47 protein-coding genes and 1 pseudogene (2 of these 48 cut by a window edge) are annotated in these 57524 nt (G+C 73.7%); 18 read left to right on the top strand and 30 right to left on the bottom strand.

What is annotated here, in order from left to right; genetic code table 11:
- Positions 1 to 204 carry the 5' portion of a zinc-binding alcohol dehydrogenase family protein gene (locus AB0472_RS06890; protein ID WP_366354024.1) on the bottom strand. It extends 762 nt beyond the left edge of the window, so only the first 204 of its 966 coding nucleotides appear in the window; its start codon is at positions 202 to 204; the stop codon falls past the left edge of the window.
- Between the two features lie 113 nt (positions 205 to 317).
- Between AB0472_RS06890 and AB0472_RS06885 the strand changes: the two genes are divergently transcribed.
- The 3 genes from AB0472_RS06885 (at position 318) to AB0472_RS06875 (ending at position 2815) form a co-directional block, all read left to right on the top strand.
- On the top strand, positions 318 to 797 hold the full coding sequence (locus AB0472_RS06885) for a MarR family transcriptional regulator (RefSeq protein ID WP_366354022.1): 480 nt from the start codon (positions 318 to 320) through the stop codon (positions 795 to 797).
- An 88-nt stretch (positions 798 to 885) separates the two neighbouring features.
- Positions 886 to 1791: a M23 family metallopeptidase gene (locus tag AB0472_RS06880; RefSeq protein WP_366354020.1), complete on the top strand. Its 906-nt coding sequence runs from the start codon at positions 886 to 888 to the stop codon at positions 1789 to 1791.
- Between the two features lie 76 nt (positions 1792 to 1867).
- Positions 1868 to 2815, top strand: a complete 948-nt coding sequence (locus tag AB0472_RS06875) for a glycosyl hydrolase (RefSeq protein WP_366354018.1) — start codon at positions 1868 to 1870, stop codon at positions 2813 to 2815.
- A 27-nt stretch (positions 2816 to 2842) separates the two neighbouring features.
- On the opposite strand, the gene AB0472_RS06870 is transcribed toward AB0472_RS06875, so the two are convergent.
- The 8 genes from AB0472_RS06870 to AB0472_RS06835 form a co-directional block, all read right to left on the bottom strand.
- Complete coding sequence (locus AB0472_RS06870) at positions 2843 to 4252, bottom strand: zinc ribbon domain-containing protein (RefSeq protein WP_366354016.1); 1410 nt, start codon at positions 4250 to 4252, stop codon at positions 2843 to 2845.
- Positions 4249 to 4770, bottom strand: a complete 522-nt coding sequence (locus AB0472_RS06865; RefSeq protein WP_366354079.1) for a phage tail protein — start codon at positions 4768 to 4770, stop codon at positions 4249 to 4251. The genes AB0472_RS06870 and AB0472_RS06865 overlap by 4 nt, the downstream gene beginning before the upstream one ends.
- A gap of 76 nt (positions 4771 to 4846) precedes the next feature.
- The gene (locus AB0472_RS06860) at positions 4847 to 6808 is read right to left on the bottom strand and encodes a putative baseplate assembly protein (RefSeq protein WP_366354015.1); all 1962 of its coding nucleotides are present in this window, start codon (positions 6806 to 6808) and stop codon (positions 4847 to 4849) included.
- A 5-nt stretch (positions 6809 to 6813) separates the two neighbouring features.
- Entirely contained in the window at positions 6814 to 7257 is a 444-nt protein-coding gene (locus AB0472_RS06855; protein ID WP_366354013.1) for a GPW/gp25 family protein, read from the bottom strand.
- A 64-nt stretch (positions 7258 to 7321) separates the two neighbouring features.
- Positions 7322 to 9232, bottom strand: a complete 1911-nt coding sequence (locus AB0472_RS06850) for a VgrG-related protein (protein ID WP_366354011.1) — start codon at positions 9230 to 9232, stop codon at positions 7322 to 7324.
- Positions 9232 to 9954, bottom strand: a complete 723-nt coding sequence (locus AB0472_RS06845; RefSeq protein ID WP_089100301.1) for a LysM peptidoglycan-binding domain-containing protein — start codon at positions 9952 to 9954, stop codon at positions 9232 to 9234. The genes AB0472_RS06850 and AB0472_RS06845 overlap by 1 nt, the downstream gene beginning before the upstream one ends.
- A gap of 15 nt (positions 9955 to 9969) precedes the next feature.
- A complete protein-coding gene (locus AB0472_RS06840; protein ID WP_089100302.1) occupies positions 9970 to 10392 on the bottom strand; it encodes a phage tail protein in 423 nt (140 codons plus the stop codon).
- Positions 10393 to 10441: 49 nt separating this feature from the next.
- Positions 10442 to 11023, bottom strand: a complete 582-nt coding sequence (locus AB0472_RS06835; RefSeq protein WP_366354009.1) for a hypothetical protein — start codon at positions 11021 to 11023, stop codon at positions 10442 to 10444.
- An 814-nt stretch (positions 11024 to 11837) separates the two neighbouring features.
- Here AB0472_RS06835 and AB0472_RS06830 point away from each other — a divergent pair.
- Positions 11838 to 13874 (top strand): hypothetical protein, encoded by a 2037-nt coding sequence (locus AB0472_RS06830; RefSeq protein WP_366354007.1) that lies wholly within the window; start codon positions 11838 to 11840, stop codon positions 13872 to 13874.
- On the opposite strand, the gene AB0472_RS06825 is transcribed toward AB0472_RS06830, so the two are convergent.
- From AB0472_RS06825 to AB0472_RS06810, 4 genes are all read right to left on the bottom strand, one after another.
- The gene (locus tag AB0472_RS06825; RefSeq protein WP_089100305.1) at positions 13811 to 13981 is read right to left on the bottom strand and encodes a DUF6760 family protein; all 171 of its coding nucleotides are present in this window, start codon (positions 13979 to 13981) and stop codon (positions 13811 to 13813) included. The genes AB0472_RS06830 and AB0472_RS06825 overlap by 64 nt on opposite strands.
- Positions 13978 to 14448: a hypothetical protein gene (locus tag AB0472_RS06820; protein ID WP_366354005.1), complete on the bottom strand. Its 471-nt coding sequence runs from the start codon at positions 14446 to 14448 to the stop codon at positions 13978 to 13980. Before AB0472_RS06820 ends, AB0472_RS06825 begins: the two co-directional genes overlap by 4 nt.
- Positions 14448 to 14891, bottom strand: coding sequence for a phage tail protein (locus AB0472_RS06815; protein ID WP_189262970.1), 444 nt, complete (start codon positions 14889 to 14891; stop codon positions 14448 to 14450). The genes AB0472_RS06820 and AB0472_RS06815 overlap by 1 nt, the downstream gene beginning before the upstream one ends.
- Before the next feature lie 62 nt (positions 14892 to 14953).
- On the bottom strand, positions 14954 to 16537 hold the full coding sequence (locus AB0472_RS06810; RefSeq protein WP_366354003.1) for a phage tail sheath subtilisin-like domain-containing protein: 1584 nt from the start codon (positions 16535 to 16537) through the stop codon (positions 14954 to 14956).
- 341 nt (positions 16538 to 16878) lie between these two features.
- Between AB0472_RS06810 and AB0472_RS06805 the strand changes: the two genes are divergently transcribed.
- The 4 genes from AB0472_RS06805 (at position 16879) to AB0472_RS06790 (ending at position 26659) form a co-directional block, all read left to right on the top strand.
- Positions 16879 to 22098 carry a hypothetical protein gene (locus AB0472_RS06805; RefSeq protein WP_366354001.1) on the top strand — a complete coding sequence of 1740 codons (5220 nt, stop codon included), beginning with the start codon at positions 16879 to 16881 and terminating at the stop codon, positions 22096 to 22098.
- Positions 22099 to 22191: 93 nt separating this feature from the next.
- A complete protein-coding gene (locus tag AB0472_RS06800; protein WP_366353999.1) occupies positions 22192 to 23673 on the top strand; it encodes a DUF4157 domain-containing protein in 1482 nt (493 codons plus the stop codon).
- 104 nt (positions 23674 to 23777) lie between these two features.
- The gene (locus AB0472_RS06795) at positions 23778 to 25223 is read left to right on the top strand and encodes a hydrolase (protein WP_366353997.1); all 1446 of its coding nucleotides are present in this window, start codon (positions 23778 to 23780) and stop codon (positions 25221 to 25223) included.
- Positions 25220 to 26659, top strand: a complete 1440-nt coding sequence (locus AB0472_RS06790) for an RICIN domain-containing protein (RefSeq protein ID WP_366353995.1) — start codon at positions 25220 to 25222, stop codon at positions 26657 to 26659. Before AB0472_RS06795 ends, AB0472_RS06790 begins: the two co-directional genes overlap by 4 nt.
- A gap of 129 nt (positions 26660 to 26788) precedes the next feature.
- Here AB0472_RS06790 and AB0472_RS06785 read toward each other — a convergent pair whose 3' ends face one another.
- From AB0472_RS06785 to AB0472_RS06775, 3 genes are all read right to left on the bottom strand, one after another.
- Positions 26789 to 28756: an ATP-binding protein gene (locus AB0472_RS06785; RefSeq protein ID WP_366353993.1), complete on the bottom strand. Its 1968-nt coding sequence runs from the start codon at positions 28754 to 28756 to the stop codon at positions 26789 to 26791.
- On the bottom strand, positions 28753 to 29412 hold the full coding sequence (locus tag AB0472_RS06780; RefSeq protein ID WP_366353991.1) for a DUF4255 domain-containing protein: 660 nt from the start codon (positions 29410 to 29412) through the stop codon (positions 28753 to 28755). The genes AB0472_RS06785 and AB0472_RS06780 overlap by 4 nt, the downstream gene beginning before the upstream one ends.
- Before the next feature lie 135 nt (positions 29413 to 29547).
- Positions 29548 to 30156, bottom strand: coding sequence for a response regulator transcription factor (locus tag AB0472_RS06775; protein ID WP_366354078.1), 609 nt, complete (start codon positions 30154 to 30156; stop codon positions 29548 to 29550).
- Positions 30157 to 30621: 465 nt separating this feature from the next.
- Here AB0472_RS06775 and AB0472_RS06770 point away from each other — a divergent pair, with 465 nt between their 5' ends.
- On the top strand, positions 30622 to 33354 hold the full coding sequence (locus AB0472_RS06770; protein ID WP_366353989.1) for a LuxR C-terminal-related transcriptional regulator: 2733 nt from the start codon (positions 30622 to 30624) through the stop codon (positions 33352 to 33354).
- A 16-nt stretch (positions 33355 to 33370) separates the two neighbouring features.
- Here AB0472_RS06770 and AB0472_RS06765 read toward each other — a convergent pair whose 3' ends face one another.
- From AB0472_RS06765 to AB0472_RS06755, 3 genes are all read right to left on the bottom strand, one after another.
- Entirely contained in the window at positions 33371 to 34606 is a 1236-nt protein-coding gene (locus tag AB0472_RS06765) for an amidohydrolase (protein ID WP_366353987.1), read from the bottom strand.
- Positions 34607 to 34902: 296 nt separating this feature from the next.
- Entirely contained in the window at positions 34903 to 35838 is a 936-nt protein-coding gene (locus AB0472_RS06760) for an MIP/aquaporin family protein (protein WP_366353985.1), read from the bottom strand.
- Between the two features lie 135 nt (positions 35839 to 35973).
- The gene (locus tag AB0472_RS06755) at positions 35974 to 36639 is read right to left on the bottom strand and encodes an SDR family NAD(P)-dependent oxidoreductase (RefSeq protein WP_366353983.1); all 666 of its coding nucleotides are present in this window, start codon (positions 36637 to 36639) and stop codon (positions 35974 to 35976) included.
- Between the two features lie 122 nt (positions 36640 to 36761).
- Here AB0472_RS06755 and AB0472_RS06750 point away from each other — a divergent pair, with 122 nt between their 5' ends.
- On the top strand, positions 36762 to 37115 hold the full coding sequence (locus tag AB0472_RS06750; protein ID WP_366353981.1) for a VOC family protein: 354 nt from the start codon (positions 36762 to 36764) through the stop codon (positions 37113 to 37115).
- Positions 37116 to 37128: 13 nt separating this feature from the next.
- On the opposite strand, the gene AB0472_RS06745 is transcribed toward AB0472_RS06750, so the two are convergent.
- Positions 37129 to 37797, bottom strand: coding sequence for a hypothetical protein (locus AB0472_RS06745; protein WP_366353979.1), 669 nt, complete (start codon positions 37795 to 37797; stop codon positions 37129 to 37131).
- Positions 37798 to 37917: 120 nt separating this feature from the next.
- Between AB0472_RS06745 and AB0472_RS06740 the strand changes: the two are divergent.
- A pseudogene (locus tag AB0472_RS06740) lies at positions 37918 to 38073 on the top strand (SUMF1/EgtB/PvdO family nonheme iron enzyme); the annotation flags it as partial.
- A gap of 16 nt (positions 38074 to 38089) precedes the next feature.
- On the opposite strand, the gene AB0472_RS06735 reads toward AB0472_RS06740, so the two are convergent.
- Together AB0472_RS06735 and AB0472_RS06730 are read right to left on the bottom strand one after the other, a co-directional pair.
- Positions 38090 to 38827, bottom strand: coding sequence for a DUF4232 domain-containing protein (locus tag AB0472_RS06735; protein WP_366353978.1), 738 nt, complete (start codon positions 38825 to 38827; stop codon positions 38090 to 38092).
- 138 nt (positions 38828 to 38965) lie between these two features.
- A complete protein-coding gene (locus AB0472_RS06730; protein ID WP_366354076.1) occupies positions 38966 to 39610 on the bottom strand; it encodes a DUF6445 family protein in 645 nt (214 codons plus the stop codon).
- 297 nt (positions 39611 to 39907) lie between these two features.
- On the opposite strand from AB0472_RS06730, the gene AB0472_RS06725 reads away from it, so the two are divergent.
- The gene (locus AB0472_RS06725; RefSeq protein WP_366353976.1) at positions 39908 to 40729 is read left to right on the top strand and encodes a DUF4142 domain-containing protein; all 822 of its coding nucleotides are present in this window, start codon (positions 39908 to 39910) and stop codon (positions 40727 to 40729) included.
- A 6-nt stretch (positions 40730 to 40735) separates the two neighbouring features.
- Here the strand turns inward: AB0472_RS06725 and AB0472_RS06720 are convergent, their stop codons facing one another.
- Entirely contained in the window at positions 40736 to 42382 is a 1647-nt protein-coding gene (locus AB0472_RS06720; protein WP_366353975.1) for a glycoside hydrolase family 13 protein, read from the bottom strand.
- 323 nt (positions 42383 to 42705) lie between these two features.
- Here AB0472_RS06720 and AB0472_RS06715 point away from each other — a divergent pair, with 323 nt between their 5' ends.
- Positions 42706 to 43653 carry an LAETG motif-containing sortase-dependent surface protein gene (locus AB0472_RS06715; protein WP_366353973.1) on the top strand — a complete coding sequence of 316 codons (948 nt, stop codon included), beginning with the start codon at positions 42706 to 42708 and terminating at the stop codon, positions 43651 to 43653.
- Between the two features lie 64 nt (positions 43654 to 43717).
- On the opposite strand, the gene AB0472_RS06710 is transcribed toward AB0472_RS06715, so the two are convergent.
- From AB0472_RS06710 to AB0472_RS06695, 4 genes are all read right to left on the bottom strand, one after another.
- Positions 43718 to 44197 (bottom strand): hypothetical protein, encoded by a 480-nt coding sequence (locus tag AB0472_RS06710; protein WP_366353972.1) that lies wholly within the window; start codon positions 44195 to 44197, stop codon positions 43718 to 43720.
- A gap of 142 nt (positions 44198 to 44339) precedes the next feature.
- Positions 44340 to 45389 (bottom strand): transcriptional regulator, encoded by a 1050-nt coding sequence (locus tag AB0472_RS06705; RefSeq protein WP_366353970.1) that lies wholly within the window; start codon positions 45387 to 45389, stop codon positions 44340 to 44342.
- Positions 45390 to 45491: 102 nt separating this feature from the next.
- Positions 45492 to 46475 (bottom strand): nucleoside hydrolase, encoded by a 984-nt coding sequence (locus tag AB0472_RS06700; RefSeq protein WP_366353968.1) that lies wholly within the window; start codon positions 46473 to 46475, stop codon positions 45492 to 45494.
- A 264-nt stretch (positions 46476 to 46739) separates the two neighbouring features.
- The gene (locus tag AB0472_RS06695) at positions 46740 to 47630 is read right to left on the bottom strand and encodes an SDR family oxidoreductase (protein WP_366353966.1); all 891 of its coding nucleotides are present in this window, start codon (positions 47628 to 47630) and stop codon (positions 46740 to 46742) included.
- 98 nt (positions 47631 to 47728) lie between these two features.
- Between AB0472_RS06695 and AB0472_RS06690 the strand changes: the two genes are divergently transcribed.
- Together AB0472_RS06690 and AB0472_RS06685 are read left to right on the top strand one after the other, a co-directional pair.
- Positions 47729 to 48301 carry a helix-turn-helix domain-containing protein gene (locus AB0472_RS06690; protein ID WP_366353964.1) on the top strand — a complete coding sequence of 191 codons (573 nt, stop codon included), beginning with the start codon at positions 47729 to 47731 and terminating at the stop codon, positions 48299 to 48301.
- Positions 48302 to 48533: 232 nt separating this feature from the next.
- Positions 48534 to 49325: a hypothetical protein gene (locus AB0472_RS06685; protein ID WP_366353962.1), complete on the top strand. Its 792-nt coding sequence runs from the start codon at positions 48534 to 48536 to the stop codon at positions 49323 to 49325.
- A 125-nt stretch (positions 49326 to 49450) separates the two neighbouring features.
- Here AB0472_RS06685 and AB0472_RS06680 read toward each other — a convergent pair whose 3' ends face one another.
- Positions 49451 to 50794, bottom strand: coding sequence for a tetratricopeptide repeat protein (locus AB0472_RS06680; RefSeq protein WP_366353960.1), 1344 nt, complete (start codon positions 50792 to 50794; stop codon positions 49451 to 49453).
- A 576-nt stretch (positions 50795 to 51370) separates the two neighbouring features.
- On the opposite strand from AB0472_RS06680, the gene AB0472_RS06675 reads away from it, so the two are divergent.
- Together AB0472_RS06675 and AB0472_RS06670 are read left to right on the top strand one after the other, a co-directional pair.
- On the top strand, positions 51371 to 52135 hold the full coding sequence (locus AB0472_RS06675; protein ID WP_366353959.1) for an NPP1 family protein: 765 nt from the start codon (positions 51371 to 51373) through the stop codon (positions 52133 to 52135).
- Positions 52136 to 52295: 160 nt separating this feature from the next.
- Complete coding sequence (locus tag AB0472_RS06670) at positions 52296 to 54266, top strand: Ig-like domain repeat protein (protein WP_366353957.1); 1971 nt, start codon at positions 52296 to 52298, stop codon at positions 54264 to 54266.
- Positions 54267 to 54272: 6 nt separating this feature from the next.
- Here the strand turns inward: AB0472_RS06670 and AB0472_RS06665 are convergent, their stop codons facing one another.
- Both AB0472_RS06665 and AB0472_RS06660 read right to left on the bottom strand, forming a co-directional pair.
- A complete protein-coding gene (locus AB0472_RS06665; RefSeq protein WP_366353955.1) occupies positions 54273 to 55328 on the bottom strand; it encodes a hypothetical protein in 1056 nt (351 codons plus the stop codon).
- A gap of 555 nt (positions 55329 to 55883) precedes the next feature.
- Entirely contained in the window at positions 55884 to 57005 is a 1122-nt protein-coding gene (locus AB0472_RS06660) for a PP2C family protein-serine/threonine phosphatase (RefSeq protein WP_366353953.1), read from the bottom strand.
- A 159-nt stretch (positions 57006 to 57164) separates the two neighbouring features.
- On the opposite strand from AB0472_RS06660, the gene AB0472_RS06655 reads away from it, so the two are divergent.
- A protein-coding gene (locus AB0472_RS06655) for a hypothetical protein (protein WP_366353951.1) crosses the window boundary here: on the top strand, positions 57165 to 57524 show its 5' portion. The gene runs 81 nt beyond the window's last position; only the first 360 of its 441 coding nucleotides appear in the window; its start codon is at positions 57165 to 57167; its stop codon lies beyond the right edge, outside the window.

Raw genomic sequence — 57524 nt, 5'->3', positions numbered from 1 at the left:
CAGCCGGCCCACGCCGTCGACGCCGGGGATCAGGGGGAGGCGGCCGTCGCTGGTGTAGTGGGTGCCGTTGGCACCGGAACGGACCCGGGGGTGCAGAGCGGCGGCGACCATCTCCACCGGCAGCCTGCCCTCCGCGGGCTCGGGGGCGGGGAACTCCTCGAAGCGAGGCGGGAGTTCGAACGAACGGACCACGGCGGCATGCATGTCTGCTCCTCGGTTCGCGACACCAGTTAGTTCGTGACACCAATCAAATTAGTTGGCATCACGTACCAAGTCAAGTAGTTGGTGGCGCGTACTAACCTGATTAGGATGGGGCCATGCAGAACAAGCACATCGCCGAAGCACCGGACGATGACGACGTCGAGGACATCGACGGCGTCGAGGACCTCGGACTCGTGGACGGACTCGCCCAGCTGTCGTTCCTGGTGCAGGGCGCGCTCGGGAAGGTCGCGGCGGAACACGGACTCTCGGTCATCCAGCTGCGGCTGCTCGGCGTGCTCCGCGACCGCACGCCCGGCATGCAGGAACTCGCCCACCACCTGGGCCTGGACAAGTCCAGCATGACCGGCCTCGTCGACCGCGCGGAGCGCCGGGACCTGGTCCGCCGCACCCCCGCACCGCACGACCGGCGCAGCTTCCTGGTGTCGATCACCCCGCAGGGGCAGGAGCTGGCCCGGCAGTGCGCGGCGCTCGCCGACCGGCAGATCCGGGAGCTCGCGGCCCACCTCACCGACGCCCAGCGCGCCCGGCTCTCGCGGCTCGCGAGCGCGGTGGTGAACCACCACACCGAAATCTGAGCCGGGCCGATCATCCGAACAGGCGAAAGTCGGGGCGCCGGGCGCGTGGGGCCACCGCCCGGCGAGCCCGCCGTCAGAGGATCCGAAGATGCGAACGGATGATCTACGGCTGCTCACCGCCGCGGTGGTGCTCCTCCTGACCGGCGCGTTCCTCACCACGCCCGCCAAGGCCGACCAGCGCCCGTCCCCGTGCGCCTTCGGCCGGCGCAGCACCCCACCGCCCGCTGCGCACAAGGACGGCGTGGGGCGCGCCGACGGCGGCGGCCACCGTACCGTTCACGCCGGTCGCACCGCCCGCTGGACGGCGCCCACCGTCCATTACCGGCTCTCCGCCCGCTACGCGGCCAGGGGCCGCCTCTGGCAGCACCGGCACACCGGGCAGGACTTCGCGGTCGACGAGGGTACCCCCGTGTACGCCGTCGGACCCGGCAGCGTCGTGGCCGCGACCTGCGGCGACGCCTTCGGCAACCAGGTCGTGTTACACCATCCCGACGGCTACTACACCCAGTACGCCCACCTGTCCGTCATCAACGTCCGCCGCGGCCAGCACGTCTCGACGGGCCAGCGGATCGGCGCGGCCGGCTCCACCGGCAACGCGGACGGCCCCCACCTCCACTTCGAGGTCCGCACCACCCGGCACCTGGGCTCCGAGGTCCCGCCGCTCGCGTGGCTGCGGCACCACGGCGTGAGCGTGCCCGCGAAGCCGGCCCCGGCCGACCCCCGCCCGGCCCCGGGCGCCACGGCCACGGCGTCCGCCTCCGCCAGGGCGTCCGCCGCCGCCACCGCGGTCGCGGGTCCGGCACCGTCGGCGTCACGGAAGCCGTCGCACAAGTCCCCCAAGCCGCACCGGAACCCGGCGCCCCGGGCAACCCCGACACGTCAGGTACCCCCGCTGAGGCAGTGGCTTCCGGCGTCGGTGTGGGATCCGGCGACGTTGTGGAACCTGACGGCACGGCGGTACCCGCCGCCGCGGACGCCGGTGGCACGGCCGTAGCACGCCGGCAGCGCACAGGGTCACGGTATGACCACATACCGTGACCTCCGTGCGGGAAGCGGCAAGACTGCCTCCCATGGCACGTCTGAGGTTCCTGTGGGTCGCCGTCCTGGTCGCCCTCCTGCTGCTGCCCGGGTCCCGGCCGGAGATCCCGCGGCCCGCCGCACCCGGCCGCTTCGGGGCGTACGTCGGGTACGGCGCGGACGGGGTACGCCGGGTGGCGGCGCTCGGGGGCTGGCTGCGGGACCGGCCCCGGGTCGGGCACACCTACCTGCCCGGTGACGTGTGGCGGAACATCGAGGGCGCCCCGGACTTCGTGCGGCTGTGGGCCCGTTGGCGGCAGGCCGCACCCGACCGGCTCCTCGTCCTCAACGTGCCGATGCTGGATCACAACGAGGCGCACGTCCCCGACGCCGAGGTGCGCCGCCGGCTGCGGCTCGGGGCGAGCGGCTCGTACGACGTCCACTTCCGTGTCCTGGCCCGGCGGCTGGTCGCGGTCGGCGCGCCGGACACCGTCGTCGTGCTCGGCTGGGAGATGAACGGGGACACCTACACCCATCGCTGCGGCCCCGACCCCGCCGCCTGGCGGGCGTACTGGCGGCGGATCGTGACGGCCATGCGGTCGGTGCCCGGCGCCCGGTTCCGGTTCGACTTCGCGCCCAACCGGGGGCGGGACGCCGTCCCCTGGACCACGTGCTACCCGGGGGACGCGTACGTGGACGTGCTGGGGATGGACGCGTACGACGCCCCGCGGGGGATGTCCTTCCGGGAACAGGTCGCCGAGCCGTACGGGCTGCGGGCCCAGGCCGACTTCGCCCGGGCCCACGGCAAACCGGTCTCGTACCCCGAGTGGGGGCTGTACGAGAACGGCGACGATCCGGCGTACCTGCGCGGCATGCTGGACTGGTTCGCGAGCAACCGCCCGCTGTACCAGACGATCACCGACTACTGCCCGCACGGCGTGTGGCAGTGCCGCGGCAACCCCAGGTCCACGGCCGTGTACCGGTCCCTGATGCGGAGCTGACCGATCGCCGCCGGCGTACCGGGACGGCTAGGAGTTCGCGCTCGACGGGCCGAAGAACTCGATCTCGGCGATGGCCACCTGGGTGCGGGCCGACGTCTGGTACGACGAGTCGATCGTGAACCGGACGGAGACGACGTCCGCGGCCCGCAGGTCGCGGGTCTGGCCGCCGGCCGCCTGGTCGAGGGTCAGTTCGCGGGTCACGGTCTTGCCGTCGGCGGTCTTGATGGTCGCCGTCAGCCGGTGCGGCAGGGCCGACTTGTTCAGCTGCTCGTTGTGGGTCGACTCGCCGGAGGTGATGACGACGTTCAGGAGCCGGGTCGGTTCGTCGAAGTGCGCCTCGACCCACTCGCCCTCGCCGGCTCCGGCGATGCCCGGGCCCCACCACGTGTTGTTGAGCTTGTCGAAGAGCAGTTCCGGCTTGTGGCCGGCGTACGCGCGGGAGGCGCGGTAGCTGTCCGGGGAGACGGGGGCGCGCTTGGCGAAGTGGTCGCGGGTGGCGCTGACCGCCTTCGGCGTGTTGACCGCCAGGACCGTGACGCCGGTGAGGACGACGGCGGCGACGATCCAGGTGACGACGCGGTCGAAGGTGCGGCGGAGGCGGGGGCGGTCGCCCGCCCACGGGGTCTCTCTGCGGCGGAAGTCGAAGATGCGGCGCCACCAGGGGCGGCGGGCCGCGGGGCCGGTGTCGGGGTGGCCGGCCATGGGCATGGCGCAGCGGGTGCAGAAGTGGCGGTCGTGGCGGTTGGGGGTGGCGCACCAGGGGCAGGGGGTGCCGCCGTGGGCGCCGAGGTCCTCGCCGGGGGCCCGGACGGCGGCGGGGCGTTGGGGGGTGGGGCGGCCGGGGAGGACCGGGGCGATGGGTTGGGGGGCCGGGGTGGGGGTGGGCTCGCTCACCGGGATGAGGAGGCGGCGGGCTCGGTCGTGGTCGTCGTCCGCGGGCGTGCGGGGGGTGGGAAGAGGGGTGGTTTCGGCCGTGGGCGACGTGACGGTGGGTGGGGGCTGGTCGCGCAGTTCCCCGCGCCCCTCACGGGGCGCTGTCGTCGGCGGGGTGGACACGTCGCCGTGGGGCTGACGAGGCGCTGTCGTCGGCGAGGACGACTGGTCGGCGCGCGGCTCACGGGGCGCTGTCGTCGGCGGGGTGGACAGGTCGGCGTGGGGCTGACGGGGCGCTGTCGTGGGTGGGGTGTCGTGGCTGGGGGGCTTGGCCGTCGCTGTTGCTGTCGTTGCCTGCGTGTCTCGCTGGGGGAGGCCGGTGCCGCCGTCTCCGCTGGTGACGGCGGCCCAGCCGGGCACGGCGGCACCGGGTTCGGCCGGCTGCTGCTGTGACGGTTCGTCGTTGGTGCCCGCCCAGGTCAGGACGGCACCGCACGCGTCGCAGAAGGACTGGCCCGGTTGCGCGACCGTGCCGCACTCCGTGCAGTTCCGGTTGGTCGTCATCGCTGCGGGGTCCTTTCGGCGGACGAAGAAGATGCGGTCACCTGGACCGTGTAGGGCATGTGCGCGGGGCGGGCGGCGGCCACGAGGTGCTCCAGGCGGACCTCGTCGGCCGGGGTGGGGGACGGAAGCGTGAGGTGGACGTGGAGACCGGGGCGGGGAGCGCCGGGGAAGGCGCCCAGCGGGCGGGCGCTCCAGTCGGCGCCGCCGCTCTCCGTGATCTCCGGTGCCACCCCGAAGGCCAGCCGGACCGTCTCGGACAGGCCCCAGCGGGTGCCGCGGATGCGGTGCAGGTAGGCGGCCGCGGCCACGGCCGCGCGGAGCAGGGGCTCCGATTCCGTGCCGTCGGTCTCGGCACCGACCCAGGTGCCGAGCCACTCCGCGAAGTCCAGCGGGGCCAGCGCCGGGTCGAAGTAGCTGGGCAGGCAGTCCAGGACGTTCGGGATCGGGGCGATCACGTCGTCCAGGCCGGCGACGAAGCGCAGCGCCAGGTCGTCGTCGGCGAAGACCGCGGGAAGCATCGCGACGATCGGGACGGAGGAGCCGAGGCCGTCGATGGATCCTCTCAACGGACGCCTCCGGCCGGGTTGTTGCCGGTCATTCGCCGATCACCCTCACCCGGTGGTCGTAGGAGAAGACCAGGGACGGGGCGTCCAGGTCGATGCGGTCGGTCGGGTCGCCGCGCTTGCCGGTGAGCGGGTCGGCGGGGTGCAGGACGACCTCGTCGACGAGTTCGATGCCGGGGACGCGCTGCAGCACCGCGAAAATCTCACCGGACTGCACCGGGCGCCCGAACGGCCAGCCCTTGCCGTCCGCGCCACCGGTCAGCGGGTCCAGGTGGCGGTAGAGGGCGTCGTGGGCCTGGCGGCGGACCCGGTCGACGTCCACGCCGCGGAAGGCGTGCACGGTGGCGACGACCGTGACGCCCTGGTAGAAGGGCGGACCGACCGCGAGCCGGGTGCCGATCAGCCGGCGTTCGTCCAGGTAGCGGGTGATGCGGTCCAGCAGGGCGTCGCCGGGGACGAGCTGCTCGAAGCGGAGCCGGCCGCCCGGGTCGGAGACCGCCTGGGGTACCACCAGGACCCGTACCGCGTACGAGCCGTGCTCGCTCTCCTCGCCCTCGAGGCAGGTGATCCGGGCCGTCTCGGGCGCGGCGCGGCGGGCCAGCTCCTCGTAGTCGCGCAGGGTCACCGCCCGTTCCTGGGCGCGCAGCGTGATCGGCGCGCGGACCTTCGCCTCGGCGACCGTCTCGCCGTCCACGCCGCCGCGCGCGGCCTCCCGGTTGACGACCTCCGCGACGTACGGGATGGAGGAGCGCAGGATCTGCACGGCGCCGCGCGCCACGTTGCCGTCCCGGCCGCCGCCGGTGCGGTAGCGGTGGGCCCGGACGACCGCGCCCTTCGGGGCCACCGCGCCGTACTGGCGCAGCGAGCCGTCCGCTTCGCGGACCGCGGGGCCGAAGGCGATCTCGCCGGTCGTCGCGTCGAGGGTGAGGTGCCGGTCGTACGGACCGGAGGCCGCGAAGTGCGGGACGACGTGCCAGTCCACCCAGCCGCCCTCGCCGTCGTGCTCGGCGGTCTGCAGGAGGAGCGGCGGGCTGTCCCCGACGACGGGGGCGTGGGCGAGCCGGAGGCGCTGGCCGGGCAGGCCCGTCGACTCGCCGAGCGCCTCGTCCTCGACGGTCTCCGCGTGCACGGCGGCCGTGGTGCCGCCCACCGTGCAGGCCTCGACGAACCGGACCGTCGGGGAGGTGGTGTAGAACGGCTGGTCGGCGTGGGGTTCGGTGACCCGGCAGCGCAGCCAGCTCGCCTCCAGGCCGCCGTTGCGGGACAGGACGTGGCCGCCGGGGACGTGCAGGACGACCTCGCCGGGCCGGTTCAGGCCGCCGGTGCCGTCCCGGTCCACCTCGCACTCCCGCCAGCCGTCCTCCGTCCACGCCTCCCACACCAGCGGGGGCTGCCGCGGGTCCACGCCGACGCCGTCGACCCTGCTGTCCAGGTCCAGGGCGACCGCGCAGTGCGGGACGGCGGCGGACAGGCCGAGGAGCATGCAGTCACCGGGGTTCGGGGACTCGTTGAAGCACAACAGGTCCTTGCCCTCGGCGAGTTCGTGGGTGAGGTCGACGACCGCCGAGCCCTCCTGCTGGCGCAGCAGGTGCCGCAACTCACTCGGCACGATGGTCAGTTCGCGTTCGGTCGCGAAGACCACCGCCTCCTGCGTCTCGGTGCGCCGGGTCGCCACCTCGGTGCCGACCGGCACCGGAACCGCCTCCTCCTGCGCCGCCGACAGCCAGAATGTCACCTCCGTGCGGGCGGCCGAGGGCGGGAACAGCGTGATGCCGACCAGGTCCAGGAAGGCGAGGTGGTTCTTCTCCGGGACCCGGTTGAGGCGGTACACGATCTGGTCGGCCATGTGCGCGACCGTCTCCACCAGCGTGATGCCGGGGTCGGAGACGTTGTGGTCGGTCCACTCCGGGGCGCGCTGCTGGATATAGCGCTTGGCGTCGTCGACGAACTGCTGGAAGCGGCGGTCGTCGAGGTTCGGGGAGGGCAGGGCCATCGGGATCAGCGGTCGCTTTCGGAGGAGCCCGGGGCGGCCGGAGGCAGGTCCGGCTCGTCGTGGGAGGGGATGACGTAGAAGGGGAAGACCAGGCTGCGCGGGTTGTTGGTGCCGCGGATCGAGTAGCGGACGTCGATCATCAGCACGCTCGGGTCGGCGCCGGTGGTGACCTCGACGTCCTCGACCTCGATGCGCGGCTCCCAGCGGTCGAGGCTGGCGTGCACCTCGTGCTGGATACGCCCCGCGGTCTGCTCGTTGACGGGGGCGAAGACGAGGTCGTGGATGGCACAGCCGAACTCCGGCCGCATCGGGCGCTCGCCCGGAGCCGTGGAGAGGATGAGCCGGATGGCCTCCTCCACCTCCTTCTCGCCGCTGACCAGGGCGATGCCGCCGGTGGGCCCGATCCGCAACGGGAACGACCAGCCGGAGCCGACGAACTGCTCTGCCATCAGCTCCGCACCCGCCCTTCCGGGAAGTCCTGCCGGCCGCTCGTGCCGGGATCGCCGTGCCCGCTCATGCCGGGATCACCATCACCGTCAGTCCGCCCATCATCAGGTTGCCCAGCACCGGCACCTCGGGGGCCTGGATCGCCACCGTGGCCAGGGAGCTGATCGCGACGGCGGCGTTGCCGCGCAGCGACAGGGCCGCGTTCGCCATCAGGTTCACCGCGGCGGCGTTCACGGAGACCGCGCCCGCGGGCGCCTTGATGTCGACGAGTTCCGCACTCTGCAGGGACAGCGGGCCCCCGCTCCTGATGCTGAGCGCGCCACCCGCCTTCAGGGACAGGTTCGCGCCCGCCTCGACCGACACCGACCTGCTGCCCTTGATGGAGACGCTGCCCTTGCTGTCCACGGTGATCTCGGTCTTCTGCCGGTCCAGGAAGACGGTGAGCTTGTCGTCGCCGCTGGCCAGCCGGACGCCCTGCTTGCGGCCCCGTTGATCGAGCAGGTCCATGCGGTTGCCGACCCGGTCGGAGACGGTGTGCCGGGTGGCCCGGCCGCGCATGCCGTCGTGCAGCGGCACGTCCTTGACCCGGGTCGGCTTGTCCTTGCCGTTGTAGAGGCCGCCGATGACGTACGCGTGGTCCAGGGCACCCCGGTCGAAGGCGACCAGCACCTCGTCGCCGACGTCCATCGGGAAGACCCCGCCGCCGCGCACCCCGCCCCACTGCATGGTCCGGGTCCAGTCGCTGACGTAGGTGTCGTCCAGCCACGGGAACTTGAGCTTCACCCGCCCCTGCTGCAGCGGGTCCTGCACGTCGGTGACGAGGGCCTGGGCCACGCTGAGCTGCCGGTCGCCGCCGGCGTCCCCGCCGCCGCCGGAGGCGACGCCGTAGAGCGAGCGCCACTGACGGCCGCTGACGGTGATCCAGGTCTCGTAGTGCTTGGCGTCGCCGAAGACGTGCCGTACGGAGGTGACGGTGTACTTCCCCTCGAAGGGGTCCCCGACGTCCGCGAGCGCCACCGGTACCCCCGGCCGCAGCTTCGGGTTGCCCCGCACGACCACCTCGACCTCGGCGAACGTCGACGTGACGTCGTCGGAGAGGGCGTCGGCCGCGTACTTCACCTCGGTCTGCTTGTCGTACGGCGTGCGCGTCTCGACCAGCTTCGACGTCTTGAACTCACCCGCCGCCGCGGCCGGGGTGGTGCCGATGCTGTAGCCGGTGTTGGAGGCGGGGGTCGCGGTCGCCGTGAGCGTCTTCTTCGTCCGTACGTCCCAGCCGCGCGACTCGACCTTGTTGACCTGGTCGGAGGCGGTGACCGCGGTGCGCAGCCGCAGGATGTCGTGCCGGGCCTCCAGCACGAACGGGCTCTTGTCGCCGTCGGTCTGCGGCGAGGGCGCCCCGGAGGCGCTCTTCTGCTTCACGAACTGGAACTTGCCGTCGGCGTCCACCGACATGACCATCTCGTTCTCGTCGGCGAGCCGGGCCAGGAAGTCCCAGTCGGTGACGTTCGACTGGCTGATGAACTCGTAGACGGTCTTGGTGGCCTGGATCCGCCCGATCGGCACGCCGTCCTGAGCGGCCAGCTTGCGGGCGATGTCGGAGGCGGTCTGGTTGCGGTAGGCGACGACGCGGCGCTGCCGCATCAGCCGGAACCCGTAGTCGTAGCCCCGGACCACCGCGTAGCTTCCGGTGCCGTCGTACTCGGCCTCCATCGCGGTGACCTCGCCGGTGAGCAGCGGGTCGCCGGTGCCCTGCCCGTCGGAGACCGGCGTGATCACCACCGGGGTGCCGAACTGCACGCCCAGCTTGCCCAGCAGTTTGCGGCCCGGGTCGCGGAAGGTCAGCTGGAAGGCGGCAGGCACCCCGACGCCCTGGTCCACGTGGGCGTCGACGAGATACCGCCCGTACTCCGAGGTCGCGGTCAGCTCCTTGCCGCCGATGACGACCTTGATGACGTTCGAGAAGGCATGCTTCACCATCAGGACCGCACCTCCTCGGCGGCCGGCAGCACCAGTTCCGTCCCCGTGGGCAGCCACCCCGGGTCGTCGATGTCGTTGGCGTCCGCGATCGCCCGCCAGGCGGCCGCGTTGCCGTACTCCCGCCAGGCCAGCGACTGCAGCGAGTCCCCGGCGACGACCCGGTGCACGCGCTGCGCGGTGAGCGCGCCGGACGTCGGGTTCTGCCCCGCGGTCTTGCTCGGGATCTCGTGCAGCTGGAGCCGGCAGCTGGCCCGGATCGGCATCCCGCTCGTCCCGAAGAGCGAGTAGGAGACGTCGGCGGAGGCGACGTACGCCGTGAAGTTCGCCGTCGAGAACGAACCCCACTGGAAGACCACCCACGGCGGCGACGGCTGCTTGGCCGCGATGCTCTTGCTGGTGACCTCGCAGCAGGCCAGCAGCGACTCCACCTTCTTCATCACGTCGTTGCTGTCCGGGTCGTCGGACCGGTCCAGGAAGATCTCCACGCTCATCTCACGCGGGTGGGTGCCGAGGAACTCCGGCAGCGCGCCGTCCCGTTCGATCGGCGCCGCCGACGACTTCCAGTCCGCCCGGCGGGCGATCGACAGCTGCGCCGGGTTGAACTCGAACCCGAACGTCTTGATGATGCCGCCCGGGCTGGTGCTGGTGCCCACGGGCGGCTCGTGAATCGCGAGGGTGGCCCGCACGAGGCTCTTGCCGGCGCCCCGGCTGCTCCTGGCCATGATCTGGTCTGCCTCTCAGTCCGTGAATCCGTGGTGGGCGATCTCCAGGACCTCCGTGGCCACGGACGGGCTGCCCGCGTCCAGGGAGGGCCCCTGCCAGCTCACCGGCAGCACGTCGAGCAGCCCCCACCGGGCCACCTCCGAGCCGTCCGCGCGCAGCGCCGTGATCTGCCCGGTGGGCCGCTCGATCCCGGTCTGCACGGACGAGATCCACTTGGCGACCTTCGAGGTGTCCGGGGTGAGCGGGCGGGTCAGCCGGATGTGGGAGAAGGTGACCCGGGTCGGCAGCTGCCACACGAACCCGTTGTTCCCGCCCTCCTGCCGCTGCTCGATCTCCACCTGCGACGACAGCCCCTCGCACCCGTTGAAGTAACCGAGGTCCTCACCGTCGATGGAGAGGCTGAACCAGACTGTGGTTCCCGGGTCCTGGCGATCCATCGGGAGGCCTTTCTGTGGGGTGCTGCGCGGTCGTCGTGGTCAAGGGCGGTCAGGGCCGGAAGTCGCGGAGCTTGCCCACGCGTTCGCGGTCGCGGCGGAGTTCGGTGCGGACGTGCCGGGTGATGCGGTCGATGATCCGGTGCACGAGGGCGTCCACCTGGAACTCGGTGAGGGCGCGCGGATCGAATCCGCCGCCCTCGACCGCCGCGTAGCCGGGCGGCGGATCGTCGGCGGCCGAGGCGGAGGCGGAGTACCCGGGCGGCGGCGGATCGTCGGGGGGCGGGGGCTGCCTGGACGTCCGGGTCAGGGGGGCCGCCGGGCGGGAGGTGTGGGCCGGCGGCGCCTTCTTCAGGGAGCCCGTGGGGTGGTGGCCGCCGGGCGACGTGGTGGTCAGGGCCTCGCGCTGGACGGTGACGCGGCCGAGGGGGGCGACGGGGAGGGGGGTGGTGGCGGAGATCGGGGTGGTCGGGCGCAGGGGGACCGGCTGAGCGGGCGCGGAGGTGCCGGCGGCCGGCTTGACCGGCAGCGCGGCGGGCGGGGCCGCGTGCGGAGTCGCGGCCCGCGGCACGAAGAGGGGCAGGGGGGCCGGGGCGGTGGTCATGGGGAACGGCGACTGCGCCTGACGCTGCACGGCCGGCCGGCTGCTTCCGGGGCCGGGCGGGGCAGGTGCGGCGGTGCGCTGGACGAAGGGGGGCCACGGGGAAGACGGTGCGGCCGCCGCCGAAGTGGCCGCCGGGGCGGGGCCGGGAGGGGACGCGGGTGGCGGCGTCGCGGGGCCGACGGGGACCGCCGGGAGCGACGGGACCGACAGGACCGGCTGAGGCGGTCGGGGTCCCTCGGCCGTCGTCGTGGGCAGGCCCGGTGCCGAAGCCCGCTGTACCGGGTGGGGCGCTCCCGGCACCGACCGGGAAGAGGTGGCCGGCATGCCGCTCGACGAACCGCCCGCCGAACCAGCCGCCGGACCGCCCGCCGAACCGCCCGCCGAACCGCTCGACGAACCAGCCGACGGACCGCTCGACGCCGCCGGTTGCCGCTGCACGGACGGCACGGTCGCCTGGCGGCCGGTGGTCCTCGCGGCAGCCGCACCGCTCGCGACGGGGCCCGCGACGGGGGCGCCGAGGCCTAGACGCGGTGCGCGGGTGGTGGTGGTGGTCGTACCGGCGCGCTGTACGGAGGCGGAAGCGGAAGCCGGCGCCGGAGTGGGCCGGGCCGCTGTGGCCGGGCCGCCGGACGACGGGGCGGGGCCCCGCTCGCGCGGACCCGGCGGGGTCCGGGCGTCCGGCACGGCAGCGGAGGAGGGCTGCGGGCCCCCCGTCGCCCGCCGCTGTACGGACACCTCACGGACACCGCTCCCGGCCGCGGGCGACAGCGGGGCGCCGAGGCCGGGGCGAGGGGCGTCCGGGGTCGTCGCGGCACGCTGCACGGGGGCCGGTGCGGAAGCGGACGTGACCGCCGCCGTCGTGGCGGTGCCGGACGCGGCCTCGCCGCGGGGCTCGCCCGGCGGCAGCGGCGCGGCGGCCGGTACGGTTCCGCTTCCGCCCGGCCGGAGCGCTTCCGGTACGGCGTCGGCCGCGCCCGCGCTCCCGCTCGTCGCTCGCTGCACGGAAGTCGCGCGACCACCGCTCGCGGCCGGCGGCGTCGAGGGCCGCGCGTTCTGCGGGGCGGCCGAGGCACGGGGGGCGGTGGGCGAGGCGGCCGGGGCGGATTCGGTACCGGTGGCGCCGGTGGCCGCCGTACCGGTCCGGGGCGTCGGTGCCGCGCCCGTCCCCGTACGACCGCTTTCCGGCGACGGCGGCGTGGACCGGGCGGCCGGGCCCGCGACGGCGCTGCGCTGTACCGAGGCCGCCTCGGGGCTGCCGGGCGACCGCTCCGGGACCGTCGGGGGGACCGGGGCCGGCCCGCCGCTCACCGCCTGCCGCTGCGGGGTCGGCGCCCCGGCGCCGGACATGCCGGAAGGCCCGCCGTTGCCCGAGGGCGGTGCGGAGGCCGTACGAGCCGTGGTCCCGGGCGGCACGGGTGCCGGGGCCGTACCACCGCCACCACCGGAGGACGCCCTGGACGGACTCGGACCGGGCGCCGTCGTGCCCGGCCGGGCAGCCACCGGTCCGGCACCGGAGGCGGACCGCTGCACGACGGCAGGGTCCGGCGCCCGCCCGGGAGCAGCGGCACGCGGGCCGTCGCCGGAGGGGGTACGGCCGGGGGTACGGCCGTCACCGCCCGGGCGCGACCAGCCGCCGCTCACCGGCACCGGATCCCCGCCACCGCCCTCGACCGCCCGCTGCACGGCCTCCGCCGCCGCCGTTCCGCCGCCCGCTCGGTCACCCTCGCCCGGCGCCGGCACCGCGCTCTCGGCGGCCGTCACCCGCGGCGCCGACGGCAGCGTACGCCGCTGCACGGCCGTCACCGACGTGCTTGCCGGCGCCGTCGTCAGCGCGCTGCGGTGCGGCGCGACGGGAGGTGCGGGCGCGACCCGCGGACCGGTGGCCGGAGCAGGTGCGACCGGGGTCGGCTGCGGCGCCCACGCCACCGGCACCGCGCTCGAAGCGGCGGGGGAAGCGGTGGCCGAGGCTGCGGCAGCCGACGTGACCGACCGCTGGACCGCAGGCACCGCCCGCTGCCCGGGCCCCTGCGCGGTGGGAGCGGATCCCCTGTCCTGGACGGTCGACGGGGACGCCGGGCCCGGCGCGCTGCGCCCGTTGCGTACGGCTCCCGGTGCCACCCCGGTTCGCTGCCCGCCCGCACCACCACCGGGCCGGCCCGCCGAGGGCACCCGCTGTACCGCGGGCGCCACCGGTCCGGCTGATCCCGAGGCTCCCGAAGATCCCGGGCGTCCCGCCGTACCGGCCGAACCCACGGCGCCGGCGGACCCGATGGATCCGGCGGGCGCCGCGGACTCCCGGAGCGTGGCCCGCTGCGCGTCCGCCGTGGCCGGGTGCGCAGTTCCCCGCGCCTGTGACGGGGCGCCGGCGCCCCCGACCGCCCGCAACGGCACCACCGGGAGCGGTGCACGGCGGCCGGCCGTCGGACCCGCCTGCCCCGCGGCTCCCGTCGGACCCGCCAACGGCAGTGACTGCACCGGGCGTTCGAGGCCGGACACGGCCCCCGCGCCCGTGGTGCCGGTACGGCCGCCACCGGCCAGACGCGCGCTCGACTCGCCGTCCAGGACGGCGTGCGAGCGCGTGCCCATGAACGACGGGTTCTGCCAGGTCGGCAGCCGGCCGCCGAACCCGGCGTCCGCGACCTGCCCGCCCGACCCCAGCGCACGCTGGATCGGCGGCAGCCCGGACCAGGCCGCCGCCACCACCGGGCGGGACGGCGCCGGCGCCGGGACGTCGGGCGTGCTCCCGCTCTCGCCGGACCGCCCGGACTCGGCCGCCCCGGACCCGCGTCCCCGTACCCGATCCCACAGCCCCACCCGTCAGCCCTCCGCTCCTGCGGAGGCCGCCGCCCTGGTCACCAGAGACGCGATCTCCGCCGTGTAGCGGCGGCGGTCGGCGTGCTCCAGGTCCAGGATGTCCTCCAGGTTCCAGTGGAAGTGGTAGGCGACGTACGCGATCTCCTCGTGCAGCCGGTCGGTCGCGTACGTCACGATTCCCCCAGGCGGCTCCCGCCGAGTTCCACCTCGAAGGGCTCCGAGCAGTGCGGGCAGTTGACCGCGGCCCGGGTGTGCCCCTCGGCGTTGATCTGCCGGTAGAAGTCCTGGAGGAACGCCAGGTCGGAGGCGAACATGTTCTCCACGACCCCGTCGTGGACGAGCGGGAGCGTACCGAGGCGGGTGATCACCCGGCCCAGGAGCACCACCGACAGGAACGCGGGGTTCTCCTGGACGCGGACGTCCCGCAGCGGGATCAGCTCGTCGCGCGCCGTCGACAGGCGCATCACGCCGTCGCGGTGGACGGTGCCCTGCTCGTCGACGTACCCGCGCGGGAGCTGGAACGGGAACTCCGTGCGCAGCACCTCGACGGGCGTCTCCGGTTGCTGGGGGACCTGGGGCGCCACCGCCTCCGGTGCGACCGGCGCCCCCACGCCCTGGGCCCTGACGGCCGAACGCCTCATTACTCGATGACCAGTTCTTCGAACGTGATGGTCACCGTCTCGGTCAGCGCGGCCGCCTCGCCCGCCTTCACCGTGCTGGTGTCGATCTTGCTGCACCAGGCGTTGCGCAGGTTGTAGCGCTTCACCGGGTTGTTCTCGAAGTCCATCATGATGATGGAGGCGTTCTTGCGGGCCGTGGCCATCTGACCGTTGATCGACTCGTTGATCCACTGGGTGAACGACGAGGACTGGGTCATACCGCGGACGACCGTGCAGGTGCCGTTCTTCTTCACGCCCGGCAGGTTGCGGACGTGGTTCTTCCCGTCCGGCGTGTTCTGCTGGTAGGTGATGACGTCCTGCTCCATCGTCATGCCGCTGACCTCGGCGAGGTACTCGACCATCACGCCGTCGATCTGCAGGCCGAAATTGTGCGATGTGAGGGCGTCACCCGGCTGGAGACTCATGTGTTACTGCCCGTTCTTCTCAAGGTGCCGTGACATCAGGGGGGTTGGGGACCAGGGGTCCGCTACTCCTGCAGTTCGCCGCTGCCGCTGCTGAACTGGGCCAGCCGGAAGATCACGAACTCGGCGGGCTTGACCGGCGCGATGCCGATCTCGCAGATCACGCGGCCGACGTCGACCGACTCCGGCGGGTTGGTCTCCTCGTCGCACTTGACGTAGTACGCCTCCTCGGGCCGCTGCCCGAACAGGGCGCCGCTGCGCCACTCGTTGACCAGGAACGCGGAGATGTTGCGCCGGATGCGGGCCCAGAGGTTGTGGTCGTTGGGCTCGAAGACCACCCACTGGGTGCCGATCAGGATCGACTCCTCCAGGTAGTTGAAGTACCGGCGGATGTTCAGGTAGCGCCAGGCCGGGTCGGAGGACAGCGTGCGCGCGCCCCAGATGCGGATGCCCCGGCCCGGGAAGGCGCGGATGCAGTTGACGCCGATCGGGTTGAGCAGGTCCTGCTCGCCGCGGGTGATCTGGAGCTCCAGGTCGACCGCGCCGCGGATCACCTCGTTGGCGGGGGCCTTGTGGACACCGCGCTCGGCGTCGTTGCGGGCCCAGACACCGGACACGTGACCGGACGGCGGGATCAGCCGCGACTGGCCGGAGGCCGGGTCGAAGGTCTTGATCCAGGGGTAGTAGAGGGCCGCGTACTTGGAGTCGTAGCCGGCCGTCTCCTGGCGCCAGACGCGGATCTGGCGGGCGTTGAGGCCGGGCGGCGGGTCGATGACCGCGACCCGGTCGCCCATCAGCTCGCAGTGCGCGATCAGGCCGAGCTGGACGGCCTTGACGGCCTCCAGGTCGATCGCGCCGCGCTGGTAGGCGGCCATCAGGTCGGGCACGGCCACCATGGACACCTCGTCGACGGCCTCCAGGCCGCCGAAGCCGGTGCGGTCGGCCGAGTCGCCGAGGTACTCGGCGGGGCCGGGGTGCGAACCGGCGTCCGCGACGGGGGACGCGGACGCCGGCGTCTGGGTCGGGGCCACGAGGGCCACCGTCTGGTTCTCCGGCCGGGCCAGCTGCGCGGCGGGCGCGGCCTCGGTCACGGTGATGAGCTTGGAGCGCTCCTTGACCTGGGTGACCACGTAGTTGCGGCCGCCCTTCTTGGCGGTCACGTCGAAGGACTCGACGGCCTTGCCGCCGTCCTTGACGAGCAGCCTGAAGCGTTCGGCGGGGCCCTCGCCCTCCGGGTCGGCGACCTCGACGCTCAGGTCGCCGGAGGCGATGGCGCTGACGGTGAAGGTGCCGAGCTGCTTGGCCTCGCCGGGCGGCAGGGCGGCCGGGGCGGCCGCGCTGCCGACGGCGGCGGGCGCGTTGACGGTGCCGTCGGCGTCCTCCCTGCTGCCGCCGACACGGACCACGTAGGCCGCCGTGCCGCCGTTGTTGAAGAAGCCGTAGACGGAGTGGGCGAGGTAGTACCCGTCGGTGAACTCTCCGAAGGACGCGACGTACTGCGTCCAGTTGGTCACCAGCGTCGGCTCGTTCAGCGGACCGGTCGGGGCCAGGCCCACGAAGGCCGCCACCGACGTGCCCACCCCCTCGATGGGGCGCGAGCCGCTGGCCACCTCCTCGACGTAGACGCCGGGCGACAGGTAGGACGGCATGCTCTGCTCTCCTCGGGGTACGAGACAGGAACGCTTCCCACCCTCACGCGCGAAGCGCGTCCGCCGAAACGGCCACCGGTGCCCGGGCCCGGGCACATCTGTTGCCCCCAAGGGCAACCCCTGGGGGCAGCCACCCGCCGCACGCCACCGGCCACGGGCCGGGAGCGCCTCAACCACCCATTGTTCACCGGTGGGTTCCGCGTCCGACCTCTTGTGGACCCGTCCCGTTCACGCGCTACCCTGCACGGCCAGACGGGAGGCGTCCCGTCACGGGCGCCCGCACGCGCCACCAGGACGACGCGGACGGGACCCCGGGTCCCCCCGGGACGGGAGTGCGCGGGATGCGGCGGACACGGGAGCCGGTGCCGGGCGACGGCGGGCCGGGCGCGGCCGTGGCGAAGCGCACCGGGCAGGGCAGGGACGACACCGCCGGCGGCCGGCAGCCGTTGCCGCCGGGCGCGCGGGGCGGACGGCCCCCGGCCGCCGTCGAGATGCGGAACCTGCAGAGCACCGCGGGGAACGCCGCCGTGGCCGGCCTGCTCGACGGCGGCAGGCCGCCCGCCCCGACCCGCACTCCGCCGCCCGTCCCCACCGCGGCCCGGCAGCAGCGGCCGCTCACGCTTCCCCCGTACCTGACCGCGATGACCTCGGCGGGCCTGTCCACCGCCTCCGGGCTGACCGGCCACCCGTTCGTCACCGCCGAGGTCACCCGGGTCACCGGGCAGGACGGCGCCGACGTGGAGGCGATCGGGCAGGAGCTGGCGGGGCGGCCCGAGACCTTCTACGGCCGCGGGCGGGCCTTCGCCGTGCGCGGGGCGAACGGGGCGGCGTACGACGTCACGGTCTCCATCGCGCCGCGGGACGCGGAGGACACGGCCGGGCTGTCGTTCGCAGCCAGTGCCCAGGGCGAGGACGCCGACACCAAGGTCGACCACCTGCACAACTCGGCCGGCACGGTGGCCGCCGACACGGTCCGCGCCCGCCAGTGGGGTGCCGCCGCCTCCGGCACCGTCCTCGCCCCGACCCCCGCGCCCGGTGTCCTGGGCGGCGCGCAGCTCGCCGCCGGAGCCGCCCTGACCTCCAGCCACGACACGCACTCCACGCGCACCGTGTCCGAGCCCCGCACCTTCCGCAGCGGCGGCGGCACGGTGACGGCGCGGCGCCGGGTGCGCTTCGTCGTGCGGATCAAACAGCACGGCGCGCGGGGCCGGCACCTCGCGAGCGGCGACGGCAGCCTCGTCATGCGCGTCCCGCACGAGCACCTGGTGCCGCACGGCACCGTACGGCCCGTCCCCGGACCGGAGCTGAGCGAGGAGCAGGCCACCGCCGTACGGCAGGCCGTGTCCATGGCGGCGATGGCCGTGGAGGACCCCGGCAGCCCGCACGGCGGCGGAGGCGGCCTGTTCGACACGGTCGCGTCCGTGCTCGCCCCCTGGGTGACCGCGCCCGGCGCGCCCGGCCGGGCCCGGCTGTTCGCGGCCACCTCCGGCACGACCGTGCTGCAGGACCTGCCCCGGCTCCTCGCGGGCTGGGTGGCCGGCGAGGACCTGCCGGCCAAGGACGGCAGCGCCGCCAGTTCGTACCGGATGCGCGCCGACATCGTGTCCCTGACCCCCGGCTGGGGGGCGGGGCAGACCCAGCTGCGCACCCACCAGCAGGGCGCGCACGGCGCGGGCCGTACCGGCGCGAAGGGCGGCAGCGCCATGGCCGGGGCCGGACCCGCGGTCGCCTTCGGCCCCCCCGGCACACCGGTCGTCCGGTTCCAGGGCATGGGCTCCGTCGCTCTGAAGAGCGCCCGGTTCTCGTCGTCCGACCAGACGGTGGCCACCCGGAAGGGCGCCGAGATCCGCGGCGACAAGGTGCTCTACCTGGGCCGGGTCCGGCTGACCGTACAGGGGCTGGGGCCCGCTTCCCCCGCACAGCGGCTGCACCCCGCACAGCGCACGGCCGAGCACACACTGGACAGCTGGGTCAGCCTGAACGCCCAGGAGGCCCAGCACATCGGGCTGCCGCTGCCGGAGGGCGTGCAGGCCGGGCCCCTGCACCGCAAGCCCACCGAGACCGCGCCCGACGGGACCGAGCGCGAGACCGAACGGCACCTGCCGTTCGGTGCCGTCGGCAACAGCGTCTCCCTCACCCACCTGGACGTGCGCCCCCTCGTCGACGCGCTGGAGGGGCTGTTCGCGTCGCGGCCGGAGCTGGCCGGCTACCTCCCGGACTTCGCCACCGGCGACCGGCAGCCGGGGCGGACCCCGGACCGGGACGAGTCCGAGGCGCGCATGCGCAACTACCGCGAACTGGTCACCGTGCTCTCGGAGACCAACCTGCGGGCGAAGAAGAACCAGCTCCTGGGGGCCGGCATCCCGGTCCGGCTGCGCCGGAAGTCCACGCTGCACTCGCACGACGTGCAGATCCGGGTACGCGGGCGGATCGGCGCGCTCACCTACCTCGGCGACACCGACAACTGGCTGGTGCGCAGCAGTTCGGGCGTCGCCTCCGGCGGGCAGACCGGCCGCGCCACCGCCCGCCGGGCCGGCGTGCAGGGCAGCGCGAACGCCACTGTGCTGCCGGGCGCGCTGTCGTTCGGCGTCACCGCCAACGCCGCGGTGGAGAGCGCGCGCCGCGTCCAGGGCGGTCCCGCGGTCCGGGGCGACTCGCTCAACAGCGGTGACGTGCGGACGAGTACGTTCGGTACCCGGCTGATGCTCGACGCCAAGGTCACCATGACCACCCGGGAGCGGACCCTGAAACGCTCCCTCACCACCGGCGCCCCGGGCCGCGATCAGCCCGACGCCCGGACCGTCGCCTCGCTGGGCGACCTCGACGCCGCCGTGCCGCAGCACTTCGACGGGAGTGCGGAGGGGCAGGACGTGGAGCTGAGCACGCCTGCCGCGCTCACCGTGGGCGCCGACGAACACCGCAGGACGGCCGGCCGGCGGTCCAGGGCCGCCCGGTTCCACCTCGCCTCCCAGGCCACCGGCATCCACGACCTGCTCACCCGGGCCCCCGGGCAGGACACCGAACGGCAGGTACGGGACTGGGACTTCGTGGAGACCGTCGGTGACGGCAGGCAACTGCAGCAACTGGCCTTCCAGCTGCTCGCCCTGGCCGCGCGCAAGGGTGACCGGGACCGGCCGGGGGACACCGCATACCAGACGGAGGGTCTCGCCCCGCGCCTCGCGCTGGAGGAGCGGCTCGGCCCGGAGTCCGTCACCGCGGCCCTGCGGCAGGCGACCCGCACCGGCTGGGTGGTCGGCGACCTGCGTCACGCCAGGCGCGCGGCCGCGCTGAACGGCGCGGTCGGCACCCGGCTGGCCCTCACCAACCCGCGGGTCCTGCATCGCAGGCCGGAGCAGAGCGGGGTGGGCGGGGCCGGCGTGGAGAACATGGTGCTGGGCGGCCATCAGGCGTCGGGGCAGCACGCGTCGACGAAGAGCAGGGCGGTGACCTTCAACGGCACCGGGTCGGAGCGCGGCGAGGGCTGGACGCTGGCCGAGAGCGTGTCGCCCGCCTTCGGCGAGTCCACGACCACCACCGACACGTCGACGACCGGCGGCACGATCGAACGCAACTCCGTCCATCCGCGGTCCAGGCCGCTCTACCTCGTCCAGTGCGACCTGTCCGCCTGGATGGTGGCCGAGGTCGCGGTGAACGGCCGCGGTCCGTACGCGATGTCGCAGCGGCTGACGGTGCCGGGCGTCGTCGGACTCTGGCTCACCGAGCCGCAGTTGCGGAAGGCGGGCCTGCGCACGCCGGAGGAACGGGCCCGGGAGCAGGAGCGGGCGCTGGCGGAGACCGCGGCCAAGTGGGGGCCCGCGCCGCAGGACGGGAAGGACGCGAAGGACCCGCAGGACACGAAGAGCACGAAGGGTGCCAAGGGCGCGAAGGGCAAGCTCCCCGAGCGCGCGGCGGAGGGGTCCGGCAGCGGGGAACCGCAGGTCGCCGCGGATCCGGCACCGCGGGACGTGTCCGGCGTACCGGCGCTCGCCGCGCACCTTGCGCTGGGCGCCGGCCTGGTCGACGACATGCCCGACTTCGTGCCCCTGCTCGGACGGCTGCGGGCGGCGGTGCGGGACCGGGGGCTGGCGGAGGACCTCCTGCCGCGGCGCGCGCTGGACGACCGGTTCGAGAACGTGCAGCGGCTGCTGCGGGTGCTGGACCAGGACGGCGCGGTGGGCCTGCTCGCCGGGGCCATGGACGGTGGCGTCCCCGTCGAGCTGCTGCGCAACAGTTCCGTCCCCGGCCGCCGGGCCGCCTCGTACTGGGCCGTCTTCCACATCCGCCGCACCGGGCCCGGCACGGTGGCCGGTCCGTCCGGCAACGACCGGGAGATGGAGTTCGCGACGGTCGCGTACTCACAGCGCGCGACCAGCAGCCAGGAGAGCCTCGCCAGTGGGGTCGACGCCTCGCTGACCGGTGCGGGCAAGCCGCACGACGACGTGGTCGGCAGCGCGGGAGCCGTCGCGGGCCCCGGCGTCGGGAAGACCACGTCGACGCGGCAGTCAGCGGCCGCCCGGACCCAGACCGGTCTGCGCACCATCGTGGACACCGAGGCCAACTCGGTGAACATGACGATCCCCTTCCAGGCGGAACTCGAACTGCGCTCCGCAGAGGGACGGCTGGCGTCCGTGGCCCTCGACGGGTCCTTCCTGCACCGCGCGCTGGACAACGACCTGAAGGCCGTCGCCCGGGCCCGGCCGGAGCGGAGTGCGGGACCCGCCAGGGGCAGCACGGCCCCGGTCCGCGACGCCGCTCCGGACGCCCTGGCCGCATGGCGTGCCGACGGCACCGAACTGCCCCTGGAGTCGCAGGTCAACGGATTCCGGGGCGCGCCGCAGATCCGGGAGCTGATCGGCCGGGCCATGGCCCAGGCGCACGTCGGCGGCGGCTTCCGGAAGGCGGGCAACGCGGCGCACTACGCACAGCAGGAAGCGGTGTCCACCGAGTGGCTCACGGCGGCGCTGCCGCTCCTGGTGTCGGCCGGTGCGCAGCTGCCGCCGGTGCACGTGTCCGGCGTCGAGGGCCAGGACATCTCCTGTTCGCTGCACGCGCGGCTGCGTGACGGCGAGATCCTCGGCAGGGGCGACAAGATGACGTTCGAAGCGGTCGCGCAGAGCGGCCCCGAGGGGCGGTCCGCGGCCGGCGAGACACAGCACGCGGCCCACCACGGCCGTGCCGCGCGGTTCATGGGCGGCGAGGGCCCGGTCCGCGCCGACTACTCGGGCATGAACAACGTCCCCGTCACGTACGGCCGCGACGGTGGTCCGACCGACGCCGCGGGCAACGCCTCCGGCACGGTGCCGCTGCGGAAGCCGAAGGCCGCCTCGATGCTGGTGCAGTTCACCCTGCAGGTGCGGGCCGTGGCCCGGGTTCGGCACCGGCACACCGGGGCGCTGCGCGATCCGGCACGGGCGGTCGGCGTGCAGGACCACACCCTCACGTACCCGGTGGTGATCCGGATGCCGGAGCCCGCGGTACGGCGCATGGCCGCCGCCGCGCCGGGCGGTCACGCGCCGGCGGACCCGCACCAGGTGCTGGCGGCGGCGGACGGGGAGTCCTGAGGACGCTGCCCCCGAGACTGCCCGAACGCCCCTTGCCCGACCCGCCCCGGCACTCGTAGTTGTGGTCGAGGGTCCATCGCCGAAAGGTAGTTCATGCACGCACAGGAGGAACACAGTCAGGCCGGCCGACCGCAGGCGACCCGCCGCCCGGCGGCCCGTGACGCGGCCGCCGACGCGGACCGTGCGGCCGCGACCGGGACCGCCGCCGGGCTGCTCGCCCTCCAGCGGACGGCGGGCAACGCCGCGGTGGCCCGCACCGTCGAGGCCTCGCGCCACCGGCACGACGCGAGCTGCGGCCACCTGCCGGCGGTGCAGCGGCAGGCGGCGGGCGAGGAACTCCACGAACACGACGCGGCCTGCGGCCACGGACCCGCGGTGCAGCGCCGGGCCCTGGTGCACAGGGTGATCGAGTCCCCCGGCCGGAGCATGGACCAGGCACTGCAGTCGGAGATGGAGAGCCGTTTCGACGGCGCGGACTTCAGCGGCGTGCGGGTGCACACGGGCCCCCTGGCCCGGGAGTCGGCGCAGGAACTCGGTGCCAAGGCCTACACCACGGGCCCCAACATCGTGGTCGGCGACTCCATGACGAAGGAGGACTGGGCCCACGAACTGACGCACTACGAGGATCAGTTGAAGGGTCCCGTCCCCGGTACGGACACCGGCGCCGGGGTCAGCGTGTCCGACGTGAACGACTCCGGTGAACGGCACGCGGTGAGCAAGGCGCGGCACGTGATGAGCGGGCCGGCGCCCCAGGTGCAGCGGCAGCCGGCGAGCACCGGGTCGAGCGCCGTCCCCGCCCCGGTGCCGGAAGGTCCCGGCCCGGTGGCGGTGCAGCGCGTGCTGAGTCCCGGGTTCGTGCAGGGCGTGTCCGAGAAACTGGGCATCGAGGAGGGCACCGTCAAGCTGGTCAAGGTGCCGAACGGCATACCCGCCAGCCGGAGGTTCCGGGACTACGAGGAGGGGTACGTCGTCGGACTGACCGGCGCCGAACTGGACGAGAGCGTGCAGTCGCTCAACAACTACGAGGACGGCAACACCCCTGCCAGCGTGGTGGTCGAGCAGGCCGGCGGTGGCGGCTACCTGCGGGAGTCCGGCATCATCCTGGTCAACGCCGACCCGCCCGCCAAGTTCACCTTCGACCAGGTCGTCCAGCACGAGATGGGCCATCTGCGGCAGGCCCAGGCCGGGTTCGACATCGACATGGCCGGGGCCAAGCGGGCGCTGGTGGAGTACCACAACATCCTGGTGAACGAGAACCTGTTCGCGGACGAGATGCGCCTCGAGTACACGGACGCCGACAACAGCCTGTCGAGCCGGGCCAGGGAGCAGGCCGAGGCCAACGAGGAGACCCGGCCGTTCACCCCGCTGGGCAACCCGTGGCGGTCGATGACCCGTTACGTCGCGGCGCACGGCGGTGCCTCCCAGCAGAACCTGTTGCGTGCGATCGAGACCGAGCTGAGCGACCCGAAGTACGACGAGAGGACCGGTAAGGGCCGGTTCGCCCTGTCGCTGCGCGACAAGCTCCAGCGACGCGTCGGGAACATGTACTGGAACCACATGTTCCCGACCGGGTAGGTCGTGCAGGCGGCCGGAGGTCGGCCGAGCACTGCCTCTTGGGGCACCGGAGCTGCCCCGACGCCTCCTGCGCCGCCCCGGCCACGGCAACTAGCGTCCGAACGGTGAGCCTGTGGACCTCTCTGGAACCCTCGTCCGCGACCGTGGACCCGGGCGCCTCGACCCGTGTACGCCTGCGGCTGCGCAACACCGGTGACGTCGTCGACGAGTACCGCTTCGAACCGGTGGGCCCCATCGCGCCCTGGACGACCGTCGAGCCCGCCACGCTCCGGCTCTACCCCGGCACCACCGGGACGGTGGAGCTGACCTTCGCCCCGCCCCGCACCCCGGACGCCACCGCGGGCCCGAACCCGTACGCGGTCCGCATCACACCCACCGAGCACCCCGAGGCCGTCACCGTCCCCGAGGGCAACCTCACCATCACGCCCTTCAGCGAGCTGCGCGCGGAGCTGGTCCCGCCCACCGTCAAGGGCCGGTTCCGGGGCCGCCCGAAGCTGGCGATCGACAACCTCGGCAACACGAAGCTGACCGCCTCGGTCAGCGGCAACGACAACGGCGACCAGCTCGCCTACGACCTGCACCCCAGCAACGTGCAGATCGAGCCGGGCCGCGCCGCCTTCGTGAACGCCACCCTCAAGCCCCGGCGGATCATCTGGTTCGGGCCGAAGCAGCAGCGGCCCTACCGGCTCGTCGTGCAGCGGTCGGGGGTGCAGCCGGAGCCCGTCGACGGGACGTACATCCAACGCGGCTTCCTGCCCCGCTGGCTGGCCACCCTCTTCGGCACCCTGCTGGCGCTCGCCGTCACGTTCGCCCTGATCTGGTTCAACTACAAGCCCCACGTGCAGAGCCTCGCCCAGGAACAGCCCGTGGAAGCCGCGGTGAGCAGCATCGCGCCCAGCCCGTCCGTCACCCCGACGCCGCCGCCGGCCCCCACCGAGACGCCGTCGTCGGCGCCCCCGGCGGACACCGGGAACGGCAGCGGCGGGGGGAGCGGAGGCGGCGGGGGCGGCGGGGGCGCGACGGCCACCGTGACCGCCAAGCCCAAGCAGGACACCGCGGCGACCGCCGTCAACCGCCTCGCGGCCGACGACCCGGCCGGCCGGCACATCTGCTACCGCTCCTACGTCCAGGGCACCGGCTGGCAGAAGCCCGTCTGCGACGGCACCATGTCCGGCACCGTCGGCAAGAACCTGCCGATCAAGGCCATCAACCTCGCCGTGTACGGCGTCCAGGGCTCCGCCGCCAACTGGTTCCACTTCGACCCCCGGTCCACCAGCGGCCAGGGCACGTGGTACCCGAACTGGACGGCGATCATCGCGGACGGCAAGGACAACTACATCGGCAGCACGAAGGCATCCGACCCCTACATCGAGGGCTTCGCCTTCAACGTCGGCAACGGCCAGAGCTGCAGCAGCGCGAAGGTCCGCGACCACGACTGGGGCGACCAGTGGTGCAAGGGGCCCCGCAGCGACAACAACGCCCTCGATTTCGTCGGCACCCTCGACAACACGCTGTGGCTCGAAGCCTTCAAGCTGACGGTGATCCCATGACGCTGTGGACCTCGCTCGAACCGGCGTCCGCGACCGTGGACCCGGGCGCCTCGACCCGTGTACGCCTGCGGCTGCGCAACACCGGTGACGTCGTCGACGAGTACCGCTTCGAACCGGTCGGGCCCATCGCGCCCTGGACCACCGTCGAGCCCGCCACTCTCCGGCTCTACCCCGGCACCACCGGGACGGTGGAGCTGACCTTCGCCCCGCCCCGCACCCCGGACGCCACCGCCGGTCCCAACCCGTACGCGGTCCGCATCACACCCACCGAGCACCCCGAGGCCGTCACCGTCCCCGAGGGCAACCTCACCATCACGCCCTTCACCGAGATCCGCGCCGAACTCGTGCCGCCCACCGTCAAGGGCCGGTTCCGGGGCCGCCCCCAGCTGGCCATCGACAACCTCGGCAACACGAAGCTGACCGCCTCGGTCAGCGGCAACGACAACGGCGACCAGCTCGCCTACGACCTGCACCCCAGCAACGTCCAGATCGAGCCGGGCCGCGCCGCCTTCGTCAAGGCCACCCTCAAGCCCCGGCGGATCATCTGGTTCGGGCCCAAGGAGCAGCGGCCGTACGCCCTCACCGTCCAGCGGTCCGGCGTCAATCCACAGCCTGTGGACGGCACCTACATCCAGCGCGGCTTCCTGCCCCGCTGGCTGGCCACCCTCTTCGGCACCCTGCTGGCCCTCGCCGTCACGTTCGCCCTGATCTGGTTCAACTACAAGCCGCGGGTCGGAACCCTCGCCCAGGAGCAGCCCGTGGAGGCCGCGGTGAGCAGCATCGCCCCCAGCCCCACGGCCGCCGCCCCGCTGGCGGCCGCGCCGGCGCCCTCCCCGACGCCGGCGGAACAGCAGCCGGCGAACGGCGGCAAGGACTCCCCCGCCCCCCAGGGTGGCGGGGGCCAGTCGCAGCCGGCCCCGCAGGCGACGAAGAAGAAGACCCCGAAGCCGGTCGTCCCGGCGACGAACATCCTGCTCCGCAACACGACCACCAAGAAGTGCGCCGACATCCCCGGCTACGGCAACGGCACCAGCAACGGCCCGGTGCGCGAGTACACCTGCGACGAGACCACCAACGACAACCAGCTGTGGAACCTGGAGGTGCGGTACCCGAAGGGCGGCCCCGGCTCGGCCGCGCTCTTCCAGATCCGCAACGCCAAGGACCAGCTCTGCATGGACCTGCCCGACTACGGCTCGGCCAGGCTGTCCGCACCGATCACCGAGTACAAGTGCGACGGCACCAAGGGCGACAACCAGCTGTGGTGGGTCGACAAGCAGCCCTCCGGCGCCTACTGGATCCGCAACTTCGCCAGCAACAACCTCTGCCTGGACGTCGCGGGCTACAGCACCGGCGGCAACGACACCAACCTCACCCTGTACTACTGCTCCAACACCGACGACCAGGAATGGCTGATCGTCCACCCGTCCGGCGACTGACCATCCCTCCGGGGCAGCGCCCCGCCCGGGGCGCTGGGGGTGCCCCCGGCCGAAGGCTGGGGGAGGAACTGCGGACCAGCCATCACGGCTGCGGCAGACAAAAGGCGGCGCGCACCCCCCGTCCGGCGCTCACCCCCACGTGCCCGGCACCAGCCGTCCCGCCTTGCGGTACTCGCGCCGCGCCCCTTCGAGCAGGTCCGCCGTGCCCACGCGTTCGTCCCGGCCCGCCGCGAGGTACGCCGCGGTCACCACCGCGCTCCGGATGGAACCACCGGCGAGCTCGAACTCGGCCGCCAGGGGCCGCAGTTCGACCCCTTCGTCGCTCGGCACGTGCGCCAGGCCGTGCCGCCACAGGGCCAGCCGCTGCTCCTCGTCCGGGAACGGGAAGTCGATCACCAGGTCCAGGCGGCGGGTGAAGGCCTCGTCGATGTTGGCGCGCAGGTTGGTGGTGAGCAGCGCGATGCCGTCGAAGGCCTCCAGGCGCTGCAGGAGATAGGCGGACTCCAGGTTGGCGTACCGGTCGTGGGCGTCCTTGACCTCGGAGCGCTTGCCGAAGACGGCGTCGGCCTCGTCGAAGAGCAGCACGGCGTCGGTGCGGTCGGCCTCGGTGAAGATGCGTTCGAGGTTCTTCTCGGTCTCGCCGACGTACTTGTCGACGACGGAGGAGAGCTGGACGACGTAGAGGTCGAGACCGAGTTCCGCGGCCACCACCTCCGCCGACAGGGTCTTGCCGGTGCCCGACTCGCCCGCGAAGAGACCGAGCACGCCGCGTCCCCGCCCGCCGCCCGCGCTCAGCCGCCAGTCGCCGAGCACCCGGTCGCGGTGGCGGGCACGCAGGGCGAGTTCCCGCAGTTCGGTCAGCGGCCGGTCGGGCAGCACCAGGTCACGCCAGTCGACGGCGGGCCGGATCCGGCGGGCGTGCTGCTCCAGACCGGAGGCGGACTGCTGGCGGGCGCCGAGCCGCAGGTGGGCGGCGGTCAGCGGGGTGCCGTCGAAGGCCGCGAGGTCCTGCGCGGCGCGGGCCGCCCGGGTGAGGCGCTCGCCGCCGAGGTGGTACGGGGCGACGGTGGCCGCGAGGTCGAAGCCGGGGTCGCCGGGCAGTACGGCGGCCCACGCGTCGAGGGCCGCGGCGCGCCGGGAGGGCACCTCCAGGACCAGCGGGTCGCGGTGGTCGCACCACTGGGGGTCGTAGGGGCGCGCGGACGTGACCAGCACGCTGACGTCCGCCGCGCTGCCGGCGCTCAACGCCCGCAGCAGCGGGCCCGGTTGGTCGGTGTCGAACAGGATCGCCCGGCCGCTCAGGCGGGCCTCCCGCAGCAGTTCGGGGATCCGCTCCTCGGGCCCGGTCCAGTGCAGCGCCGCCCGCCCCGCGAGCCGCAGCGCGGCCGCCGCGCAGCCGAGTCCCTCGCCCTCCCGCCGTTCCCGCAGGTAGGCGAAGAGCGGACCGGCGGCGATCCGCGCGGCCACCCGGCGGACGAACTCCGGGTCGGCTGGCTCGTTGCCGTACGACGGCTCCCGCAGGTGCCCGGTCAGCGCCGCGTCCGGGGCGTCGTCGCCGAGGAGGTGCGCCAGGACCCGGTCGGGGACGCGCAACGAGCGGCTGAGGAAGGGGCGTTCGGGTTCCTCGACGGTGAGCAGGCCGAGTGCGGCGAGCGGGGCGGTGGGGTGGAAGCGGGCGCGGGCCGCCGCGAGGTGCGTGGGAGCGCCGTACAGGTCGAGGGCGAGGCCGACGGTGGCGCGGCGGCGGCCGACGTCGTCGTTGAGGTAGCCGTACAGCTGCTCGAAGGTGCGGTCGAGGTCGGGGGCGAGGGCGATGAGGAGGAGGGTGGTGTCGAGCGGGGCCAGGCGCAGGCGGGCCGCGAGGGCGGCGAGCGGGTCGTCGAAACCGTCGGCCAGATCGGGCAGTTCGGCCGGTTCCGGCTCGGGGCGCAGGAGGTGCCGTACCGCTTCCTCGGAGAGGTAGAGGCCGCGCAGTGGGTCGTCGGCCGTCGGGTCGTCGGCCGAGCGGTGGGCGACGAGGGCGGCGACCCGGTCGCGCAGCGCGGACAGCCGGGTCAGGAGTGCGGCGGCCGGCTCCACGGAGACGTCCAGGGTCACGCCCGGCCCCTCCGGGCGGCCACGGCCTCGGCGATCTGGCCGGGCCGGTGGGCCCGCTCCTCGAGGACCGGCGCGGTGTCGTCCATCCCGTCGCGTACCCGCACCGCGGCACCCTCGGTGACCGGCGGACCGGCGTCGTACTCGGGGTAGGCCGGGAAGGGGGCCGTGATCACGACGTCCAGGGACGGCTTGAGCTCGCCGCCGAGCGCCGACCAGATCTCGGCGAGGGAGCGCGCCTCGGTCTGGATGCCGGCGCACGAGAGCGGGATCGTCAGGCCCAGCGCGGCCAGCGAGCCCGGCAGTTCGGAGGGGTGGATCAGCTCCCGCGGGATCAGCGTCGCGAGCACCGCGCTGATCAGCCGGTGCTCGTCCTCGGGCCGCTTGGTCCACGCCGTCACCAGGTACGACAGCCGGAACCAGCGGGGCGGCTGGCGGCGCTTGACCACGATGTCCCGCTCGTCGCGGATGTCGACGTGCCCGCGCTGACGTCGGTGCACGTCCTCCCGGATGTCGTACAGGTAGCTGTTGATCACGGGGCCGTTGCGGCGGGCCGACCAGTCGCGGGTCGGCGCGTCGAAGGAGACCTCGATGCCGGAGCCCTCCAGCGCACCGCCGGTCAGCAGGTTCCGCAGCACCTGGTCCACCTCGTGGATCACGCCGTACTCACCACCCCATGGACCCGCGCGGCCCGCTCGGCATACACACCCATCCTGCCCTTCGCCCCGGCCGCGCCCGCAGGCATGGCGGGGCAGACCGGCCTGCCCCGCAACCGGTGTCCACTGCCCGATCGGTCAGATGTAGCCTTCCCGGAGGGCATGGGCGACGGCGTGGGCCCGGTTGCGCAGGTGCAGTCGGGTGGTCAGTCCGTGCATCACGTTCTTGACGGTGCGCTCGGAGTAGGACAGCTTGCTGGCGATCTCACCGGTGTCGAGGCCCTCGGCGACCAGCCGCAGGACGTCCACCTCGCGGGCGGACAGCCCGGCTGCCGGGGCACCCGGACGGCCCGCGGCGCTGCGGTGCAGGGTGCCGACCTGGTTGATGAGCCGGCCGAGCAGGTCGGCCGGCAGGTCCCCGTCACCCCGGGCCGCCGCCAACACGGCCTGTACGAGCCGGAGTTCGGTGGCCTCGTGGCGCCATACGATGGCCCCGACCCCGCACTCGATCACATCGAGCAGCTCGGTCTCGCGCAGCGCGCCGACCACGAGTACGGCCCGCGCGCCCTCACTGCGCACCACCCTGCGCAGCCGGGTCAGTTCGGGTTCGTCGAGTCCGTCGCTGATGAGCAGCGCCACCGTGCCGGGCCCGGTCTCGGACTCCTCACGTATCTCGACCTCCGGGTGGCGCCGCAGCTGGCTGAGCGCGCCCTCGCGGGAGATCGGGTCCGGCGCGTACACCGACACGGGTGTGCGGCCGACCGACGCGAATGAGCTGTTGCTGACCAACCGCTTCCCCTATGTCCACGGGCCCGTCGTCTGCGAGGGAACGGTGACGGGCGGTAGTACCCAGCCTGCTGTGGCCAAAGGGGCAACGACAATCGTGGAGGACCACGAGAACGACCACGAGATGTTCGGGGTTCGTGCGGCCGTGGGCGGCTGCGGGCCGGTGGGGGTTGTTCGCGCAGTTCCCCGTGCCCCTTCGAGGCGGGCCCAGTGGACCCACCGTCTTGGGGGCGTGGGGAACTGCGCGACCAGCCACCGCGCACCCGCATCCGTGAACGGACCGGTCCGCGCCCACATCCACAGCCCCGTATCAAATGTGCGGCCCCGGCAACAAAGCCACCACCCACCCCCGCCGTCTCACAACCTCTCCCGCTCCCACCACCTCTAACCCCCCGAACCCACCCAGCGCACCGCGAGGAGCCAGGCATGACCCCGCCGTCCCCTGAACTCGCCGCCGCCATGCACCTGCTGGCCGAGGAAGCCGAACGCACACTGGCCGGCAGCGGCCGCCTCGTGCTTCTCCGGGGCGCCACCGGAACCGGACGCACCACCGTCCTGGAGGCCGCCGCCGAGCAGGCGAGCTCCCTCGGCCTGAAGGTGCTCCGCGCCCGCTGCTCACCCGGCGACACCCCCATCTCCTTCTCGACCGTCCTCCAACTCCTCGGCCCGGTACCCGAGTTCGCCGACCTCGCGGTGGACGGCGACGAGCGCTCCACCGCCGCAGGCCTGTGGCGGGTGCTGCGCGCCTACGCCGACGACTCGCCGCTCCTCGTCGCCGTGGACGACGTCCACCTCGCCGACGCCCCCTCGCACCGCTGGCTCGTGGAGTCGGCCCGGCACATAGACCGCTTACCGATCCTGCTCGTCGTCAGCGAACGCAGCCAGTACGACCTCGACCCGCCGGCCCCCGGCTTCACCCACACCCTGCCGCCGGCGCTGGTCCGCACCCACACCCTCGCGCCGCTCGCCCCGGCGGCGGTCGCCGCCCGGGTGCGCGCCGGGTTCCCCGGCGCGTCCCGGTCCTGGGTCGACGCCTGTGTCCGGGCCGCGGCCGGCAGCCCGCTGCTGCTGGGCGCCCTCCTCGACGACCTGGACGAGAGCCGCCACCGGGACGTGCCCGAGACGACGGCCGCCCTCTACCCGGGCGCGTACCCGGCCGCCGTCCAGTGGTGGCTGGACAGTGCGGGACCGGCCACCACCGAGGTCGCCCGTGCCCTCGCCGTCCTGGAGGAGGACCCCGGCACCGGCCTGCCGGAGAGCGAGATCACCCCGCTCCTCGCCGAACTGGCCGACGCCGACCCGGTCCGGGTGGCCGGCTGGCTGACCGCCATGACCAACCTCGGCCTGCTCACCCTGGGCGCCGACGGCCGCCCGCACTTCCCGCACCCCCTGCTGCGGGACGCGATCCTCGCCGGTGTTCCCGCCGCCCGCCGCCGCACCGCCCACCGGGCGATCGCCGAGGCGATGCTGCACCAGGACGCGCCCGCCGAGGCCGTGGCCCGCCAACTGCTCGCCACCGGACCGGTGGACGCCCCCTGGGCACCGGCCCTGCTCCGGGACGCGGCCGCCGTCGCCCTCTACGAGGACCGCTCCGAGGACGCCGTCACCTACCTGCGCCGCGCCCTGGAGGAACCCCTCCCCGACGACCGCCGGCAGCGGCTGCTGACCGAGCTGGGCTCACTGGAGTACGCGGCGCCCCGCTCCTCCGCCGCGATACCCCGTCTGGCCGAGGCGGTCCGGCTGCCCGCGGCACCGCAGGACCGGGTGCGCGCGGCCGTCGCCCTCGGCACCGCGCTCACCGGCCGGGGCCGCACCCGCAAGGCCGTCGAACTGCTCCACTCGGTGAACGGCGAACTGGACGGCCACCCCGACCTGGTCCGCACCCTGCACACCGCCTCCGTCCTCCTGTCCGACCAGGACCAGGAGGTACGGCAGGAGGTCTACCGGCGGCTGTCCGAGACCGCCGACCGGTCCCCGGAGCTGGTCGGCACGGCCGGCCAGGCCCTGCTGGTGCGGCACGCCGCCTCCGCGGGCCTCACCTCGGCCCGGGACGCCATGCGGCAGCTGCGCACCCTGCTCGCCGAACCCGCCGACCCGCTCACCGAGCCGTTCCTGGTCGGCACCGCGGCCACCGTCGCCCAGTGGGCCGACGAACTCGACGAGGCCGACCGGCTGGTGGACCGCGGCCTGGCCGGGCAGCGCCCCGACCTGCTGCACCCCATGCACCAGGCGCTGCTCAACAGCCGTACGGACATCGCGGCGGCGCGCGCCGACCACACCCGGCCGGCCGCCGTCCCCGACGCGGTGACGCCGTCCAACGCCGACGCGCACGTGCTGATCTCGCTCGTGGAGACCGGCCGCGGCGCGCTGGCCGCGGACCTGGTCGCCGGGATCGACCTGCGGGAGGCGCCGGACTCCTGGGAGCTGAACCGGTTCCTGTACGCGCGGGGCGTGGTGCGGGCGGCGGCCGGTGACCCGGCCGCCGCGCTGCACGACTTCCTGGAGTGCGGGCGCCGCCAGACGGCCCGGGACGTGATCAGCCCGGTGGTCACCCCGTGGCGCACCGCCGCCGCCGAGTGCCGGCTCGCTCTGGACCGCCCGCTGGAGGCCATCGCCCTGGCCGAGGAGGAGCTGCGGCTGGCCCGGGTCTGGGGCACCGCTCGCACGGTCGGCCGGGCGCTGCGCGTCCTCGGCACGGCGACCGGGGGCCGCCGTGGCCTGGAGCTCACCGAGGAGGCCGTGCGGCTGCTGCGGGACGGCGGCCCGGCCGGCACCGAGCCGGCGCTCGCGCTGATCGCGCTGGGCCGCCAGCTGACCGCCGCCGGTGAGGGGGCCCGCGCCCGCGACTGCCTGCGGGAGGCCGCCGAGCACGCCGAACGGCAGGGCGCGGTACGGCTGTCGGAGCTGACCGAGGAGATCCTGCGCAAGGGCGGCGCCCGCTCCCCGAGGCGCCGTACCGGCGCCGCCTCCCTCACCGGCAGCGAGCGGCGGATCGCCGAACTCGCCGCCGAGGGACGTACGAACGTGGAGATCGCGGCCGCCCTGCATCTGGCCCGCCGCACCGTGGAGACCCATCTCACGCACACCTACCGCAAGCTGGGCATCCGCCGCCGGGCGGACCTGCGCCCGGCCCTGGACCAGGCCGCGCCCCGTGCGTAGCGGACCGGGCGGGGCGTCAGGGGGCGAGCCAGTGGGCGGCGGCCGCGAGGAGGGCGCGCACACCCGTCTCGATCGTCGGGTCGGGGACGGGGGCGAAGTGCGGGGAGTGGTTGGAGGGGATCTGCGGGGGGATGCCGTCGCGGACCAGGGCCTCCAGGTCGACGCCCTCGTAGAGCCTGTGGTCGGCGCCGCCGACGAACCAGAAGACCGAGGGGACGCCCAGGGCCGTACCGAAGGCCCCGAAGTCCTCGCTGTTGGGGACCGGTGAGGTCAGCTCGAAGGTGAGGCCCGGGAACTCGCCGGCCAGCGCGGCCTGCACGGACGCGGTCGCGGCGGGGTCGTTGTGGGTGACCGGGAAGGAGTCGATGGGGACGATCTCCGGCTCCCTGGACACGTCGGAGGCGGCGGCCTCGGCCCGTATGATCCGCTCGACCGCGGCCAGGACCCGGTCCCGGACGGCCGCCGTGGTGGTCCGTACGTTGATCTTCAGCTCGACGCTGTCCGGGATGATGTTCTCCTTCGTCCCGCCGTGGATCGAGCCGACCGTGACGACCGCCTGCTGGTTCGCGCCCACCTCGCGGGAGACCACGGTCTGCAGCCGCATCACGACCGCGGCGGCCAGCACCACCGGGTCGACGGTGGCCTCCGGCGTGGAGCCGTGCCCGCCCCGCCCGAACAGCGTGACCCGGATGCTGTCCGCGCCCGCCATCAGCGCCCCCGCCCGGGTCCCGACCAGCCCGGCGGGCGCCGCCGCCACGTGCTGGGCCAGGCACACGTCCGGCCGCGGGAACCGCTCGGCGAACCCGTCCGCGAGCATCTTCGGCGCCCCGCCCACCTCCTCGGCCGGCTGGAACACCGCGACCACCGTCCCCCGCCAGCCCGCCCGTCCGGCGGCCAGCTGCCCGGTGGCCCCCAGCAGGCAGGCGACGTGCAGGTCGTGCCCGCAGGCGTGCATCACGCCTGCGGTCTTCGAGGCGTACGGCAGCCCGGTCTCCTCCTGGACCGGCAGCGCGTCCATGTCGGCCCGCACCAGCACCACCGGCCCGTCCCCGTTGGCCAGCACCCCGACCACCCCGGTGCCGCCGACCCCCTCGGTGACCTCCCAGCCCTGCTCGCGCAGCCGTCCCGCGACGACGGCCGCCGTCCGCTCCTCGGCGAACGACAGCTCCGGGTGCGCGTGCAGGTCCTCGTAGAGCGCCTGCAGTTCGGGGAGCCGGTCGCTCAGGCCGGTCAGGAGGGGGCTGGTGCTCATGTCGTCGTCTCCCGGGGTGTGTGCGTCGCGTGGCTGCCGAGTCAGGATCAGGATCAACCTCGTGACCGGACTTCGCGCCGGAACGCAGGAAAACGACGTGAACGGCCCGCGCCTGCCGGATTCCGGCACGGCCGCCCGCCACCGCGTCCGCAGCCTCGTTCGTCCGCGGCCGCGTCGTGGCCGGTCGCGTGGTTCCCCGCGCCCCTTCGAATGCCCCGGCGCCGGCTTGTCGCGGCTCGCCCAAGGGGCGGGAGCCGGTGGAGCACCTGGGCGAGCAGGGCTCCGTCAGGTGCCGCCTAGCCGTCGGTGGTCGGGCGGGTCCGGCCCGGCTCCGGCAACTCGCCCAGTTTCAGCCGGGCGTGCAGGACGTCGCCGACGAACAGGTCGTAGACCAGCACACCGATCACACCGCCGACCAGCGGCCCGACGATCGGGATCCACCAGTACCCGCTGAACGTCGCCCCGTTGCCCGGGAACGCGAGACTCTTCCACCCCGCCAGCCAGGTGAGCACCCGCGGGCCGAAGTCGCGGGCCGGGTTGATGGCGTAGCCGGCGTTCGCCCCGTAGGAGATGCCGATGGCGGCGACGGCCAGGCCGATGACGAACGGGCCGAGGTTGGCACCGACGGCCGTGTTGCGCAGGTCGACGACGGCGACGACGAACATGACGAGGAAGGCCGTACCGACGATCTGGTCGATCAGCGGCCCCCAGATCCCGCCGTGGAAGTAGGGCGCGGGGAAGGTGGCGAAGATGGAGAAGGTGGCCTCGGTGTGCCCGCCCACCTTCGGCGGATTGGACGCGGCGTCGAACGCGTTGATCGCGTCGTGGTACACGAGGAAGACCAGCGCGGCCCCGGCGAAGGCACCCAGCACCTGCGACGCCCAGTAGGGCACCACCTTCGCCCACGGGAACCTGCGGCGCACGGCGAACGCGAGCGTCACCGCCGGGTTCAGATGGGCTCCGCTGACCCCGCCGGCCACGTAGATGGCGAAGGTCACGGCGAGGCCCCAGCCCCAGGCGATCAGGAGCCAGTCACCGGCGGCGAGGAAGATCGTCGTGGGGGTCTCCGCCCGGCCCGACCCGGGCAGCGCGGCCACCGCCATCGCGACGGAACCGGCTCCGAACGCGAGGATGACGAAGGTCCCGAGAAACTCTGCCAGGCACTCACCGAGCAGGCCTCCACGGCTTCTGAGCCGGGAGGGCTTGAGGAGCGGAGGTATTTCCACAGCCATCGCTGGCCCCCTTTAGCCATCGCTGACTCCCTGAGAGGAGCAATCAGGCCGAACACCATATTGGCCCACAAATGATGTTCGCGCAGATCGGCCCATCCCGCCCGACGGGCCCCCTACCGCCCCGCTTTGCCCGTTCTATCCGTCGAGGTCGTCGGCGTAGTGCCGGAACCCGTGCCGGTCGCGGTGCATCCCCCACAGCGCGTCGGCGAGCACGGCGGGGTCCTTGCGCGGGTGCCCGGCGACGATGGCCCCCGGGATGATCAGCTGCCCCACGTACACGCCCTCGCCCGCGAGCCGGTCGTGCAGCAGGTGCCCGTACGCACTCTCCGCGGCGAAGGCGATGGAGGTCCCGGCCCGGTCGGGGTGCGGGATGACAGCCGTACCGCCGTTGACGAGCAGGATCGTCCCCCGCCCCAGTTCCCGCATGCCCGGCAGCACCTGCTGGACGGCGGCGACCGGCCCGTACACCGAGAACTCGACGGGTCCGGTCAGGTCCGCGTGGGTGGTCTCCAGGACCGGCAGCATGAAGTCCCGCTGCGGTACCGGGCTGTACTGCAGGACCTCCACGGTCCCGAGCTCCTCGGCGGCCCGCGCCAGCGCCCCCGCGAGGGCGAGCGGGTCCCTGACGTCGGCGGCGAACCCACGGGCGCGGACACCCTCCCGGGCCAGCTCCCCGGCCAGCGCGTCGAGCCGCTCGCCGTCCCGCGCCAGCAGCGCCACCGCGAACCCCTCCCGCCCGAACCGCCGGGCGACGGCGGCCCCCAGACCGGGTCCGGCCCCCACGATGGCAACACTGCTCACGACGACTCCCGACGGGCGACAAGGCTGACACGGCCGGCTCGGCACGCTTGCACCTACGTCCGTACCGCACACCCCCCGACTTCACACGTGCGTGCCGTCCCCGTCCTTGGCAGGATGACGGCATGGAACGTGTGCTCGGAATCGGCGGGTACTTCCTGCGCTCCGCCGACCCGGCGGCCCAGCAGGCGTGGTACCGCGACTGCCTGGGCCTGGACATCGACGACCACGGCCTGTGGCAGCAGCCGGCCGGGCCGACGGTGTTCGCGGCCTTCGAGTCCGGGACCGACTACTTCGGCTCCCCCGCCCAGCGGACCATGCTCAACTTCCGGGTCCGCGACCTGGACGCCATGCTCGCCCAGCTGCGCGCCAAGGGTGCGGACGTCGACGCGGAGACCCAGGACATGGACGGCGTGGGCCGCTTCGGCTGGGTCACCGACCCGGAAGGCAACCGCATCGAACTGTGGCAGCCCGCCTGACGGCACCCGTCCGTCAGTCCTCCGGCGGCCGGCCCTCGATCAGGCGCTCCGCGATGTCGTCGGCCCAGGCCTGGGCCCAGTGCCGGAGGGCGGTGATCTCCCCGGCGTCGGCGCCGTGCTGCGCGAACTCACGGTCGTCGATCCAGTCCGTGCCGGTCAGGCGGGACTGGAGGTCGGCCAGGTCGAAGGTGTCGCGGGCGTGCCGGCGACCGAGGTCCTCCAGATCGGGGAGGGTCCAGCGGTCCGCGGCGGCCCGCACGACCAGGAGGTCGCGGGGCAGGCCGCGGTCGGTCAGCGCCCACACCCGCATGCCGACCACGTCCTCGAGAGCGAGGGTCAGGCCGAGTTCGGTCCGGACCGGCGGGTGCCAGAGGGCCTCCTTGAGGAGGTCGACCTCGCCCTCCTCCTCCGCGACCGCGTCGGCGACGACGAGCTGTGCGGAGAGCGGGTCCGTCTCGCGGGCCTCGACCCGCCAGCCGCGTTCGCGCAGGCCGCTCGCGACCGTCCCGGCGATCGCCGGCATGGGGGCCGGGCTCTGCGTGGCCGCGTCCACGGTCCGGCCGGGACGGTCGAACAGGCCGTGGGCCTGGGCCGCGTAGTCACCGGTCAGCGCCAGGCGGTACTCGGCACCGGCCGACAGCAGGTCGGGCAGCAGACGGCGGTGCAGATGGGTGACGTTCACGCGGCGACGGCCGAGGAGGGTGGCATGGGGCGATTATCGCGGGCCGGAGCGGGCGCCACGACGACTCCGCGCCCGGCACCCGTCGATTCGGCCGACCGGTGGACGACCGGGCCCGGGCGCCCGGCGGAGGCCGGCACCGCCCGTGTCATCCGCGGCGGCTCGCACCTCTGCCACGCCTCCTCCTGCCACCGCTGCCGGGTCGCGGCCCGCACCGCCGACACCCCCGACAGCTCCACCGGCCACACCGGCTTCCGCTGCGCCGGCGACGCGGGGTGAGGCGAGGTGCCGGTGGTCACCCGCCGACCGGACCGATGAAGGTGCCCGGGTGGGTGGCGCCGTCCTGGAGCACCACGGCGCCGCCGTGCCAGGGCAGGTCGAACGACGTGCGCTGGTTCGGCGCGGTGACGACGACGGTGGTCGGCGTGAAGTCACGGGAGTCGCCCTGCGCCGGCACCAGGAAGGTGATCGGGAAGTCGGCGGAGGTGCCGTTCGCCACGGTGACCCGCTTCGGGGTGGCGTTCGTACGCGGGAGCGACCACTGCTGACCGCTGTTGACCAGGTCGACGCCCGGGAAGCCGAACAGCGTGCAGGAGTGGCCGCTCTTGTTGGTGAGCGCCACGACCGCGTGCTTCTGCTGGCCGGTGCCGCTGCCCGGGTCGGCCCAGGAGTAGCCGAGCTGGGCGGCCTGGCAGGCGGGCACCGAGCCGGTGGCCTGGGAACCGCCGGAGGACGCCGAACCGCCGCCGGACGCCGACGAGCCCGAGGCGCTGCCCCCCGTGCCGGCGGAACTGCCGCCCGACGAACCGGAGCCCGAGGAACCGCTGCCCGACGAACCGCTTCCGGAGCCGCCCGTCGAGCCGGTGGCCGTCGCGGAGTCGCCGGCCACCGGGGCCGCCGAACCGCCGTCGGCGCTGACGGAGCCGGTCGCGGTGCCGTTGCAGGCGGTCAGCACGGCCAGCAGCGCGGCGGCGCCGGTCACGGCGACGGCGGTCCTGCGGGCGTTCGTGCGGCGGTTGCGAAGCTTCGACATGGGATCCCCCAGCGGTGGTGTCCTCCCCGGCTCTCTGCCGGACACCCCTTTCGATGCGGGCCCCGCAGGGGAAGTTCGGGGATCGCCGTCACGGGCCCGTCGTGGTCGTGTCACGCCCGCTGTTACGGACGGGCCCGCTCACGCCATCCAGAAGAACACCGCCGTCATCCGCTTCTCCTCCAGCGTCTTCCCGGCGTAACCGGTCGCGCTGTGCACGAGGTTGGCGTTGTAGAGGAGCAGCCGGTTGTACCGGTGCGGGACGCGGACGTCCTCCTCGAAGTGGTCGCCGGGCACGAACCGGGTGCCGAGCGCCTCCACGAGGTTGTTGTGCGGGGCCTGCACGATGTTGCCGCCGAGCCGGCCGCCGGGCAGCGACTGGCGGTAGAAGGCGGTGCCGCAGTCCTTGGCCACCCCGGGGTTGAGGTACAGCACCGCCGCGTACCGGCACAGCGCCCGCGAGTCGGTGTGCGGGCGCGGCTCGCTCTCGCCCTCGCCGACCACCTGGACGCAGTTGTGGTTGAGGGTGCCGCCGCCGGGCGCCTGCTGCACCCACAGCTTCCGGGCGCCGGTGGCCTTCCGCACCAGTTCCTCCACGACGGCGAGTTCGGCGGGCTCCAGACCGGGCATGGTGCGCAGTCCGGGCCAGGTCTCCGAGGTGTACGGGTATCCCTGGACCCAGTCGTCCTTGGCCAGGCACCGCTCCCGTACGGCGTCCACGTCGGGGAGGACGTCGTCGAGGACCCAGTAGTCGCGGCCCCTGGTGGGCTTGCGGTAGGGCAGCACGGGCAGGGCTGGACGCGCGGCGGGGCCCCGGCCGGCCGGTCCGGCGGGCGGGCGGGGGATGCGGGGGGATGACTGTGGGGGCATGCGGCGAAGCCTGCCCGCGACTTTGTCATGACCACTCTCACCTGGCGGAACCATCACCCTCTCGTGGCCAGGACATGGGACGACGGCTCCCCCGGCAGGGCCGACCCTCACAAGTTCTTTACCAAACCAAAAGGTTTCCGATGGCATCCCCGTCCGTATTCACCGGCGTCCGACCCCGCCCCTGCGCGGGACCCCGACCGGCAGGAGGCACTGGTGCGCTTTTCGCGGAACGCGACGGGAACTCTGTTTGTTGGCGGAGCCCTGAGCTTCACCCTCGCGGCCCTCGCCTATCCGAGCATGCTGGGCCTGAACACGGTGTCCAGCGACACCAACCGGGTGATCGCCAACACCCAGTGGGGGCCGCTGACCGAGGGCGACCGGGACTTCGTGGTGAAGGTGCGGGCAGCCGGGCTGTGGGAGTACCCGGTGGGCCAGCTCGGCCTGAAGAAGGGGCAGTCCCAGGCGGTCCTCACGGCGAGCAAGCACCTGATCGACGGGCACGCCGCGCTGGACGCCAGCTGCCGCAAGATCGCGCCGATGCTCAACATCACCATCCCCAACCTGCCCTCTCCCCAGCAGCAGGGGTTCGTCAACACCCTGACCGCGGACACCGGCAAGAAGTTCGACACGGACTTCGCCAACATCCTGCGCGTGACGCACGGTTCGATCTTCAACACGATCGCGAAGATCCGCTCCACCACCCGGAACACCCTGGTGCGGATCCTGGCCGACCAGGCCAACGCCACGGTGCTCGACCACATCACGGTGATGGAGCAGACCGGCCTGGTCGACTTCCCGTCGGTGCTCTTCCAGGAGACGACCCCGCCGAAGCTGCCCTCGGTCGACCTCACCCCGCCCCCGCCGGACGCGGGTCAGCCGCAGGTCGTCCTCACCCCGCCGGTCAACAGCACGACCAGCCCGCCGGCCCTCCCGGGCGATAAGGGCTTCACGGGCAGCGGTGCCGGTGTCGGCACCGGCAACGCCGACGGCAACGCGGCGAACGTGACCCCGGGCGCCACGCCCACCGCCGGCTGAGCCACCTCAGGCGCCCAGCCACACCGTGGTGTCGGGCGGGAGCGTGCCGTCATGCGGCAACGGCACGCTCGCCAGCAGCACTTCGCCCGGCGGCAGCGGCACCGGCGCGTCCGACACGTTCGTGACGCACCGCCAGCCCTCCGTCCGGGCGAAGTGCAGCACGCCCGGGGGCGCCTCGACCCAGGTCAGGCTCTCGCCGTCGAGGAGCTTGCGGCGCAGCCTGAGCGCGGAGCGGTACAGCTCCAGGGTGGAGCCCGCCGTACCGGCCTGCGCCTCGACGGCGTACGCCCCGAACCACTCCGGCTGCGGCAGCCAGGCGCCGCCGGAGCCGAAGCCGTACGACGGCCCGTCCGCCGTCCACGGCAGCGGCACCCGGCAGCCGTCGCGACCCTTGCGGGTATGGCCGGTCTGCTCCCAGATCGGGTCCTGGAGCACGGTCAGGGGCAGGTCGGCGGCCTCGGGCAGGCCGAGTTCCTCGCCCTGGTAGACGTACGACGAGCCCGGCAGCGCGAGCATGAGGAGGGTGGCGGCGCGGGCGCGCCCGAGGCCATGGGAGACATCGACGTGCGGCGTACGGCCGCCGGACAGCAGCCAGGCGTTCTCGTCGGTGCCCGGCGGCAGCGCCAGCCGCGAGGCGTGCCGCACCACGTCGTGGTTGGAGAGCACCCAGGTGGCCGAGGCACCGGCCGCGCGGGCGGTGGCGAGCGAGCCGGTGATGACCTCGCGGAGCGCCTCGGCGTCCCACGGGGTCTGCAGGTACTCGAAGTTGAAGGCCTGGCCGAGTTCGTCCGGCCGGGCGTACAGGGCCCGGCGGGCGTCGGGCACCCAGGCCTCGGCGACGGCGGTGCGGGGCGGGCTGTAGGTGTCGAAGATCTTGCGCCAGTCCCGGTAGATCTCGTGCACCTCGTCGCGGTCCCAGTAGGGGTGGGTGCCGGGCGCGACGCGCTCCAGCGCCTCCTCCCCGGTCGGGCCGAACTCCGCGACGTCCCGCAGCGGTTCGGCGAGGTCCTTCACCAGCGCGTGGGCCACGTCGACGCGGAAGCCGTCCACGCCCCGGTCGGACCAGAAGCGCAGGGTGGTGCGGAAGTCGGCGCGGACCTCGTCGTGCGCCCAGTTCAGGTCGGGCTGCTCGGGGGCGAACAGGTGCAGGTACCACTCGCCGTCCGGGACCCGGCGCCAGGCGCTGCCACCGAACACCGACTGCCAGTCGGAGGGCGGGAGTTCACCGTGCACGCCACGGCCCGGCCGGAAGACGTAGCGCTCCCGGGCCGCGGAGCCGGGGCCGGTCAGCAGGGCCTCGCGGAACCAGGGGTGCAGGTGCGAGGTGTGGTTCGGGACGAGGTCGACGATCACCTTCAAACCCAGCCGGTGCGCCTCGGCGGTCATCGCGTCGAAGTCGTCGAGGGTGCCCAGGCGCGGGTCGACGTCCCGGTAGTCGGCCACGTCGTAGCCGCCGTCCGCGAGTTCGGACGGGTAGAACGGGCTGAGCCACAGGGCGTCCACGCCGAGCGCGGCCAGATGGGAGAGCCGCTCGGCGACGCCCCTGAGGTCACCGAGCCCGTCGCCGTCCGCGTCGGCGAAGCTGCGCGGATACACCTGGTAGATCACGGCCTGACGCCACCAGTCGGGGTTCCTGGACGAGAGGTCGACCACGCGCGTTCCTTTCGGGCGGAGGTAACACCGACGGAAAGTCTGTCCAGATTGCCGAGAAAGCGAAACTTCACACCGGCCGGAGCCAATCGTTCCCTGTGTGAGGGACTTGTGATGGTGCCCGAACGTCCCTTGTTCCAAGGCAGGTTGACAGGGTTCGGCAGGGCCAACCACCATGGGCCGCACACCGTGGCGCATGTGACCAATGGGCCCGGTGTTTCTTCGCTTCCCGCTGCCCCTCCACCGCCCGCCCGCTTGCTCGCCCGCTCCTCGCGACGGGCTTCGCCGGGCCGGCGAGAGATGAGCACCCCACGGATGGGATTTCCATGTCCATAGCCAGACATGTCACCGCGCGCCGCCTGCTGGGGACGGGCGTCGCGTCGTTCGCCCTGTGTGCCGCCTCCGTCGCCGGCGCGTCCGGCGCGTGGGCGCACGGCGCTCCCGGCGGTGACGGCTGGAAGTCCGGCGGCCACTACAGCCCCGGCACCGGCGCCGGCACGGAGACCGGCACCGACAAGTGCCAGTTCTCGATCGACGGCTCGAACTTCTTCGACTCGGTGAAGGTCGACGACCAGAACCTGAAGGTCACCGACGACGGCAAGGTCCACCTGAAGGTCCGCGCCGCCGACGGCGCCGCCTCCTGCACCGCCTCGCTCGCCTCCTACATCGCCCACGGCCCCTCCTTCGCCACCTCGGGCCGGCAGATCTTCGTCGACTTCGACTCGGTGACGGTCAAGCAGGGCCAGACCGACTCCCTCGACATCGCGGTCCCGGACGCCGGCTGCTTCGCGCAGATCGACCTCTACCGGGGCGCGACCAAGTTCGACGGGAACATGGACGCCAAGGACGGCTTCGAGCACGGCGACCTGCCGGCCGGCCCCGACCACGCGGTCATCAAGGACAAGCTGATCGCGTCCTGGAACGGCGGTACGAAGGACTGCTCGACGACCCCGTCGTCGTCGCCGTCCCCGTCGTCGCCGTCCTCCCCGTCGCCGTCCGCCTCCGAGTCCACTCCGGCCACCCCGCCGCCGGCCAAGACCCCCACCGCGACGCCCTCGGAGACCTCGGCGACCGGCACCGCCTCTCCCTCCCCGTCCGAGTCGGAGACCACCCCGGCACCCGCCCCGAGCACCAACTCCGGCGGTGGCGGCGACCTGGCCCACACCGGCGCCAGCTCCAGCACCGGGTACATCGCCGGCGGCGCTGCGCTGCTGCTGGCCGGCGGCGGCGCGATCGTCGTCGCGACCCGGCGCCGCAGGGCGACCCGCGCCTGATCCCTTCCGGTACCACGGGAACGCCCCGGCCGTCGTGACGGCCGGGGCGTTCCCGCGCGCGGGCTCAGCAGTTCTTGATGTGCCAGACCGGGTCCCAGCCGAAGGTGTGGTCGATGCCGCCGTCCGGGGTGAAGTGGGTCAGCTCGTTGTAGGCGCTGTCGTAGAAGTACGAGGTGCCGCTGGTCTGGCTGTCGGCGTAGTCGCCGTCACCGTTCCAGCCGGACACCGAGTACGTGGTGCAGATGTAGAGGAAGAAGATCTTCCAGGAGTTCGTCGTCGGGTCCTGGACCGCGGTGCAGAGGTCGCCGCTGGGGCAGAGGATCGACGAGCCGTAGGCGAGGTGGGTGGTGGTGACGGCCGGTGAGATGTCGGGTGCGACTGCCTCGGCGGACCTGGGTGCCACCCGGGTGGGCACCGGCAGGTGCATGACCGTGCCGCCCGTGGACCGGCCCGCCGCCTGTGCCGCGGAGCCGGCCGCGAACATGGCCGCGGCCGCCAGCACCAGTGCGGCGAGGACGCCGAGGACGGATCGTGTGCCGCGCATTCTTTTCAACCCCCTGTGAGGAACGGCGACGTGGACGCCGTCCAGGCTGTCCGCGGCCGCCGTTGCCGCACCACACGTTTAAGCCGTGGCTTCAGGGTCGGCCGGTGTCCGGCCCGCCCACCCGCCGGGGCGGGCGGTGCGATCAGGGATCGCGCCGCTGCCGGGCCGGCGGCCGGGGCCGGGCCGTGAGCAGGGCGAGCCCGGCCGGGGTGATGGTGTGCACGACGTACTTGCGGTGCCGGACGCTGAGCAGCAGGCCGGCCCGGCGCAGCACGGCGGTGTGCTGGCTGGCGGCGGCGCCGGAGATGCCGAACCGCACGGCGAGTTCGCCGGTGGTCCGGCCGGTGACGACGTCCTCCAGGATGGCGGCACGGGTCCGGCCGAGCAGCGCGCCCAGTTCCGCGCCGGGGCCGCCGTCGCCGGTCAGCCATCCCGGGGCGCGCTCGACCGGGTAGACCACCATCGGCGTCCAGTCGGGTGCGGGGAAGGCGACGGTGACGGGTCTGCGCACGCAGAAGAAGGAGGGCTGCAGCACCACGCCCTGCCCGTCCAGCCGGATCTCGCGGTCCACCGGGTAGTCGGCCTCCAGCACCGGCGGGCGCCAGCGCAGCACGGGACCGAAGCTCGCCAGCAGCCCGTCGGTGCCGCCCGCCAGGACGGCACGGGCCCGGGCGGCCCGGTCGGCGTCGACCTGGGCGCGGATCTGCGGCCAGAAGGGGGCGAGGGCACGCCGGTGGTAGCCGGACAGGGCGTCGCCCAGCCGGCGCAGTGCCTCGGGATCGCCGTCGGCGAGCGAACGGGCCAGGTCGGGCAACGGGCGGCGCCGGTGGGGGGAGGCGGCGAGCAGGGCGAGGTCCTCGCGCAGGACGGTGCGGGACGCGCCCAGCACGGTGTCGACGGCGGCCGCCAGTTCGCGGCCGGTGCCGAGGGCGGGCGTGAGGAAGTCCGGTACGTAGCCGCGCCCCGGCAGCAGCCCGGCGAGCAGCCGGTCCGCGGGGCCGCCGAGACGGGGCCGCACCTGGCTCCGCCACTGCCCGAAGGACACGGCGTCGCCGTCGTCGAACAGGCCCTGGAAGCTGTTGACGATCTCCCAGAGGTGGTCCGGCCCGGCGGCGACGCGCACCCGCGCGATGTCGTCGGGCGTGAAGTACACCCGCAGCATGGGGGGTTCTCTCCGATGGTGGTCGGTCATCGGGGGTGGTGGTGATGCCGGTCGCGCGGGGTCGTCAGGACGACGACCACGAGGCCGCCCCATGAGCGTCACCCGTCCCGCTGGATCAGGACAAGGGTGTTTTCAGTTCGATCGGTCCCGGCCCCCGGCGACGGTCTCCAGGTAGAGCCGCACGTACCGCGGCACGTCCACGTCCAGCGCCACGTCCACCAGGGCCTGTTCGCGGGCGCCGCCGTGGATCTCGGCCTCGCCGGGGCGGGGGCGGCGGTCGACGACGGTCTGGCCCCGGGTCGGCCCCGGGGCGAGGGAGACCTCGACCGGGAGGAGCCGGGTGGTGAGGCCCGCCGGGTCGGCGACGGCGCAGACCGCGCCCGCGTCCCCGAGGCCGCCGGCGGCGTCGTCGCCCCCGTCCGGATCGGGGGCCGCGGGCCGGTGCGCGAGCAGTTCCCCGGCGAGCCGGGCGCCCGGTTCCGTGCTCGCGCGCAGTCGCCGTACCTCCGCGCCGGGCACCACGACCCGCTGGAAGACGTCCAGGCCGTACATGGTGATCGGCACCCCGGCGGTGAGCAGGACGGCGGCCGCCTCGGGGTCGTGCCAGACGTTGAACTCGGCGACCGGGGTGGCGTTCCCGGTGGCGACCGCGCCGCCCATGAACACGATCCGCTCGATGTTCCGGGTCACCTCCGGATGGGTGCGCAGCAGCAGGGCGATGTTGGTGAGCGGTGCGGTGGGGACGAGGGTGACCGGGCGGGGCGAGCCGAGGATCTCGCGGCGCAGCAGGGTGACGGCGTCGACGTCGGCGGGGCGGCGGGTGGGCGCGGGCAGCCCGAGATCGCCCATCCCGTCCGTCCCGTGCACGTGCCGCGCCGACCGCGCCGCCTCGATCAGCGGCCGCTCGGCGCCCCGGGCGACGGGTACGTCGCCGGCGCCGGCCCGCTCCAGCACGGTCAGGGTGTTGCGGACCACCCCGTCCACGTCCGTGTTCCCGGCGACACAGCTCACCGCCCGCAGCTCCAGCCCCGGGTGGCGCACGGCGAACAGCAGGGCGAGGGCGTCGTCGACACCGGTGTCGCAGTCGATGATCACAGGGATGGGCTGACCGGTCACGGGGGGCTCCTTCCGTCGGCCCCGACTCTACGCAGCGGGCGTGACGTTCCTGCGGGCGGCTGGTCAGCCGCCCGCAGGAGGCACGGCACACTCCCGGCGGGCACCGGGCCGAACCGCCCGGGGGGCGGTGCGGAACGCGCGGTCGGCCACCACTCCCGCCCCTCCCGGGCATCCGCCGCACCTCCCGGGCACCCGCACCTCCCGGGCACCCGCCCCGATCGCCTCCCCGCCCCTCGCCCCCGCCCCCGCCCACTCGCCCCTCGCCTACTCGCCCTCGAAGTAGTGCCCCTCGTCGAGGTCCGCCAGCAGCCCCGCCTCCACCGGCCGCCACCCCAGCAGTTCCCGGGTCCGCCCGCTGCGCACCGGCACGTCCAGCGACACGAACGCCCCGAAGAACCCGAAGTGCTCGGCGCGCCGGTCCTCCGGCACGCTCTCCACCGGCACCCCCAGCCGCCGCCCGATCACCTCGGCGATCTCGCGTACCGCGACCCCTTCCTCGGCCGCCGCGTGCAGCTCGGCGCCCGCGGGCGCCTTCTCCAGCGCGAGCCGGTAGAGCCGGGCCAGGTCCAGCGTGTGCACGGCGGACCACTGGTTGGAGCCGTCCCCGGCGTAGCCGGAGACGCCGGTGGCCCGCGCGATCCGGATCAGCATCGGCAGGAACCCGCTCCGGTCCCGCGTACTGTGCACGACCGGCGGAATCCCGACGAGCACCGCGCGCACCCCTTGTCCGGCGAGCTCACCGAACAGCCGCCCCGTGGCGATCCGCGGATTGGAGCTGTACGCGGCGCCGAGGTGCTCGTTGCCGTCGCCGTGCCCCATGCCGATCCCCACGAGTGCCTTGCCGGTCCCGGCGAGCGCCTCGCCGAAGGCCTGCACCACGGCCAGGTCGGTGGCGGCCGCCCCGGCCATGTCCCCGGCGGCCATCGCCGTGTGGTCGAAGGCGAGATGGACGACCGCGTCGGCATCGGCCGCGGCCGCCCGCAGGCCGTCCGGATCCGCGAGGTCACCGCGGCGCACCTCGGCGCCCAGGGCCTTCACGGCCGACGCGGAGTTCTCGGACCGGGCGAGGCCGACGACCTCGTGCCCGGCGTTCAGCAGTTCGGGAATGACGGCGGAGGCGATATGACCGCTCGCGCCGGTGACGAAGACACGCATGACAGCACTCTCCCCAGGACGGAGGAACAGGTGATGTGACTCGGTACCGTCACCATACTCCGGTGACGGTACCGAGTCACATCACTTAGGCTGTCCCCATGGCCCGATGGGAACCGAACGCACGACTGCGCCTCGTGCAAGCCGCGATCGACCTGTTCGGCGAGCAGGGGTACGACAGCACGACCGTCGCCCAGATCGCCGAGCGGGCCGGGCTGACCAAGACGACGTTCTTCCGGCACTTCCCGGACAAGCGCGAGGTGCTGTTCGCGGGGCAGGAGGAGCACGGCCGTCTGCTCGCCGAGGGAGCCGCGGCGGCGCCGGACACGGCGACCCCGATGGAGGTGGTGGCCGCCGCCCTGGACGCCCTGGCCGGCTCCTTCACCCCGGAACAGCGTGCGTTCGGCCCGCGGCTGATGCAGGTCATCGGCAGCCACGGGGAGCTGCGCGAACGCGCCGCGTTCAAGAGCCTCAACCTCGCCACGACACTGGCCACGGCCCTGCACGACCGCGGCGTGCCCGACCCCACCGCGTCCCTCGCCGCCCACCTGGGCGCCCAGGCCTTCTCGGCCGCCTTCGCCCGCTGGATCACCCCGGCGAACGACCGCCCCCTCCCCGACCTGGCCCGCGCCACCCTGACCGAACTCCGCGAGGCGACCGCGGCCCTCACGTAGCGGCCCGCACGCGACGGCCGGGCCACCCGGGATTCCCGGCGGCCCGTCCGTCACCGGTCCCGGATCACCACACCCCAGGTCGCCCCGCCCCGGATCGCCACGCCCCGGGTCACCGCACGAGGCTCACCCGGACGGACCGGAGCGGTGGCGGGCCGGGGCGGGGGGTGGTGGCGTGGGAGCACGTGTTCCGCTGTTCCCGCGTCCTGGTCCTGGTCCTGGAGAGGCCCCCTGCATGAAAGCCATCGCCTCCGGTCTCGCCGTAGCCGGCCTCCTCGCCGTCTCCGCCTGCACCGCCGCCGAACCGCCGGAGGCGTCCGCCTCGGCCGCCAGTGCGACCACCGCCGAACGGGCCGCCCCGGCAGACCCCGCCGCCTCACCCGGTACGTCCGGCACGTCCGCCACACCGGCGCTCACCGTCGAGCAGGCGCAGGCCGCACTGATCGACGAGGGCGACCTCGGTGTGCCGTGGACCGCGACCGACGGCACCGCCACCTGGCACGACGGGCTGCTCAAGGCGGCCACTGGCCAGGCCGACTGCCAGCGCCTCCTGGAGTCCCTGTACACCGACGAACTGCTCGGCGCCCCGGCCGGACCGCGGGCCGCCACCGCGCTCGACGACGGCGACGACGCGGCCCAGCTCCGCTACCAGGTCGACGCGAGCCGCTCCACCGACGTCGAACGGACCCTGGCCTGGCTGCGGACCCTGCCGCGCACCTGCGGGCAGTTCACCGCGCAGACCACCGCGGCCGGGACCGAGGCCGTCCGGATCACCGACGCCGGGCTGCCGCACGACCTCGGCGACGCGCGCCAAGGGCTCCGGATGACCCTCACCGCGCAGCCCGACGCCGCCGCCGAGCCCACCACCCTCACCCTCGACGTCGCCGTCGTCCGCGTCGGTGAGGACGCGATCGTCCTCACCGCCGGCGCCCTGGGCACCCTCCCCGACGACACCACCCGGCAGGCCCTCGACATCGGCGTCCAGCGGCTCGCCCAGGTACGGGAGAAGGGCCGGGCCCAGGCCTAGCCGGCTCCGGGGCTCGTACGGGGTGCGAGGAACCGCGCGGCCGGCCCTCACCGGCCCGCGGCCAGCCCTCACCGGCCCGCGGCCGGACGTGCCGGCCGGGCCGCGCGCGACCGAACGGTTCCTTCCTACAGCGGCGGCTGTGCCGGTGCCGGGCCCAGGGTCGTGGTGCCCGGGGCCGTGCGGTGGCCGAGGCCGGTGCGGTAGGCGTCCAGGGCCGCCTCCACCCGGCCGGTGCGGCGCAGCAGGTCGCCGAGCAGGCGGCACAGGTCCGCCAGGTCGCCGGCCGCGCCCGCCCGCTCCAGCAGGCTCAGCGCCCGTACGTAGTGCTCCTCCGCCGCCTCCGTGTCCCGGGCGTCCTCGGCGATGATGCCGAGCAGCCGGTGCGCGGCCCCCGAGTGGACCGCGCCGCGCTCGGAGGAGAAGTCGCCGAGCACGTCGTGGAGGAGTTCGGCGGCCTCGTCCGACTTGCCCCGGCGGTGCAGGACGTCGGCCAGTTCGACCGCCGCCTGGCTGCGGTACAGGGCCGCACGGGTCTCCGACAGCATGGCGAGGGCCTCCCGCAACTCACCTTCCGCTCGCTCCAGTTCGCCGTTCTGTGCGTAGACGTAGCCGCGCATCCAGTGACAGTTGGCGAGTTCGGTGCGGAGCTGGAGCTGGCGGTACAGCTCGGCGGCCTTGGCCAGGGAGGCGTCGGCATCGGCGACCCGGCCCTCGGCGAGCAGGGTGCGGGCGACGGAGCGGTGCATCCGGGCGATCAGCGCGGGGTCGCCGGCCTGCGGGGCGAGGGCGAGGGCGAGTTCGGCGGCCTGGGCGGCACGGGCGTGGGCGCCCATGTCCATGTACGGGCCGATGGCGGAGGCGTAGAGCAGCAGGAGGGCGTCCGGGTCGTGCAGGCCGCTGCGGTTGAGCTCGTCGAGCGTGGACTCCAGGAGGTAGACGGCGTAACGGAGCTCGCCCGCCAGATAGTGGCTGACCGCCCGGCCGCGGATCGCCGGGACGCGCACCGGGAGCGGTTCGCCGGCCGTCCACAGCTCGGCCCGCTCGAAGAACTCCCGGGCCTGCCCCAGGTCACCGGTGTCCAGGGCGCATTCGCCCATCCCGAGCAGCGCGGTGGCCTGTTCGACCCCGAACCCGTGCGCCTCGGCCTCCGCGAAGAGGTCCGCGTACTGGGCGGCGGCCGCCTCGGCGTCGCCCGTGGCCAGGGTGCGCTGGGCCTCGGTGAGCCGCAGCCTCAGGTCGGTGGCGAGGTGGGCCGGACGCCCGCTGGCCAGCTCCTCGAAGCCGACGCCGAGCCGGCCCGCGATGTGCCGCAGCGCCTCGTCGGAGGCCCGGACCCGCCCGGCCTCCAGCGTGGAGATGTAGGCGGGCGTGTAGGCCGGTTCGGCCAACTGCCGCTGGGTCAGCCCCCGCTCGGTGCGCAGTTGCTGCACCCGCCGCCCTATGGTCTCCGGATCGTCCCGTTCGTGCATCTTGCCATTACCCCCAACTCCCCCTGTGCCTCTTGCCGTTGAGCTCTGCCTACCCCTAGGTTAAACCGCGAATTAAACGTGCTTAACCCGCCCCTGTTGTTGCGAGGTCGCCGTGCTCGGACGCACATTCGCACGCCCCACCGCACACCCCCGGTCCCGGATTCGCTCGATCGGGGGGACCCCCACCGCCCGCGGTGTCGCGGCCGCCGTGATCGCCGTGGCCGCGCTCATCACCGCGGCCAACGCCGGCCCGGCACGGGCGACGGACGGCACCCCCGTCCCCCCGACCGCGGCGACCGCCCGGCACTGAGCGCTCCGCCGGCCGCGCCGCCGCTCGGGGCGCGCCCCGTACCGCCGCCCCCCGAACTCCCCCGGCGGGGCCCTCCCCCGGTCCCGTCGGGGGTTCACCGACTGCGGGCGCATGGCGGCCAGTTCCGCGAAATGCCGCCCTCCGTTTTATAGAAAGCCCTTCCACCGAACGCTCCGCTCGGCACTCTTGGGCCTGCGCCCGGATGTCATGTCCGGGACGAAAGGACCGTACCAACGGCCCCCCGGACCGACCACCTGGAGCCCCCGATGCCCCGCACCGGAACCCGTCGCCTCGGCCGAGCCGCCGCCGTGGCGGGCAGCGCCGCCGCGCTCACCCTCACCCTCCCCTTCACCGCCTCGGCGGGCGTGCTCCAGAACCTCCCGGAGAACGCGACCACGTTCCAGAAGTTCTTCGAGCCGCTGTACGACTATGACACCGACAGCTGCTACCCGGCCGCCGCCATCGACCCCGACGGCAACCTCAACGGCGGCCTGAAGCCGACCGGTTCCGTCACCGGCAGCTGCCGCACCGGCCACCTCGACCACGCCAACACCTACTCGCGGGCCAAGTGCGACAACGGCTGGTGCGGGATCATCTACGCCAGCTACTTCGAGAAGGACGAGGCCTCCCCGGGCATCGGGCACCGCCACGACTGGGAGTGCATCGTCGTCTGGGTCGAGCAGGGCGCCGACCACCCGTCGTACCTGTCCGCCTCCCAGCACGGCGACTTCGAGACCGAGGCGGTCGCCGACGTGCCGATGAGCAGCCAGCGCGTGCAGGTCGTCTACCACAAGGACGGCCTGAGCACCCATGACTTCCGGTTCGCCAAGTGGGGCGAGACCCCGGAGAACGACGACGCCGCCTGGCACCAGGAGAACCTGCTGACCTGGGACAACATGGCGTCCAACCTCCGCGACATCCTGAACGCCTCCGACTGGGGCGACGCCAACTTCCCGCTCCAGGACGCCAAGTTCGACGACCACCTCAACAAGGCCAAGCCGAGCGCGATCATGTTCGACGCGTACGCCTGACGGGATCCGGCCCCCCCGCCCCCGAATCCCGGATGCCGGTTGTCAGTGGCATGACCTAGTCTTCCTCACATCCGCCACACGCGGCCCACAGCAAGCGCACACATCCGTGAGCCGCGTTCCGTGGCGTCCACTTCTTTCGATCCGGGGGGTTCGAATCAGCGTGCGTATCCGCACCGTCACGGCCGCCACCACCCTGGCGGTCCTCTTCAGCTCCGCGGCCCTGGCCGCCGCTCCGGCCTACGCCGACTCCAGCGCGCTCCTGCCGGTCAAGTCGCTCGGTGACATCGTCGTCGACGGCGCCCACCGGCAGGTCTTCATCAGCGACCCGACCAACGGCAAGATCGTCGTCACCGACTACTCGGGCAACGTGCTCAAGCAGCTGACGACCAACCTGTCGGGGGTCAGCGGCCTCGAACTGTCGGCCGACTCCGGAACGCTCTACGCGGCGGTGCAGGACCTGGACGCCATCGCCGTCGTCGACACCGCGACCGACACCGAGACCACCCGTTACACGGTCGGCGACAAGCCGCTGAGCGTCGCCCTCGCCGGCGGCAAGCTGTGGTTCGGCTACGGCGGTGCCGCGGCCGGCAACATCGGCTCGCTCGACCTGACCGGCGACCACACGGTCGCCCTCGGCCAGGACAACAGCTGGTACCAGGCGCCGGTCCTGGACGCGGCTCCCGGCTCCGGCACCCTGGTCGCGGGCGCGCCCGGCCAGAGCCCGGTCGAGCTGGCCTCCTACGACGTCTCGTCGGGCACCGCGACCAAGCTGGCGAGCACCCGCGACGCCGGCAGCAACCTCGGCGACCTCCAGGTCACCCCCGACGGCAAGGACGTCGTGGTGGCCAGCGGAGCACCCTACTACCACCAGGTGTTCAGGACCTCCGACCTCAACGAGGACGGCAAGTACACCAGCACCGCCTACCCGAACTCCGTGGCCGTCGCGCCCGACGGCACGGTCGCGGGTGGCAGCTTCGCCTGGTACGACCCGGACGTCTACATCTTCCACCCGGGCAGCAGCGAGGCCGTGCGCACGTACGACTTCCCCAACACGGGCACGTCCAGCGGCGCCGACACGCTCGCCGCCGGCGGCCTGAGCTGGGCGCCGGACGGCTCCCGGCTGTTCGCGGTGACGTACAACGACGCGAACGTGTACTCCCTGCGCGAGTACGACAGCCCGGGCCGGGCGGCCACCACCGTCACGGTGAACGCCCCGGCGTCGGCGACCCGCGGCAAGCAGCTGGAGGTCACCGGCACGCTCTCCTCGACGACCGCGCTGCCCGCCGGCACCCAGGTCACCGTCGTCCGCACCGACCTGGACTCCCCGGCCGGGAAGGCGCTGCCCGCCGTCACCGTCAAGGCCGACGGCACCTACTCCTTCACCGACACCCCGCCGGCCGGCGGCAAGGTGACGTACAAGGTCTCCTACGCGGGCGACGGCGAGCACACGGCCGCCTCCGCCAAGGACACCGTGGACGTCTCCCGTGCCAAGCCGACGCTGACGCTGAACAACAACGGCAAGGTGTACACGTACGGGAAGGACGTGAAGTTCACGGCCCATCTCGGCACCACGTACAAGAACCGCACGGTGGAGCTCTGGGCCGACCCGGCCGGTTCGGACAAGCCCAACAAGCTGGTGAAGTCCGGGAAGGTCGACTCGCACGGCAACCTGTCCGTGGTCGTCGACCTGAAGCGGGACACCAAGGTCACCGCCAAGTTCGCGGGCGACGCCCGCTGGCAGCCGCGGTCGGTGTCCAGCTGGTCGGGCGCGAAGGTCGGCATCTCCATGACGGTCAGCCGCCAGTACAAGTCGAAGAAGGCCTGGGGTCAGACCTACTACTACTTCCACAAGACCAAGAACCCGCTGTTCACGACCAAGATGCCGTACTACGGCGGCCGTGCCCAGCGGTTCGACTTCCAGGTCTACTACCAGGGCAGGTGGTACGCGGACACCTCGAAGTACTTCGCGCTGGCCACCAGCGGGGTCTCGCAGGTCGAGTTCGCCGGCAGCCACAAGGGAGACGTCGGCTGGCGCTTCCGCGTCCGCTCCGACTACATCGACGGGGCGTCCGGCGACACGGTCAACTCCACGACGTACGGCGCCTGGAAGTACTTCACGTTCACGAGCTGAACCCTGTCACTGGGTCTGCAGCTGCCGGAGATGCTGCTGGACGTGGTCCAGGGCACCCTCCCGACGGCCCGGCACCCTCAGTCTCAACTCCGCGAGCGCGGGCCCGAGTTCACGGGCCCGCGCCGCGTCCTTGATGGCGCCCCACTGGTGGTGGGCCCGGTCCACGGCCGCCTCGACGGCCGGTGCGTCGGCCGGCTGCCCGGCGCCCAGGCGGGCGGCGGCGACGGTCAGCCAGGTACGGCAGCTGCGCGCCGCGTCCCCCGCGAACATCGCGAGGTCGGCCCGTACCTCGGACCAGTGCAGGGCGTCCTCGGAGGCCGGCCCGTGCGCCCGGGCGGCCGCCTGCTCCCAGCGGGCGGCGAGCTCGTCCGCCTCCGCGTACCGCCCGTCCCGTACGGCCGCGCTGATGGCGTCGTGCGGATCCCCGGTGTCCGGGGTGTGCGTGCTGAGCAGGATGTCGGCGGCGACGTCCGCCCCCAGCCGCGCGAGCACCTGCCGGTGCAGCTCCGCCATCGCCGGCCGGTACCCGCTCCGCAGCACGGTCGCCACGGCCTTCATGTACGACGGTGCGGCGATCTCCCGCCGGGCGGGGGGCGGCGCGATCCGCCCGTGCACGGCGTTGTTGCGCCCGCAGTCGAACGGCACCGCGTGCAACTGCTCCCAGACCTCGTGGTCCGCGTGCAGATCGAGCACCAGCGTCGTGGCCCCGGGCGGGCGCAGCCGCAGCTCCTCCCGGACCCAGTGCCAGGGCAGGCCGGTGTAGCGGACGGTGGCGGCTGTGGTCCGGGCCAGCGCGAGGTGCGGCAGCCGCTGCCTGCGGTCCAGATGGAGCTGGCCCGTGACGAACACGGTGAGCGGGCCGGGGGCGGCCGCGGCGGCGCGCAGCCGGGTCAGCACGGCCTGCGGCTCCAGGGGGTCGGCGAGTTCGACGACGTTCGCGGTCTCCGTGCCGGAGAGTATCGCCGGGGGCACGGCCGCGAGCACGGGGAGCACGGAGGCCGCGTCCACCATGCGTGCTTTGCCTGTCGGCGAGGCCGCGATCAGCAGCACGGTTCCGGGCATCGGGCCCTCCCCCTTTGTCCCCTGTTTCACTTACGCCAGCACGGTAACCGCTGCGCCTGCAAACCGAGCACCACAGCCCACCTTCCCCCACCCAACCATCCCGCCCCCCACCCTCCCCCACTTCCCGCCCTTCCCACCGCCCCCACTTCCCGTCTTCTTCCCGCCCCGCCCCCACCTCCCGTCCTCTTTTTTCCCCCGCCACCACCCCGCTTCCCGCTCTTCCCCGCGGCCGCCCCCACGTCCCGTCCTCTCTCCGCCATCTTTTTCCGCCGCGACGGCGCTCAGCCACGACGGTGCTGCCCGGCGGTGCCGAACCTGCCGCAAGCCGCCGCCGGACCGCCGGACCGTCGCGGAGTGACCCACCGTCGCGGCTGGCCGCGCAGTTCCCCGCGCCCCTGACGGGGCGTGGCAGTCCCGCGCCCGAACGGTGCTGCCCGGCGGTGCCGAACCTGCCGCAAGCCGCCGCCGGACCGTCGCGAAGTGACCCACCGTCGCGGCTGGCCGCGCAGTTCCCCGCGCCCCTGACGGGGCGTGGCAGTCACGGCGTCGCCGTCTCTACGGGGGTGGGGTGCGGCGTACGGCGAAGATGGTGGTGTCGTCGGTGAGGTGGCCGTGGCTGTGCTGGAGGACGCCGGCGCGGATGTGGGCGACGAGGTGGGCGGGGTCGAGGACGGGGGCGCGGGCTGCGGCGTCGGGGAGGGAGTAGAAGGTGCCGTCGCCGTTTCTGGCCTCCGTGACGCCGTCCGTGGTGATGAGGAGGGTCTCGTCGGGGGCGACGGTGACGGTGAGGGTGGGGGGCGGCCCGGTCTCCGTGGTGAGGTCGGCCATGCCGAGGGGGAGTCCGTGGCCCGGGGGCAGGGGACGTGCCCCCGCCGGCCCCACCGCCAGCGGCGGCTCGTGGCCGAAGTTGACGAGTTCCACGACGTCCGGGGCGTCCGGCGGGAAGCCCAGCAGGACCGCCGTGGCGAAGCGGTCCCCGTCGTCCCGGCCCAGCGCCACCGTATGGCGCCGGTGCCGGATCATCCGGGTCTCCAGCCGGTCGGCCACCGTCGCCAGGTCGCGCTCGTGGTACGCCGCCTCGCGGAACGTCCCCAGCAGCGCGGCCGCCGTCTCCACCGCCCCCAGCCCCTTGCCCTGGACGTCCCCGACCAGCACCCGCGTGCCGTACAGCCCCGGCTGGATGTCGTAGAAGTCGCCGCCCACCCGGGCCTGGCTGTCCGCGGCGAGATACACCGCCGCGTGCTCCAGCCCGGCCCACTCCTGCGGCAGCGGTCGCAGCACGGTCCGCAGGGTGGTCTCGGCGATGTCCCGCATGTGGAGCATCCGCCGTTCGCCGTTCCTGCGGACCACGCAGGCGAGGACGGCCAGCAGCCCCGCGAAGGCGACCAGGATGAAGTCGGGCAGCCCGGCCCGGTACTCGTGGGGCCAGGCGCTGTCCACCGCGACGAAGTCGAGGACCGACAGCACCGCGAAGACCGCCGTCGTCCAGACCCCGCAGATCGCCGCCGCGATACCGGGGACCAGGACGATCCAGGAGACGATCCGGAACCGCTCGGTGGTGTTGAGGTCGACCGCCGTGATCCCGGCGAGCAGCAGGAGCGGCGCCATCCAGGCGACGCTGCGGCCCCTGGCCCACAGCAGCTCCTTGCGCCGCCGCAGTGCCTGGTGGTCGGTCACGAGAGTCAGGGAAACACGGGCGGGGACTCACCGCACGTCGTGGGCGGCGCCGTACGAAGCGCCGTACGGAGCGTCGTACGGGATGTACTGACCGACTTGCCAGGGGGTACGCGCAGGTGTGCTCTGGAGGGTGGGGGGCGAGGAGAGAGGAGCACGCTCATGGCTCAAGCGGCACCCACGTCCGGCGGTATGCCCCGGAGCGGTCGGACGCCCGACGTGTTCAGCACCCGGATGCACGCCAGGGCCCGGGTGGCCATACCTGTCGTGACCGGTCTGATCTACGGCTACTGGGCCGCGGCCAACCGGCGCATGGGCGGCCCCATCACCGGCTGGAACCTGCTGTTCGGCTTCCTGACCGCGCTCGTCTTCGCGGTGGTGCTGTTCGGCGTGCTGACCGTCGCCCCCCGGCTGCGCCGGGAACTGCACGCGGTGCTGTGGACGGCGTTCATGGGCACCGCCTTCGGCTTCCTGTACAGCCAGAGCGGCGAATCGATCCTCCGCTGCATCGCGATGTCGCTC

It is taken from the genome of Streptomyces sp. NPDC086777, assembly GCF_040702065.1.
Lineage (GTDB): Bacteria > Actinomycetota > Actinomycetes > Streptomycetales > Streptomycetaceae > Streptomyces.
Note: the sequence above shows the minus strand (reverse complement) of the source record. Positions and strands in the feature narration are given on the sequence as shown.

Excerpts from the sequence above, each read along its gene's own strand:
- AB0472_RS06885 (WP_366354022.1), top strand. The coding sequence starts at position 318 with ATGCAGAACAAGCACATCGCCGAAGCACCGGACGATGACGACGTCGAG.
- AB0472_RS06880 (WP_366354020.1), top strand. The coding sequence starts at position 886 with ATGCGAACGGATGATCTACGGCTGCTCACCGCCGCGGTGGTGCTCCTC.
- AB0472_RS06875 (WP_366354018.1), top strand. The coding sequence starts at position 1,868 with ATGGCACGTCTGAGGTTCCTGTGGGTCGCCGTCCTGGTCGCCCTCCTG.
- AB0472_RS06870 (WP_366354016.1), bottom strand. The coding sequence starts at position 4,252 with ATGACGACCAACCGGAACTGCACGGAGTGCGGCACGGTCGCGCAACCG.
- AB0472_RS06865 (WP_366354079.1), bottom strand. The coding sequence starts at position 4,770 with ATGCTTCCCGCGGTCTTCGCCGACGACGACCTGGCGCTGCGCTTCGTC.
- AB0472_RS06860 (WP_366354015.1), bottom strand. The coding sequence starts at position 6,808 with ATGGCCCTGCCCTCCCCGAACCTCGACGACCGCCGCTTCCAGCAGTTC.
- AB0472_RS06855 (WP_366354013.1), bottom strand. The coding sequence starts at position 7,257 with ATGGCAGAGCAGTTCGTCGGCTCCGGCTGGTCGTTCCCGTTGCGGATC.
- AB0472_RS06850 (WP_366354011.1), bottom strand. The coding sequence starts at position 9,232 with ATGGTGAAGCATGCCTTCTCGAACGTCATCAAGGTCGTCATCGGCGGC.
- AB0472_RS06845 (WP_089100301.1), bottom strand. The coding sequence starts at position 9,954 with ATGGCCAGGAGCAGCCGGGGCGCCGGCAAGAGCCTCGTGCGGGCCACC.
- AB0472_RS06840 (WP_089100302.1), bottom strand. The coding sequence starts at position 10,392 with ATGGATCGCCAGGACCCGGGAACCACAGTCTGGTTCAGCCTCTCCATC.
- AB0472_RS06820 (WP_366354005.1), bottom strand. The coding sequence starts at position 14,448 with ATGAGGCGTTCGGCCGTCAGGGCCCAGGGCGTGGGGGCGCCGGTCGCA.
- AB0472_RS06815 (WP_189262970.1), bottom strand. The coding sequence starts at position 14,891 with ATGAGTCTCCAGCCGGGTGACGCCCTCACATCGCACAATTTCGGCCTG.
- AB0472_RS06810 (WP_366354003.1), bottom strand. The coding sequence starts at position 16,537 with ATGCCGTCCTACCTGTCGCCCGGCGTCTACGTCGAGGAGGTGGCCAGC.
- AB0472_RS06805 (WP_366354001.1), top strand. The coding sequence starts at position 16,879 with ATGCGGCGGACACGGGAGCCGGTGCCGGGCGACGGCGGGCCGGGCGCG.
- AB0472_RS06800 (WP_366353999.1), top strand. The coding sequence starts at position 22,192 with ATGCACGCACAGGAGGAACACAGTCAGGCCGGCCGACCGCAGGCGACC.
- AB0472_RS06790 (WP_366353995.1), top strand. The coding sequence starts at position 25,220 with ATGACGCTGTGGACCTCGCTCGAACCGGCGTCCGCGACCGTGGACCCG.
- AB0472_RS06770 (WP_366353989.1), top strand. The coding sequence starts at position 30,622 with ATGACCCCGCCGTCCCCTGAACTCGCCGCCGCCATGCACCTGCTGGCC.
- AB0472_RS06765 (WP_366353987.1), bottom strand. The coding sequence starts at position 34,606 with ATGAGCACCAGCCCCCTCCTGACCGGCCTGAGCGACCGGCTCCCCGAA.
- AB0472_RS06760 (WP_366353985.1), bottom strand. The coding sequence starts at position 35,838 with ATGGCTGTGGAAATACCTCCGCTCCTCAAGCCCTCCCGGCTCAGAAGC.
- AB0472_RS06750 (WP_366353981.1), top strand. The coding sequence starts at position 36,762 with ATGGAACGTGTGCTCGGAATCGGCGGGTACTTCCTGCGCTCCGCCGAC.
- AB0472_RS06735 (WP_366353978.1), bottom strand. The coding sequence starts at position 38,827 with ATGTCGAAGCTTCGCAACCGCCGCACGAACGCCCGCAGGACCGCCGTC.
- AB0472_RS06715 (WP_366353973.1), top strand. The coding sequence starts at position 42,706 with ATGTCCATAGCCAGACATGTCACCGCGCGCCGCCTGCTGGGGACGGGC.
- AB0472_RS06710 (WP_366353972.1), bottom strand. The coding sequence starts at position 44,197 with ATGCGCGGCACACGATCCGTCCTCGGCGTCCTCGCCGCACTGGTGCTG.
- AB0472_RS06705 (WP_366353970.1), bottom strand. The coding sequence starts at position 45,389 with ATGACCGACCACCATCGGAGAGAACCCCCCATGCTGCGGGTGTACTTC.
- AB0472_RS06695 (WP_366353966.1), bottom strand. The coding sequence starts at position 47,630 with ATGCGTGTCTTCGTCACCGGCGCGAGCGGTCATATCGCCTCCGCCGTC.
- AB0472_RS06690 (WP_366353964.1), top strand. The coding sequence starts at position 47,729 with ATGGCCCGATGGGAACCGAACGCACGACTGCGCCTCGTGCAAGCCGCG.
- AB0472_RS06685 (WP_366353962.1), top strand. The coding sequence starts at position 48,534 with ATGAAAGCCATCGCCTCCGGTCTCGCCGTAGCCGGCCTCCTCGCCGTC.
- AB0472_RS06680 (WP_366353960.1), bottom strand. The coding sequence starts at position 50,794 with ATGCACGAACGGGACGATCCGGAGACCATAGGGCGGCGGGTGCAGCAA.
- AB0472_RS06675 (WP_366353959.1), top strand. The coding sequence starts at position 51,371 with ATGCCCCGCACCGGAACCCGTCGCCTCGGCCGAGCCGCCGCCGTGGCG.
- AB0472_RS06665 (WP_366353955.1), bottom strand. The coding sequence starts at position 55,328 with ATGCCCGGAACCGTGCTGCTGATCGCGGCCTCGCCGACAGGCAAAGCA.